Here is a 57,671-nt window from a genome sequence, read left to right as displayed (position 1 = left end):
CGGGAAACTATTATTCTTTTTTTCTTTCCCCAATTCATCGGATTCGTCAAGGTACATGTGGTTAGCATATCTTAGCATATGCTTATATAAAGCATCATTACAATCCGGTTGAATATCAAATGCAACTCCGTTGTAGGTTATCCGTCCGGCATAAAGGCCTGTTTTTATGTAATATTTTTCTTCGTCGCCAGCACCTTTTTTCTCTATCGCAAGAATCAACCTTTGCTTTTTTTCCGATTCTGAAAGTTCTTTCTTGCTAAAGGAAATAAGAGAAATTTCTTTATGCGTTTCTGAGATGTCGCTTAAATATAAACTTGAACCGGCAAGTTTCTCTAATGCCGATGTAGGTGTTGTTACAAAAGGCCCTTCACAATAGTAATTTTGATTTGTTAACGCGTCAAAAACGCCACTTTTTGAAGAGTCGCTTTTTTTTGATTGTTTTTTTTCGTTTTTATCGCTCATTAATAAAAATCATCCATATTACGTTGCTTGTGGGACGCTAGGATTCATTGGTTTAGCTTTTCCACCTGGTTTCTCTTGCTCTTTTACAAACGCTTCTTTAGCCTTTTTATGCTTGGCATCTATTTCTTCTTCTGAACAAGAACTTCGCAGATACTCCTTTAAAGTTGGAGAAAGGTAATTATCAAATAAAGTCTTTTTATTGTTATCTGTTATTTTGTTAGCGTCATCATTTTTGTTATTTTCTACAATGTCACTTATTTTCATAAAGAACGAATGACCAAACTCATAGGACTTTCCGAGTTTCAATCCATTTTCCTTTACAGAAATGAAATTATTCAACAATTTGCACGACTTGATATAATTTTCAAGAGATGACTCGTCTATATTGCCTATTTTGTCTTTTACAGTTTCTTTAATAACATTATAATCACAATCTTTTCTTATCCATTTGAATCGACGCCGCAAAGCCAAGTCAAAAGCATCAATACTTTTGTCCACATCATTCATCATGCCTATAAAGCGAATGTTTTTAGGAATACCGAACCTGGAGCCCTGTTCTTCATCGTATTCATAGGCGCTTTTCTCATCAATAATTTTATCCTCAATCAATTTTGATTCAACTTTTGAATATTGAGTCTTTATTAAATTATTCCTATTATCTTTTTCAGGATCGTCTCGATAACTCGCCTCTAGCAGCGATAGTGTTTCTCCAAATACGGCTGATAGATTGGCTCGGTTTATCTCATCAGCAATAAAGTAGTATTCATGTTTAATATCATTTTTTTGCACGAATACACAAATCCTTAAATAAACCATTTAGCAACTCTAGCTTTACGTTTCCATTGGTGATTCCAACGGGCTTTATTCCATCAATAAAATCTTCATAGGAAAAGTTAGGATGAAACTGTGTCCATACATAACGGTTTGAATCACCTTGACACACTAAATCAATTATATTCTTTACAGCGTGTGTTTTTCCAGTACCTGGCGCACCATAATAAATAACATTGGGTGATTTTTCAGAAAGTTCATCAAAATCAGGTGCTTTGAGTAAGTAAACTAGGGCGACAGATAATTTTAATGCATCTTTTAAATCCCCTTCAGGATTAGGTTCCGTTGTTATATTCGCATTAGAAAGTATCTTGCATCCCTTACTAAAAATAGCAGCATTTTGTTTTACGAAGTCCGTTTCGCCTTCGTTAACAAAATGCTTATACATTTTGGTTATCTCAGCTTTTTTATAATAAAAGAAATAGCCATATTTATTGTTGTCTGGTTTATCAATGGCTTTTTTATAGTTCACACAAACCAAAAGTTTCATCAGAAAAGCCCAAGCAGAAAAATCATTCTTTTTAGAAAGATCTGCGGATGTACCTGCATTTAGGCAACTATTTAACACAGTTCTTTTCGCCGCACAAACTGTTTCAAATTTATTTTTTATGGTTTCATCCGTCAACGTATTATCATTCCCGAAGTAAAAACCAATTTGCAAACCTTTTAAGCCAGCACTACCAATAGGGATTTTTTCAATAGAGTTTGGCAGATCTTTATAATAATTTTTTATTTCAGCAAAAGCCTTTTCCTTCAAAAGATATTTGTCATCCAACCATTTGTCCTTGAAATCGATTAAATTATTTTTAATCTCATCTTCGACGTCTTCCCACTCACTCTTTTCAGACCACCAAGTACATTTACTTTTATCTTCTAATGTTTCGTATATCTGTATTAATTTTTCTTCCAAAGAAGGTTCCTTATTTTCTTCCATCTTTCATTTTCCTTTGTGCTTTGCACGTTTAAATTTATTCTTAGCCGTTTACGGCGTTGTTAAAATATTCCCAGATTAGCACCATGGACATGGTGTCGAGTTCGCAGTACTTGAGCAGGCCTTTGCGGAGTGCATTGTACTTGATGGCATCCGCGGACGGGTTCGCCGCTGTAATAGCTTTTTCCCAGTCCACGCTCGGGTCAAGCGCCTGGAAGCTGCGGAACAGTACCAGCGGTAGGCCGCCATTGTTGATACGGGTATCCTCATCGGCGTCCATCTCGTCGGCAGATGCGCTTTGCGCGTATTGCTCCAGTTCCTCCTTGCTCCAGAGGCCCTGCGCAGCGATTTCCCCGATGAGTTCGTCCTGGATTTCTTTAAGCTGCGGTAATGCCTTGTACGGGTTCTGGACTTCGCCGGATTCGTTCTTGACAATCAGCGTAAGCGGAGATTCCGCCGTATAGTTGCAGCTCTTGATTTCGCTACCGTATATGGGCTTGCCGTATTTTTCCTGCAAGTAGGTTCCGCTGTTGAGCACGGCGGGCAACACCTGCTTGATAGAATTCGAGCCCTTCATAATCGGGTGCCAGTAAAACCGCTTGACGATTTCGCAGAGGTCAATCATGTCGCGCTCGCCTTCGTGTTCGTAATGGCCGTCTTTTTTCTTCTTGCCCCGATGCGTAATACTTTCGATAAACTCAACCAGTTCGGCTTTGTCAGGTTCCTTTGACGCAATAAGTTGTTCGCGAATCGCATTCAATATGTTGTTTTCGTGAGGCGAATAGCGGAACACCGAACCTTCGTCTTCCCCCAGTTGGTCTCTCAACTCACGGACAAAGTCAAAGTTCGGGAAATATCCCGGGCGGGTTTCTAGGAACTGTCCCTTGTGCTCAATGCGGCCGTCCTCATAAATTACGTGGTGCGAGAACTGGAACGCAACCTGTTCATAAGGGCGCTGTTTTTCAAAGTAGGGCAAAGCGGAGTTCGTCGTCTCGAAGTCAATCATGTGAAACGGGAACTTCCACGTTGCCATCTCGGCACGGAGCTCATCTCTCAGGATAACGGGTTCCTTGCTACCGTCATTCGTTCTGTCAATCTGGACCCACTTGCGTTCATTGATAGTCCACCCTGCTCCCGTTCCGTCATTTTTGCGGGGATACACCGCTTCCGTAACGTCCTTTATAAAATAAATTCCTGCGCGGATCCAGTCATCTCTCTTTATACCGGTCCCGTTCAATTCCTTAAGCAACGGTTTTTCGAAATCTTCGTCCTTGAATCCGGCAGTATTGCGCCAGCATTCCTCGTAACCGCTTTTCAAGTCCTTGGCCTTGCCTTCTTCCGAAAGCTGGAAGGGGCACTTGAAACATTTGCTGCCCAGAAGGCAATAATGCTTCTCGTTGTTCACGAACCACTTTGATTTTTCTTCAATAAACGGGACGAATGGCATGCCCAACACATCCGCCTGTTCGGCAGTCTTGCCTTCGATAATCAATTTGCATTCGTCATCGACATAGAATGGTGTCAGGACTTGCTCGTGTGGATTCTTCAGTATCTCGATGGCTTCGGGCGCGACCTCGGCATGGGCGCGTTTTTCGCCATCGCTCCCCACGCTCTTCTTGATGCGGAAAAGGCTGTTCAGTCGCGGGATAGTATTCACCTTACTCTTGTCCGCCATCATCAGGTAGGCGCGCACTGTAAACGTCTTGTTAGGGTAATCAATCTTCAGTGCATTCTCGACAACCCACTTTTGGAAGGCTACATCGTAGAGGTAGTCGCGAATTCCTGAATTCACGACATTCTTTCCGGCATTGGCCCCTCTAGTCGGCGTATTCACAAATGGATTATTCGGGTCCCAACTTTTCGCCTTTACCTCTATCAGGTCAATAAAATCGCCCTTCTTCTTCACCACGTCGGCGCGGACAAAGCAGTCTCCGCAACGGAACGCGGCTTCTGCAATATTCACATTTTCCTGCTCGAAGAGTTCGCGGGTACGCTTAATGGGCTCGTCGTAACCAAAACAGCCCTCCAGGTCGTTCTCCGGCGGAACCTCGCCATAGATTTTCGCCAGTTCGCCGACCTGGAAACCACCCTCGGCCATGGATTTCAGGAACTCGTCCGTCGCGGACTGGTTTTCATAGTCATCAGGATTACGGTAGTAGTAAGCTTGCATCGGACAGTGTGTCGCAATCTTAAACGCCGACTTGGTAAAGAGCTTTTTCTCGTCATTATGTTGAGATTTTGTCATAGTGAGCCGCCTTTAGAAAATTATTTGATTTTAGCGCCGCAATTACCGCAGAATGTGTCACCAGGTTCTAACTAGGTTCCACATTCACGGTAATAATTAGATCTTATTTCATATCAATTATTTTTTATCAACAATCACCAAATCAACACGACGGTTCTTTTTGCGACCGTCTTCTGTTGAGTTGTCTGCTATCGGCTGAGTCTGCCCAAGACCCCTAAATGTCAGGCGGTTTTTGTCGACACCCTGTTCAACGAGAACCGACACCACATTCATGGCTCTCAGCTCCGAAAGCTTCTGGTTCATCGTGGAATCGCCGGTATTGTCGGTGTGTCCTTGGACATCAATGTTTACATCTTTGTTAGACAGGAGGATACCTGCAATCTTTGCAAGATTAATTTTCAGGTCTGTCCCTACATCGGCAGAGCCGACTGCGAACAAGTTATCCTTGAGAGAAAGAATCAATAATCCACCGCGATCTTCGATATCTACAGATTCCAGATTCATCGCCTTGACAGAGCCCTGAATCTTTTTCTGCATTTCACTCAGCTCCTTTTGCAGGGCTTCACGATTCTTTTCAAAATCTGCATGGGCCGCCGAATGTTTATCCGGCATGAACTGACCGATAATACCTAGGCCAAAGAATATTGCCAATCCTATTATCCACTTTTTTTTTCTTTTTTTTGCCTTTTCCATTTTTTCGGCTTTTTGTTGCTCAAGAATTCGCTCACGCTCCAAGCGAGCCTGGTCCTTAAGTTCTTGAGTTTTTCTCAATTCCAGTTCCTGCTGCTTCAAAAGAGCCTCTTCTTGCTTAAGCAAAGCCTCTTCTTCGGCGAGAATCCTTTTCTTTACTTCGTCAGTCATATTGTGCTCCATAATTTTTTTGTTAATTAATTTGACCAATTTCCATCACTAGGCTTTAAGGAACCTGCAGCAATGAGCAGAATATCAATGAGCCACCAGATTCCCAGTCCGCCAAAAGTGCACATTTTGGCAATGCCAGAACCGGCGTAGCCCAAATAGAACCTGTCAATACCAATCCATCCTAAAAATACTGACAACATCAATGCCACCATTTTGTTCTTGCTACTGGTATTGGCTTCGGGCGTTCTTTGCCGCAAAAGCTCGGTCATGAGATCCTGTTTTTCTCTTTCGCTACGTAGCCGATTTTCGATTTCCAGGGCCCGGCGCTGTTCTTCCATCTTGGCTTTCTTTTCTTGGAGTGCTCTTTCACGTTCTCGCAGCTCCCGCTCTTCGGCCTCAGCTTTTTCTTGTTTAAGCCGTTCCTCTTCCTGGCGTTTGCGTTCCTGTTCTTCGCGCTCCCGTTCAGTGCGCTCTTTTTCAAGTCGCTCCTGTTCAAGACGTTCAAGCCGTTCCTTTTCAAGGCGTTCCCGTTCAAGCCGCTCGCGCTCTTCGGGAGAAAGGGCGAACAAGTCCTTAGCTGTTTCAACCCAATAAGGCGATGTCTGCAAATTGTCGATTGCATCTGACGAGTTTTCGCTTGCCGCATTGAACATAGCCTTTGCGCAAAGCAGGGCGCCTTTTTCGTAATCATTGCACGGTTGGGGGATAGAATTAAAAATATCCTCGACACCGTTCAGCAATTCTGGCTTGCCGGTTTTGTAGGCCAGGGCGCAAAGGTGCCGAATTTCGGCACAACGGATTAGCAGGTCACTCGGCCAAATCTGCTTAGCCATGTTGATTCGGCGTTCCGCCTCGTCCAGCAATCCATCTTGTAAAAAGATATCGATGGCGGCCAGGTAGGATTCTCTAAAGTCGACATTCAGGCCGTCAATAATTTTTAGCGCTTCTTTGGGATCGTAGCGCTTAAGAATCCGCAGATAAAGCGACAACACTATTTCTTCTTTCGGGTGATTCAGGTAAATCCTCGAAACCTTCAGATATGCATCATCGATATTATTCTGCAAAAGCAAGGCCGCAGCATCTTCCATGGCGACCTTTTCCGACACCGTCAGGTTAAGGTTCTGCCTGTGGAATTCTTTTTCCAAGGCGGCAGCCTCTTCGGCATTAATGCCAAGGTTCTTTTGCATCGTTTCGAGTTGGGCACGTTCGTCGGCGGTAATCTTGCCATCGGCATACACCTCCGCTAGTAGCGCACGATACTTGCTTACTGCCTGCTGGTGGATTTCGCCCAGACAAGAACGACAGAGGTTTCTTTGGGCGTCGAAGTGGGTCTCGCACACCATCTGCCCACATGAAGGGCATCGATGGGCATCAACATTTGCCGTATGCTTTCCGCAAACGGCACAAAGCACGACCTTCTTTGTTTCGTCAATAACGGTATTAGAGACATTGTTGACGGTGTTAACGTTCTTTACGTTATGCACATCGCCTGCAATGACATTCTTGTCACCTATTGAAAAGCCTTCGGATTCCGTCTGCTTTGGAACGGGAGCTCCACATTCCGCACAGAATTTTGCACCGATTTCTACTTCACTGCCACAATTTAAGCACTTTGACATATTTTCTCCATTAAAAATCAAACGCTTGCACCGCACTCATCGCAGAATCCGGCACCTTCTTCTAGAACGGCTCCACATTGGGGGCAACGCCTTTCTGTAGCGGCCACCTGCGGCATTGACTTTTGTTCCGGCGCTGCAGGGGCCTGAGGAGGCACGGGCCCCTGGGTGAACTGCGGTGGAACCGGCTGCGGGGAAGCTGCTGCGGGTTGCTGCATGTAAACCTGCTGTGGTTGCTGCATGGCACCGCCTACGGCACCGATAGTTGTCTGCATACCATGCAAAAAACGATCCTGTGCCGCATTGGCATCGACGCGGGTTTCTGCGGTCTGCTGCTTGTAGGCGGCAGTCAAGTCTGCCTGGCCTTGCAATTTTGCCTGGGCTGCTGCGGCATTGGCTCCAGCGGCAGCCTGCATTCCGGTCATACCCATCTGAGCAAACATCTGCATCATCTGCTGCGTATTGGCATTGTTCATACCGGACATCTGCATCATGTGTTCCATTTCTGCAGAACGGTCTGCATCCTTGCTTGCCATCATCTGCTGCATCATGGCAAACATCTGTTGGTTCTTTGCCTCGAGCTGACCGTTTTGCGCCATGGCGGCCTCGGCCTTGTATTTTTCGGCGTTGGCAGCAGCTTCGGCAGCATACTTCGCCTTCATGGCTTCAGCGGCAGCCGGAGACAAGTCGGGGTTTGCCGCCATAATCTGCTCCACCGACATAGTCTGGAACATGCGGCGCATTTCCTCTTCGTGTCTCTGCTCCTGAGCTTCGCGTTGCATGTCGAGGCCCGTCATTTGGGCTTCGTGTTGGCGAGCAGAGGCCAAAGCTTCTTCTTGGCGCCGGTGTTCGGTATCTTCGCGCTCTTGGCGAATTGCCTGTGCCTGCTTCAAGATATCAAGCTGAGAAAGCTGTTCTTCTTTATCAAGGTCAATGTTTGCCTTGCGACTACGGGTGTTGAAATCCAGATCCGCTTCACGACGACTATCGTTAAATGCGGCATCCTTTTCACGACGTTCGTCGTCGTAAGAATCCTGCATCCGACGCAACTGCAACTCATTTTCGAGGCGCTTTGTGCCTACCTCAAAATCCCAGAGCATCCGCTGGCGTTCCTGAGCCTGCTCGTTTTGGATGGTTGCCATCGCAAGGATCTGCTCGTCATTCAAATCCCGCAAATCGGCACGCTGGCGGATGTTGTGTTCGAGCGTCTCTATTTCGTCATCGCGAATAAGCCCGTTCTTCTTGTATTCCTGGAGCGTCGCCTGAACATTTTCTTCGGAGCTCGCTTCGCGCAGAATCTTTTGCGTCTTAATATTTAGTTCCAACGCTTCAAATTCATCTTCGCGTAGCATATCGCTCTTTTTGATATCCTGAAGAGCGGCCTGCATTTCAGATTCACTCTTGGCCTCGTGCAGCTTCTTTTGGCCGGCCAGCATCAGTGCGAATTTTTCGCGTTCGAACTGATTCAGCTCGTTCTGCTGGTCAATCTTCGCCATTGCATCTACAAAGTCCACCTGCGTGCGGGCTTCGTGCATCGCCTGGGCGTTGGATTCGTCCTTGAGACGGTTCAAGAAGGCGTTGCGCTTGGTGGCCTGTTCCAGCTCAAGTTCCGAAACATAGAGTTCTTCCTTGAGCTTGCGGAGCTTGTCCAGGTCTTCTTGCTTGCCGCTCATGTCAAGAACATCGGTCACATCGATAAACGGATAAACCTGAGCAACGACGGTTTTCAACATGGCAAGCACATTGGCATAAAGCACCGTATTGCCTGCAACCTCGTCGGCTCGCACTCCGGCAAGGGCGTTGTTCAGCACCTTTTGCACTAGCGGGTTCAGCTGCTTGGAGAATTCATCATAACAGACGAACTTCTTGTCCAGCAGCTGGTTCTTGTAGAATTCGTTGATGTTCACGACCTTGCACAGAAGGTGGAGGGCGACATCGCTCTGGAGCGAGGCGGTGTTGATTCCCTTAAAGTCGAACAGCAACGGGAACTTTACATCGCGGACAAGCACAATAGATACCGACGGCACATCGGCGCTAACCCTAGAGGTCAAACCTGCGGCCTGCGCACGTTCACGATTATGACCGGTAAGGTGACCCACAAGGTTGCTGACAAAACCGAAAAAACTTTTCTTTTTTGGTTCCGGGGCCTTGGCCACCGGTTGCGGCTTTGGCTTAGGCGGTTCCGGCTTAGATATGGTATCGGAACCCAGTTCCTTGAAGGTGTAGCTTCCACCACCGAGTTCGGCAATGAACTTTCCTTCGGCAAAGAACAAGGCCTTGACGCCATCCTGAATGTTCAGGCCCTTCACCTTGCCATAGGCGGCAATGTCGTTTTCGTCAATCTTGACCGCAATCTGGCCATCTAGAATGTTCCAATGGATATAAGAACCAAGGAGCGAGAAATCTTTCTTGGCAGTTTCTGGGGCGGGTGCATCTCCCAGCTTGGTTCCACACTTGGAGCAGAACGGCTTGCCTGTAGTAATGACATTGCCGCACTTAGGGCATGTAACTCCGCCTGCTGCCGGTGCTGGAGCCGACTGTGCGATCGGTTGTGCTTTTCCGCAACCAGAGCAGAATTTGGCTCCATCCCTCAGTTCTTTTCCGCAATCAAAACATTTCATATATGTACTTCTTTGTTGTAATTTTAAATAGCCTTGATTTCCTTGACGACAAATATATTGCCGCGTCCAAGGGAACCTTTCAACTCAACCTGCTTTCCATCGAAATCATCGAAACCGTGATTTTCGAATGGATTGTCACCTTCTTTGAAAACTTTGATTTTCGTTTCACGATCCTGATACAGGTGAGGATAAACACCTTCGCTTTTGCTGCCTTCATTTGCAACAAGGAAAACGATGGTCCCCTGCAGAACCATTTCAATTCCCTTTTCAAGATTTATTTTTCCGAATTCCATCTTTTGCCTCACTTGGAAAGGAGAGTTTTCTTGATCTTGCCATTGTCGTCAAAATAGACCTTAGCAATTTGTGTAAATTTTCCAATAGTTTTTGTATAAGAAGCCTGGAACAGGTTCTTGCTACCCACCTGAAAATAGTTAGGTTCTACACCCTGCATGTAATCCATGATGTTGAACCCCGTGCTGAACGCCTTCATGTTCGTAGAAAGCTTCCTCTGGAATGCCTGAACAGCCTTGCTGCTCGCATCAATCTGCATAGATTTTACAGCCCGCCGCACATCCGGCATAGGCACACGCAATCCCTTCGCGACACCACCGAACGCCTTGGCCAAAACAGACTTGGACTTGTTCTTTCCCATACGGGCAGAAGGGTCTCCGTAAAGCGAGAATTCAGCGAGCGTTTTGATGGTCAAATCGTCAGGGTTTTCATCGTTCATCAAGTCTTTCATGGCAGCACAGTAGGCATCGCCCGCGCTTTCGCCGTTAGCCAATTTTTTTACATAGGTTCCAATCATGATGTCGGCACAGTTCCCCGGAGCAACACAAGGGCCAAAGGCTATCTTGCTTGAACCCAAGAAGGCCAAACACCCATGCAACATGGCCGACAAAAGGACACTTGTTTCGGGAGTGAGACCTTCGGTGTAGCGTGCACCATAGCAAGCCTCGACACCCAAGAAATAAGGTCCAGTCAAGTTTTCAAGCATACCGGGCGCGAAAGTCTCGGGGTAGGTCATACCCTCCTGTCCGTACCAGAATTTGGCAGAATCGCGGCCATGCAGGTTGAAATACAGAAGATTGGCATCCGATGGGAGCTCTTCATCCACATTGTCGAGAGACAATTCCGGTGAAGTGTAGACATTTTCGGAAGCGATACCGGCGTATTGCGATTGCGAAGCATCCTTCCACACAAGGGCGGAAAGTCCAAACGGACGAACCTCGTCAATCCTGCCGATACCGCGAATGGCGTTGCCGAAGTAGGTCTCGAACTCATCGAGCCGTTCGCCGTCGAAACTGGGAAGTCGCCCAACCCTAAGAACTTGTCCAAAGTTATATTTTTGACCTTCCCACGGCGAAGTCGTATCAAGGGTTACGTAGGGCAGATCCGCAAGAACGTCATAGTCATCATCACTCGCCTGGTTATCCCATGACGCCACTGCGACGACTTCTTCGTTGCCAAGGATAAACAAGTATTTGGGTCGAGCCACATCGCATACCGTCTTGAGCAAGTCCACCACCGATTGCACATCGGTACCGTCCGCATTTTGCACACTGTTTTCGGCAACATCCAGAAGGTAATAATGGACATCACGCTGATGTGCCGCATCAATATAATTCGCAATCAGTTCCTTAAGTTGCAAAGCGGAACAATTCAAATCCCTTGAAAGGGTACTAACATCGGTAAGGATGATCCCCAATTCCAATCCACTAGCCTTTTGTGCGGCAGCAAGCCATTTGGACTTCCAATCCGAGTTATCAAAAACATCAGGCTCTAGAATGCCAAATGATTTTGAGGTTCCACCTTTAGGTGTCGACTCCTCGGTTAAACCATCGGCATAATCAATCTTTGCGCCACATTCTTCGCAAAAATTTGCACCAGAAGGTATTTTTGCACCACAGTTTTCACAATACATATGCGAATCTCCTCTAGTTAAACAACACCGAAACACCACGACGCATTACGTCGCGATGACTGCTCGATCTGTTTCGTAAACTAAAATTTACACGGGGGGGGGGGGTAAACAGGGAAAAGGGCCGGCCTATGCCGGTTGACACCCAGAGGCGATTTTCCACAATACCATACATTTTCATCAAAAAATATAACTTTTTTTTCCGAAAGGAATGAAAAATGCAATTATTTTGCAACTAAAGAATAAAATGATGCGTTTTGCCCCCGCTGTGCGCTTTTTAGCCAAAATAGGAGGGAAGTCACGTGGTTATTGACACCTGGCTACGGGATATGACATCATTTGTCGTTCCTTCTCATATTTTATTAATAAAAATTTACTTACACCACGCCATCGAATTTTGTCAAATTTTGGAATTTCGTGTTTTTACGATTCCTTTTTTAAGTGGTCGGGTTTTTCCGACAGGAAAAACCGGTTTCTTAATTGGACTTTTTTCCTTATGCGGCCGACTTCAGGACCACATGGCATAATATACAACGGGAATGCGACAATTAAAGACGCATATAGCGATAATTTATCTTCACCGTTCGTCCATAAACATCAGCATATACAGCGGCAGCGTCAATACGCTGCCCGTATTGCCAACATTGTAGTTCCCGAATTTGATAGCCCTATTGACATGGTATTTTTCGGGGTGGTTCAATACGGTCTTTACGCTCTTGGCGTTGCCATTTTCGGCCTTGACTTCCATCAACGTACATTCGCCCTTGTGCCTAATAACAAAGTCAATTTCCAGCCCAGAATCCTTACGGAAATAAAACAGCTTGCGTTTCATTTTATAGAGAATGCTTGCGGCAAGATTTTCAAAAATGGCTCCCTTGTATCCGAGAAGATTTCCGCGTAAAATATCGCCCTGCGTTCCTTGTTCAAGCATACTGACAAAAAGCCCGATATCATTCATATAGACCTTGAAAACGCTCTTGTCTGCATTGCCTTCTAGCGGAAGTTCCGTCGTATGCAGATTGTAGCAGCGTGTAATGATTCCGGCGTCCTCAATCCACTGCAGGCTGCCCGCGAATTTTTCGGCGGTTCCTTTTTTCTCGATGAGCGAGTATTGGAATTTTTTGTTTTCCTTGGCGAGCTGGTCCGGAATGGAATCAAAACATTCCCTGATGCGAACCTTGTTGGACGCCGAAGCGTACTTGACCATATCGTCGCGATAAGAATTGACAATGGATTCCTGCAGTTGGAACACGGTATCCATCTGGTGGGTGTTTACGAATTCCTGCACGACTTCGGGCATGCCACCCACAACGGTGTATTGCAGTAGCAGTTGATGCATCCGATTGTGAAGAGCTTCGGGGACAGAAACAACTTGTTCAAAACATTCGCGAAGTTTCTTGAATACTGGAGGCTGGATATCGTTTGCCCATAGGAACTCTTCAAAATCTAGCGGGTACATCGTAATGACGGTTTCAGAACCGACGGGAATGGATTTTGGAGACTTCCCGTAGCCCTGTACTCCGAGTAGCGAACCTGTTCCAATCACGTCGTAACGACCATCTTCCTTGAAAAACTTTAGCGCGGTGCGGGCGTTTGGAGCATCCTGAATTTCATCCAGGATAATCACCGTCTTGTGTGGCAGAAATTTTGTTCCAGGGATTGTCGCGCCAATTTGCATTGTAATCGTATCTATGTCAAGCGGGCCTTCGAAAATCTGGGCGTATTCGGGATTCTTGAAAAAATTGAGATAGACCACGCTTTGGTAATTCTTGTGGGAGAACTCTAAAACGGAATGCGTTTTGCCGCACTGCCTACACCCCTTTATGATAAGAGGCTTTTTGAATGGATTTTTTTAACGACTTTCAACAAAAAGACAGACTTTTTCAAGGGACTTTACGTAAAAAAGCCGTTTTTTTGCCAAAAACACCAATTTACGCTTCGCTAGTTCGCTTACTCCAGCGGATACCCGGGCCGTAGTTCACGAATAAAAATATAGGAGGTGTATACGACAAATAATGTCGCAAGTAAAACTTTTACTTAAAGTTAATCCCGAACGACTTGGGAACTACGATTTCCTTGTAGGCGTTCATCAAGTAATCATCGGTCATACCTGCAACATAGTCGGCAACGACGCGTGGCTTGGGGGTCGCCTCTTTATATTCAGCACTCATGGAATTGAACCAGTGATTGATTCCGGTGACTTTTTTGTCAGAGCCGAGTTCGTCGAGGCATTCCACCAGAACGGTGCGGAACATCGTCCTGATTTTTTTGTCTTGCGTTGACTTTTTCGGGTTCAGGTAGATGTTCTTGTAGTTCCAATTTTTCAGGCGATTCAGCGCATCAAAAACTTCCTGCGAAAAACGGAGAGTTTCTTTGTCGATGCTGTTGTTCACGAGGTCCTTGATAAGCGTGTCGACAATTTCCCCATTCTTGTTGCCAAGCACTTCCGTGATTTCGCGGGGCAGGCTTTCGCGATCCACCAATTTCAAGACGATGGCGTCTTCGATGTCTCGGCCAATGTAGGCGATTACATCCGAGATGCGCATGACGCAGCCTTCCAGAGTCATCGGGACCATATCTTTCGACTTGAAATTCCCGTTGAGGCTTTCGCGGTATTCCGTCAGCAATTTTTCGGGAGTCTTGTTACGGTCGCAGCCGTAGCTGTTCTGCAGGATTTCGCCGTTGTGGCAGATAATTCCGTCAAGCACTTGTGCGGTAAGGTTCAGGCCTTTTCCGTAGGCTTCGAGGTCGTGGAACAAACGGAAACTTTGAACGTTATGTTCAAAAATGCCTGCGCCCTGTTCCTGCAAAAATGCCGAAATAATGCGTTCGCCGTCGTGTCCAAAAGGCGTGTGGCCGACATCGTGTCCTAGCGAGATTGCTTCGATCAAATCTTCGTTCAAGTTCAAGAAACGCCCGATGGTCCTTGCGATTTTCGCCACCAGCTGCACATGGAGCACGCGATGCGTGATGTGGTCATTTTCGACCAGGTAAAAAACTTGGGTCTTGTCTATGTAGCGGCTGTAGCAATAGGAATGGATGATCTTGTCCGAATCGTGGAAAAAGTTAGGACGGAGATCTTGCGGAGCCTCATGAAAACGAACCGCCTGCGCCGACTTGCAAGCGTAAGGCGCAAGCGAATTTTCCTTGTCGTTCAGGCGAGATTCAATCCGGTTCTTGACAGTCGTATTCCATTCCATAGGGCAACTCCGATTAGGGAGAATATAACAAAGTTTATCCCCGCCCTTTATCAGAATTTTTATTGATTTTTCTCGAATTCCATGATGTCGGCCTGCAGGGTGACATCATCCGGGAAATAGGTTTGGGCAGTGCGCAGCAGGCGCAGGGCTTCATCGTCGCGCTTTTGAGCGTGGGCATCGTAGGCCATATTCTTGAAGCCGAATACGGCTTCGGCGTTCCCCTGTTTGGCGGCAAGTTCGTAGGCGGATTCGGCGCGATCGAGGAACTTGGCGTCGTATGCGAGGTTCCCGAGGAAGATGGCGGCGTCGCTAAAATCGGGCTTGATTTGCGTGAGATTGTTGAGCACGTCCATCGCCACGAAAGGCTTGTTGTCTTCGGCGAGAACATCGGCGAGCTTATACATGGTTGCAGGGTCATCAGGGCGAACGCCCAATGCTTCGCGGTAAGCGGCGGCACTTTCTTCGTACTGCTTATTCAGGCGATAAACATCACCCAGGTAAACCAAGAAGTCGATTTCTTCGGGGTGGGCGGCATAGCCTTCGCGAATCACGGCGACGGCGCGTCCAAAATCATTAAGGGCGATATTCGCTTCGGAAAGCTGGTACACGATGCTGATGTCTTCTTTATCGAGCTGGTACGCCTTTTCGATGGCACGCAGGGCGCCGACCGCGTCGCCGGTTTTACTGTAGGCTTCGCCTAAGTAAAGCCAACCGGAAACATTTTCCGGTTCCAGTTTCAACGCACGGTGATACGCCGCCACGCATTCGGGATACTGCTTGAGCCGAAAATAGACACTCGCCATGTTAAAAAGAGCGGGAGCGAACGAACCGTTCGAAAAATCGATTGCCTTGCGGTAAGTGGCGGCGGCATTCGGCAAGTCATTCTGCTGGTAATAACTGTTGGCGATGTTGAAACTGGTCGCGACGGGGTCGGCGCCACGAGATTCCGCCTTGCGGTAAAGCATAATGGCCTGCTTGAATTTTCCGTCGCGGTAAAGTGCGTTCGCGCGTTCCATCAGGTCATAAGAAGACTGCGCCGCGAAGGAAGAAACAGCGAGGAAAAGCAAAACAGACGAGAGACGAAAGACGAAAGACGAGAGTGATGCAATACAAGAATCTCCCATTAAACTATTGTACTTACTTATCATTCCTTTCATCATCATTTTTAAACTCTTTGCGCAAAGCGCCATTATAATTCTTTCGTCTCTAGTCTGTAGGACCGTAGGTCCGTTCTCTCGTCTAAATCAGTCCCTAAACTTCACTTCGAACGGTTGTTCCATACCACAGAAGGGCACCGCTTTTCCCGCCTTTTCAGCCGGAGTAAATGTCATGCGAGAAAGGGCTTCGCGGCCAGCAGCGGCAAGGCCAGAACCCGCCGGGGATTCTTCCAACACCTTGATGTCATACACATGACCACCCGCGTCCACGCAAAAACCGAGTCGGAGCGTCGCATCAATTTCGTTATCCCTGATTTTGGGAGGCACCTGGAAATTTGCCATACTGCGGCTTTCCGGTTTCTTGTCGACATCGCCCTTTTCCGTTGAAAGCGCTCCGCCACGAAAATCGGCAACCAATTCATCACTGATAGCGGCTCCAGCCGTTCCCGAGGCAGCACCGAGATTCATCGCAAAACGAGGCCCTGCCTTGGGCGAACGCGAATTGGACTTCATACGGTTCGGCTTGCGAGTCGGCTTTTTCTTTTCTACCTTCTTCTCGACCTCGTCCACCTTCTTGACACTCACTTCTGTCTTCGCGTACTTCTTTTCGTGAAACACCTTACCGCTCAAAAACAAATTCGCCATCGTCACGGAGAACACGAGAAGCATACTCGCGAGAATCGCCGCAAGCAAAATGCTAAAACGCTTCACTATTTTTTTCAAATATCTAAACATAAATCATCTTTCTAACATAGATTGCTTCGTCGTTTCATTCCTCGCAATGACGATTCTTCTCGACCCTCATCACTAATCACATCCTACTTGAACCTTCTTCTCTGGATCCCGTCAGTCGTTGCACTCCTTCCAGGATGACCGCATCACGGCACGCTGCCAACCACTTACCACAAACCTCGGTTACAATTCTCTTAAAAATCTTTCGTCTCTCGTCTGTAGGCGCAAAGCGCCGTTCCTTCGTCTAAACCTACTCCGCCTGGGCCGCGATAGAAACCTTTTTCACTCCAGCCAAGTTACACATATCGATCACCTGCACCAGCACACCCGTTTCCGCTTCCTTGTCCGCGATTACAACGGCTTCGCGATCGGGAGTTTTCGCTAGAGATTGCTTCAAGATATCCTGCAGGCTCGCTAGATCCACCTGGCGTTCGTTCATGTGAATAGTCCCTTCGCGCGTAATGGCTATCAGCAGGTTTTCCTTTTCGAGTTGACTTGCGGTCTGCGCCTGCGGCTTGGTCACATCCACGCCCGTTTCGCGGGTAAACGAAGAGGTCACCACAAAGAAGATGAGCAAGATAAACACGATGTCCATCAGCGGGCCCATCTCGATGCCCATATCTTTTTGCTTTCGTCTCGGCAAATTGAATTCCATAATAAATCCTTCGTCCTTGGATTGCTTCGTCGCTTCGCGCCTCGCAATGACGTGTCAGCAGCTCACCTTCTCTACTAAATAGTTCTCTATTACAGTCGCACCCAGTTCCATGTTCTGCCGTAAAATTTCGATTCGTTCGTCAAGGCGCTGTTTCAGAAGTGTCAGCGGGAAAGCCACGAGCAAACCACTCTGCGTTGAAATCAACGCTTCAGAAATGCCGTCGGCCATCAGCACCGGGTTTTGGTTTCCGTACAGTATTATCACTTCGAATGTCGAAACCATGCCCGTCACCGTGCCGAGCAAGCCCAAAAGCGGTGCCGCGGACGCCATCACCGATACAATGTGGGTTCCCTGTTCCATGTAACGGACGGTCTTCATCATACGGACCTGCATATAATCCCGAAACGAATCCGGATTTTTCGCAGCAATTTCAACGGCATTGCAAAGTTCCCTGCCCAAAAGGCCGCCCCGTTTGCGCAAGCGCTTAATAGCCATCTCTACACCCATAGACGACTTGCTATTTAAGCGGTCTCGTTCACCGCCGTTCAAGTCGCGACGCATGCGTTTGACCACCTTGTGAACATCTGCACGGAAAAAATCCTTACCGATGCGCAGCCAACTCGAGAACAGGAAGTAGAATCCGATAACGCCCGCCAGCAGAATCGGGAGCATGACCACGCCACCCGCCTGGTAATTGTTCTGCAAGGATTCTAAGAATATGTAATGCGTATTGCTCATTGCAACTTATTATTTCTGTCCGTTCACTTCGACAAGCTCAGGGACCTTATTAGTCCGACCTTCCCTATTTTACGCTTCCTTCCCGAAGATTCTGTTCAGGAGCGAGGTGCTCTGCACGTAGAGTTCGCTCGTGATCTTTTCAATTTTTTCACTCAAAAGGCCATGCAGAATCATCACGGGGATAGCTATCACGAGGCCCGTTTCCGTCGTCACAAGGGCTTCGGAAATACCGCCTGCCAACACGCGGGCATCATTCGTACCCACCTCGGTAATCACGGTAAAGAGCGTAATGATACCCGTCACCGTACCCAGCAGGCCAAGCAACGGAGCAATCGTCCCCATGGCCGCCAACAGCCCCATACGGCGTTCCAGTTTCGGCTGTTCTCGAAGCAGAGCTTCCTGCAAGGAACGTTCCGCATCTTCGCGCTTGTCGCGGGCACGGTTCAGCACGGCGAACAGAACCATCGAAAGGCTCGTTTCCTTCTTGAGGCAGAGGGCGGCGGCATCTTCGTAGAGTCCATCCTTTACGAGTGCGTTCAGTTTCTTCATAAAGAGGCATCCCAGATGTCCACGGTGAGTCAACACCAGGAACCGTTCCAGGCAAAGGAGCAGTGCAAAGATTGCCACGAGAGCAAGCGGATACATCACGATTCCGCCCTTCTTGAAGAACGCCTTGAGTTTTTCGTCCCAGGTAAGTTCCTTCGTATCGGTAATGGTGTTCTTGATTGCCTTGTTCTGCAAAACATCAAGCGGAACACTGACCACGGAACCGCTACTTGCCTGCGTCACGGCCAGCTTGATATTTGCAGCCATTTCGGGCGGAAGCGCCGCATTCCATTCAAAGATTTTTCCTTGCAGCGCGCCCGAACGGAGCAACGCCTGCACATCGCCGTTATCCTGCGCCACTTCGCCAAGGAAAACCGTTCCCAAACGCAAGCGGTTCACGTTCACGTCGGGGCGGGAACCCACCTGGGACACCTCGCGGCCATAGGACTGCGTATACGTCATTTCGTGACGGAGCAGCAGGTCATCCATAAAACCCTGCGTGGCACCGATGGTGTTCGGAACTTTCTTGTCAGCCTCGGCTGCAGCCTGACGGAGCCGAAGCAGTCGGCCGTTCATACCCACCGGATAATCACCTATGACATCGCCGAGTGTCTTGTCAATCGAAAGCTTGACTTGCGTATTCAAAGCATCGTAAGCGGATTCCTCGGATTGAGCACGTTCTTCGGCATCGCTAGTCATATTCTTGCTCGCCATGACTTCTTCGCTCACGCGGCCAAGATCCGTTGAAAGCTTGGAATAGCGACCGTCGAGTTCGCGCGACTGCGCCTGATGTTCTTCGGTCAGTTGCGATTCGGCGTAGCGCTTGCGCCAATGTTCCGCCTCAAGCTTTTCGAGCGAATCGGCCTTCTGCAAACGGATGCGGCTCAAGGCATCCACTTCGCGCTGCAAGTTGCGGAATTCTTCCATCTGCAACGAATCCTTGATTCGCGCCTGGTCTTCGGCGGAAACCTTCTTTTCGCCGGAACCCAACCACGGCCACGCAAAGGCGGAGGAGGCCGAGAGGAAGAGAACCGTTGCAAATAAAGCTGTTCTGGATTGCTTCGCTACGCTCGCAATGACGTGTTTATACATTCTCTCGTCTTTCGTCTTTCGTCTTTCGTCTAATCTCATCTTTCACCCCCCACGACAGAAAGACTCACGGGCAGGTTCACGATCTGGGGCGGTTTCTTAGCCTGTTTCACATCGATAGCAAGCCGAACCGCGGCGCGTTCTTCCAGATTCAGATCCTCGTTCCAATCGTAGTTTACCTTTCCGTTTTCCACTTTACGCACAAGCGTTCCGAAAACGGTTCCGTTCTCGTCACTGTAGACCATCCACTGGTTTCCGATGCGGAGGATAGAGGCGTTAATCAGCTCGCCATTCTTGCGGGTAAGCGGACTGTTGATGATTGCCACTTCGTCGCCGAACTTGGTTTCTTCGGCAATGAGCGACTTAAGGCGAGAAAAAGCTTCTTCTTCGCTGGCATTGCCACTTTCGATATCGCGAGTGAGCGACTTGACTCGGTCAAGCCTGCTTTCGCGTTCCCAGGGGAGCGTTTCGGCCACCTGAGTCTCTAGTTTCTTGCTGATGCCCGCCAGTTCCGCACGCAGGGCCTTGCGCTTGGCAGCCACATTGTCGCTTCGGTTCTTGGCGCGAGCCTGCTTATTGCGTTCCGTCTGGAGCTCCCCCGCAAACGCCTTGATTTTATTGTTCAGCGTATCGATTTCGCTGCGGCGGCGTTCCGTATCGGCCTTGTAGCGCTGCGTAAGCGTCTTGTAACGGGAATCGTCCGCCTTGAGCATCGAGTCGGTCGAGGCTATCTGGCGGTTCAATTTCTGGATTTCAGAATTGAGCTTTTCTTTTTCGAGCTTGAGATCGCGAATTTCGGCATCACGGTCGGCAAGTGCTACCCCCGAAAAAAGCAACACAAAAAGCATCAAATGTGCCAAGGGCACTAATTTCAATCGTTTCATACCTTTCCACAATAGGGTTTGTTTCAAAATTACATATTTAAAACACCCTACCAAGCGGAAAGTGTTACCTAGACAACATATTTTTTTGTTTTGCTAGAACTTCCACATCGCACCAATGGCAGGAACGACGCTATAGACGCCTCGATCATCTTCGATGTAGCTTTCGGTACGGACGTAATCGTCATCCTTCTCGTACCTCACCGAAGATTCGGTCACCGTAATGGGGAGCCATCGGCCACCCACGCTCGCGAAGATGCCGATATGTTCGGAAAGTCCGAAACGCAGCACGAGGTCACCACCGACAGAGAGTGCGCCCATGGTTTCCGTGAAACGGCGTTCGACGATTCCAAGTTCAGAATGGCGAACCTCATTTTCGTCGGATTCGAACTCGGCATATTCGTAGCCAGCCACGGCAAGCACGACCAACGTAAAGCCATTGGTGTTCACGGGGCTGAAACCGAGACCCGCTTCAACCGCACCGAAAGATCCGACCAACCTGTCGTCGTTTTTTTCAAAACGGATGTTGTCGGTCGACGAAGAACCCGCCGCAATGGACAGATGCAACGCAAGACCAAAACGGGCAACTCCCGTATAGGAGAGATCGAGGCCGTAGTTAATCAAGTCAATTTTATTGCCGCGAGACTTGTACTGTTCCACAGGAACCGTCGCACCGACACCCCACAAGTGCGTCCAGGTCTTTTCGGCGGCAGGAGCGTTAACGGGAGCGGGAGCAGAGGCGGCGAAAACCGTAGCGGAAGATTCGGCAACCGGCCCTTCGGCAGGCTGGGAGACGGGAACGGCGGTTTGAGCAATAGGCTCAGCCATTTCGGCAGAGGCGGCAGGCTCCACCACTTCAGCAGTCTGTGTTGCCGGTTCTGCAGAAGCCGTTTCGGCGGACTCAGTGACCGGAGTTGCGGGTTCCACCACTTGGGCAGCAGAGTCGGTGACCTTGGCTGCCGTATCGGCGGTTACAACCGTTTCCTGAGCAAAAACGGTTGCGCAAGCAATTAATGCAGACACGATAATTCTTTTCATTTTTTTCCTTATTCCTCACTGAAGATAATATATTTTTACAAGGAATGCAATAAAAAAATTTCATGTTCAGCATCATTTTCCACCATCATTCTCGTAAGATTTCCGTAGTATGACAATGCCCGAAACTCGCGAGTATATTATATTTTACATAGAAAAAGAGGTGCTTCAACGAATTTCAAATGCCTGCGTTTACAAAGTTATCAGCGCAGGTCCCCCGTTCATAGTGCCGAGGCAATTACAAAAAAGGGTGTGTTTATGAATTTTATGAAGAATACGCAGAGCGGATGCTCGTTCCGAAAAGGCAAGGTACGCCCCGTAATCGCATTGTCTATCGCCATGGCCTTTGCGGCCTGTAGCAGCGACACCATCGAGAGTACTGCTGCCGAAAACGAGAAGTTCGCGATACCACTCGAAAGCTATGCTCCGGCATTCCTAAAAAAGGGCGACAAGATTGCATTGCTTTCTCCTTCGTACACCACCCCCGATTCCAACATCCAGAAAACGGCCGATGTCATTAGGGAATGGGGCTTCGAACCGGTTATCGGTAAAAATGTCGACAAGCTCGATGCAGGCAAATTCGCAGGCACCGTCGAAGAACGCGCAAGCGACTTTAGGGCCGCACTCAAGGATACCAGCATCAAGGCGATTCTCTGCAACCGTGGCGGCTACGGCACAATCCAATTGGTGGACCTCATCGACCCGAAGCTCATCCAGGAAAATCCCAAGTGGGTCATCGGTTACAGCGACATCACCACGCTGCACGCCATGCAGACCAAGGCGGGAATCGCGAGCATTCACGGTACCATGAGCTCAAGCATCGCAAAGACCGGTGGCGACGAAGACAACAGCAAGCTCCTGCGCGACCTTCTCAAGGGTGATGTTCCCGTATACAAGGTTCCTTCGCACAAGTATAACCAGAACGGGACCGCCAAGGGCATTCTCGTGGGCGGCAACATGTCGACCTTCGTCCCTCTCATCGGCGCATCCGACATCGACGTATTCCAGAACGAAGGCATCATCCTCTTTATGGAAGAAATCGGCGAAAACCTGCGCAACATTGACCGCATGTTCTACTCGATCGAACTGCACGGTGTCATGGAAAATGTAAAGGGCGTTATCCTCGGCGAATTCGTGGATTCCGGTACCGACCTCGACTACGAAAGCGCCGAGGCCATGCTTTCCAAGTACCTGAAAAAATACGACATTCCCGTAATGTGCGGATTCCCGGCGGGTCATGACGACGTCAACCTTCCAATCGTGATGGGAGCTGAAGTTCAGATGAAAGTCGCCGACGACGGTGCAATGCTTGCCTTTGACATTGGCGGCACGCGCAAGGAAGTTGATACGGAAAAGCTCACCCCGAAGGAAGCCCTTTCCAAGGCGCTGCTCAAGATGCTCGCCGGAAAGATTTTCGAGATTGAAGAGTAGTTTTTAAAGGATTTATAAAATGGCTAATGGATTGCATTGCGCCCTGCGAGGCTATGGCTCCAGTACATCAAAGGTTCCACCTTGCTCAACGACGACAACCCCATAGTACGCTTGTTTAATGCGGACGGCGGCAAGATTTCTGCGAAGGTCTACGGCTCCCCCTGAAGCGGAAAGACCCCGTGTTACAAGAACGAAGTCGTCGACGTCGGTGGATTCATCCTGCTTTCGCAGGCTCCGTATAACAAGATTTTTTCCTTAAAGGGAGTCGCTGCCTACGCCGCACTTGTTCCCTGCATTTCGGGAATGCGCTGGGACAAGGAAATTGCAAACGGAATCCACCAAACCGAAAACGCCCTGGCCACCCATGTTCCCGTATGGCACCCGGAATGCCTGCCAGACGAAACCGCAGCAAAACTTTGCCCGGAAACTATCGCATGATTTCCGATGATGTCATCCTGTCCGAAGCGATCCGACTCGTTCAAGACGGAGTCTGCGTGACCTTCCCTGTAAACGGGCGGAAACCCTTGGCGAATGGACTGTAGATTCCCTCGCCGAAGTTCTGCTGAACGAATACGAAGTTTCCCCTGAACAGGCCAAGGCCGATGTCATCGCGATTGTCGGCGAATGGCAGAAGGTCAACGTGGTCGAATGAAATACGCCCGTTACCTGTGGCAGGCGATGCGGGGTTTCCGCACAAGCATCGCCATTCGGATTTTGGCGGGAACCGGGCGCGTTGCGCTCGGATTGCTGATGGTATGGTTGAGCAAGCGTTTTATCGACGAAACCATCCGAACGGGCTCCCGAGACGACATTGCACGCATGATGGCGTTCCTGGTGCTGACCATGGTAGGCACTATCGTCCTTAGGCTCGTGTACTACTATATGACCGCTTCCGCCATGGTGAAAAAGTCGAACGCCCATCGACTGGTAGGAGCGTTCCTACTGATGCGCTGGTTCGACGCACGGTTGGCGTGGGCGCTGTTGCTGCTGACACACATAGTCATCGTTGTCGGCAAGCTGATTGCGCGCAAGCTCCGCAAAATGACGCTTGAAATCCGCAACAAGCTCCGCCGCTACTTGCATTCGGCATGTTCCTTGGCAGAATCAAGTTCGCACCAATTTCTGCATATCGATGTCTTGAATTCCAGCTTGACCTTGATTTTGCCGTCTGCAGGTTTCTCGCTATCACCTAGCTGAAATTCGTTGCAGATTTTTTCGACCTCGCGTTGGAGGATACTTGACTTTTGGTTCATCAGGTAATAGCGACTCACAAGTGCGCTCTTGCACTGGTCATATTCCGGCCAGCCGCGGTCGGCACACCAGTTCCACAGATAATCCTTGCAGTTGTTCTTCTCGGGATCTTCAAGGCATTCCTTTTCAAGTTCCGAGCAATCCGCGATATGGTTACTTTCAAAGCCGCTAGCGGCGCAATAACGTTTGAGACCATCGGCATACGCATTGGACTTTTCCTTTTCATCCATCGAATCGGGCAAGAAGATTGACCAGCTGGCCGTATCGAGCATCATGGCGGCCTTCACGTTGGAAGCGTAGCACTTTTTCAAGTCCTTGTTGTAGACCGTATCCCGGTATTGTTCATAGGCATGCGCATTCGCCGAAATCAAGTCTTCGTAACCATGCAAGTCAGACCACCCTGCACACGCGACATCCTGGAAGAGCCTGCATCCACGGGAATCCCAGGATTTTTCCAAATTGTCGCAGTTGTAATCGGCCACATGACTGAAGTTCACGCCCTCCCCCTTCACATTCAAGTTAACATGCGAGACGGCTATTCCAGTAAAAACCCCCATGCCGTTTTCGATATTCGACTCGGGAACGACGCGTGAATCGGATACGGATTCCTTCACCTTTTCCACGTAATCCACATAGGCGCGGTCCGTCGCATACAGGTCAACAGAGACTTCGCCAATAGGCAGCATCATGTTCATCAGGTAGAGCGTATCCAGGTTATTGAACCCGGCAATCCAACGATTGAGCGTATAGCCGTAATTTTGTTGCGTTTCCAGCGGGTCATGCATTGAAATGCCGCGGTACCCCGACGAATCTGCATCGGTCATTCCCTTGAACATCTGGTTGAACGTCGTCTTCACCGATTCCCCGTTTTCCATCCCGTAATTCAAGACCGAGAGGACTCCGCCCACCGTGTTGTCAAACTCCAGGGCACACTTGAAGAATTCCATATCCATCGGGAATTCCAGGAAATTGACGGTAAAGTTCGCGTTTCTTCCAATGTCCTTATCAATTTCGTAATTTTCGTTCGCCTTCCACACATAGCTCCCGTCGCGCAAAGGCACGTTCATTCCCTTGATTTTCACGCCATTCGGAATTGTCGCGACTGCCTTGTACCTGGATTTTGCCCGGTGTCCCGAGCTGTCCCATTCAAAGTAGGCGTTCATCGTATAGGATTCACCCGCGACACCTTCAAAAAGACTATTGGTAAAGCAGTTGTCACCATGAAGTTCAATGGTCGTATCCACATCGCCAAGGAACGAACGCTTGAAGCGACCCTGCAGCGTGACATAGGCACTGTCGTAGAACGCAAAATCTTCCGCAGCAGTTTCGTCCAATTCGTAGACCTTCGAAAAACAGATTTCTGCATTACGGTTTTCGACCACATAGCCGTAGGTGTAAATGCCCGTGTAGATTTCACGTTCTTCCGGGGTGTATTCCCACGGACCGTGAAAATCGCTGCAGGCCACCAAGAAAAACACCGCAAGGGAACAAAGGCTCTTCTGCCATCCATCAATTTTATTTATCAATCTCCAATCATTCATAAATCAGCCTTATTTATCAACTATGGATCCCGTCAGTCGCTTCACTCCTTCCAGGATGACAGCTTCTATACATTCACCAAATTTATACCTTTAATTCAACGATGGTTTCCGCCAGTCGCTTCACTCCTTCCAGGATGACTGCTTCTATACATTCACCAAATTCATACCTTTAATGCAACGATGGTTTCCGCCAGTCGCTTCACTCCTTCCAGGATGACTGCTTCTATACATTCACCAAATTCATACCTTTAATGCAACGATGGTTTCCGCCAGTCGCTTCACTCCTTCCTGGATGACTGCTTCTCTACATTCATCATATTCAAATCTCTACTTCAACCATGGTTTCCGCCAGTCGCTTCACTCCTTCCTAGATGACTAAACATTCCTACTAAAAAGCCTTCTATTTAAAAATACATCTCAAAACTTAACATAATAGGCAAGAACGGGAACTGTGTAATCTCGGTCTTCTCGGGCGGGTTCTTACTCGTATCGTAGAACGTGTAGAACATGTTCTCGTGATTGGTCAAGTTGATGATGGTCCAGCTGAAGTTCCAACTGTCTTCGCGGCCGACATCGATTGCCTTTACGTCGATGCGGAAGTAATCCGACTGGCGGCCCGCATTGCGGCTTCCCGGCAGCACCACCACCTCGTCGCTATACTGCTGGTGTCCCAGTTCCTGCGACATATAGTAGCCCTTGTATTCGCTGATAGGCATTCCCGCCGAATATTTCATGATGACCGACGAACGGAAGTAGCGTCCTTTTTTCTTGTGTTTGCGGAGGGCATCCTCGCCGCCGCTCCAGTTGATTCCCATATCCATCTTGAGCGCGTAAGGCTGATGCCAACTCGGATAGTACGGTTTGGTACCGTCGTTGGTACGCATCACGCTGATACTCTGGCTCCAGTTGATCCCGCCAAACCACCAGCCTTTATCCTTGCGCAGCGAAAGTTCGTAACCGAGCGAATATCCGTCCGCCGTGCCGAAATAGTCCGCCATCACGAAATCGGACGAAGTCGTTTCCTCGTTGCTGTCGAGCTGCATCACGAACGTGTTCAAATTGTTCTGCGTCTTGTAATAGACACCCACGGTCGCATCGTAATCGTCAAGAATGCCGCGCTGGCTGTATTCCGCCGCGAACAGCCACGACGAAGCAGGATCGATATGCGTCCCCTTGGTAGTTGTCGTTGCCGGATAGTAGAATTCGTTCAATGTTTCCTGGTCGGTGTAGACAATCGAATTCAGGTACTGCAAGTAATAGCCACCGTAGAACTCAAGCGTCTTGGAATCGTCGAGGTTCACAGTCAAGGAGGCTCGGGGTTCCACGCCGAAATGTTCCGCCGCCGTCTGGTAGTTAAAGCGGAGGCCATATTGCAGCAGGTAATCAGGAGCGAGTTTCCAGGCATCCTGCACGTAGGCCACATGGTGGAATGGCTTCTGGATATCGGCGATACTGATGGACGCCATCGCTTCCTGGTAACGTTCGTAATCGTATTCCAGTTCGTAACCCAATGTCAACGTATGGTTCGGAATGCCACGGTAATTCAACCACTGCTTGCCGGCGAAGGTATACAGATACATTTCAATCGACATGAGTTCGCCGATTTTCATGGTCTGGTAGAATTCACTGAAGGCAAGCGTCGCGTTGTAATCCCAGTCCCCGTTAAAGCGGTGGTAAATGCCGAACGGAATGGCAATGTTCCCCCAATCCATATAGAGCGGGTCGAAAGTCAGGCGGTCCTTGCCGATGTAATAGCTGAACTTGAAGCGCGTATCCTTGGAGAAATCATACATCATGGTCCCTTGCAAGTCCGTGAATTCATAATCCAGGCTCAGGTCAAGAAGACCGATGTAGTTACAAAAGTCAAGCACATAGCCGATGTAAGTGGTGCGGCCCGCATAAATCCAGCGCACAGGTCCCTGATGGCCTTCGGTATGGACCTGTGCAGCGAAAGTGCTGATTTTGATGCTCGACTTGCTGAACCATTCGTCGACCGTATCCTGGCCGCCTGCGCGGCCATCCATCTTGAGGACGGAACTCAGACGGTTGCCGTACTGCGCCGGGAAACCGCTCTTGTAGAACTGCACATCGTCTATGCCTTCGACCAGGAAGGTGCTGAACAGTCCGAAAAAATGCACCGGCGAATAGACCACCGCATTGTCGAACAGGAAAAGGTTCTGGTCGGCGGCACCGCCGCGCACATAAATCTTGGAACTGAAATCGGAACTTGCGACTACACCCGGAAGCGCCTGGATACTCTTGATGACATCCGCTTCGGCAAGCCCCGGCATACGCTTGATGGACTTCGCGGAAACCACGGATTCGCCGGGTTTGCGCTTCGGACGGCGACGCAGCTGTACCACCACTTTCTTGAGTTCGGTCACGCGGGAATTGTCACCTTCTGCGAGGAGCGCAGCGACATTGACATCCTCTTTGGTACAGTCAGATGAATCCGAAGCGGACTGTTCTGGATCCCGTCGCTGCGCTCCAGGATGACCATCTTGAGCAATGACACTAGCGGAGTCATGCGAAACGGCATTGGAACCGTCATTCTGGAACCCCGCAGGGGCGACGGAATCCATAGACGCATCGTCTACAAAAGCTTCGCCAAGCGCCTGCGAGAACTGGCGTTCCGCACCGATATACTTGAGTTCATAGCACTTTTCCTTCTCGGCACCGGCCGTGTCGGAATTGGTAACGCAGACATTCCAGAGCGTATCTTCGGGGAGCACGACGCTGAAGGGCGTACCGACAGTCGTTTGCAGGGCTTCGCCCGATTCCAGGATTTCGACATTCAGCTTTTCGTCTGCCGCAAAAGAGGAATCCAGCACGACGCCGTTAAAGACAATCCCCTTCGGAGCAAGGGTATCAAGCGCAAGGGAAACCGACGCGGTCTCTTGCGCCATAGCAGCGATTGCCGCCAGCAAAACGATAATGCAAATTTGAAACTTCAAACAAAATCTCGCATTCTAATTAAAAATAGCAAATAAGATAACCTTATTTGCTATTGTAACACCTGAAGGAGTAGAAAGCGTCACTTTTTTTTTTTAGTAAAAAAGGAGATGCCCGCCTTCGCGGGCATGACAGCTCCGCGAACGTGACAAGTTTGCTGTTAAAACTTACCCACGGTGATGCCGGCATAGAAACCGGCCCACCAACGGCCCGCATGCTTTTCGCTGCCGAAGTCGTCGTGGTATTCAGCCCGCGGTTTCAACCACACTTTATCGGCATAGCCAATAGTTGCCCAGTTGAGCGTTCCGCCCACCGAAAGTCCGAGGAAGGGAAATACTTGTGTCGTGTAGCTCAAGCGCAGGCGGTGATGAAAGTTGGGACCATCGTCATCTTCGAATTCGACTTTTACTTCTTCGCCGTCTTCATCACACTCTACATCGAGGGTTCGCGCCGTCAGGAGCATATACTCAAGCTCAAAATGGCTTCCAGATTTACCAAACTGAGTCCCTAGGCCCACACCCGTTTCATAGATATCGCTGAATTTCTTGAAATGCGATCCCTTTTCAATCAGGCGGGCGCCTTCGAAAGCGGTGAATAGATAAGGCGTACCCATGCGGAAAGACAGGCCGAACGCACCCATTTCGTTCATCGAGGCGGTAGCGCTCCATACGCCGTTACCCACAATATTGATCAGGCCTACCGGAGTCTTTTCGCAGTCACCGCAGATATTCACGAGACCAACCTGGCGGCCCGAGGCCTTGCCCGTAATGTTCAGGATACCCACTTGAGCCTTGTCGAGTTTACCCGCAATGTTCAAGGTCGAAACCTGCACGTCGGACTCACCCGCGATATTTATGGCGGCGGTCGCCTGCACATCGGATTTACCGGCAATATTCATCGCGGCAGTCGCCTGCACGTTGGATTCGCTCGCAACATTCATGGCTGCAGAAACCTGAGCCTTGGTCTTGCGGGCACAATTAATGCCTGCAGCAAGCTGCATTCCAGATAAAGTATCACCCGCATAGTTGAGAGAAGGTGAAATCTGGAAGCCCGAAGATTTGTCCTTCGTCACGTTCGCCGCTGCCGCCACCTGTACTCCGTCAAAGGATTTTGCGTAGTTGACAACCGCTGAAGCCTGGGCGCCCTCAAAATGTTCCTTCGACCCGTTGTACACAGCCGACAGCTGCACACCATGCATTTCCTTACGGGCAATGTTTGCAAAAAGGCTCACCTGGGTTCCCAGCATATAGCTGTCGGTACGCGTCACGAACAGGCCCAGCTGCACACCCTTGCGGGGTTCACGATCCTTATCGACCAGGTTGAACGTCACGCGGTATTTTCCGTTGTGGTCCAGCGAGTCAATCGAATATTCCACGGAATCGAGGCGGTTTTCGTTCTTGATTTCGCCGCGAAGCGTCGTACGCTCGGCAGAGACCGCCGCGAACTGTTTCCGGGAAAGACGCGCACGGTAATTGTCCTGGAGCGTCACCGAGGCTTCCTTGTATTCGGCGGGGCGTTCCAGGCGAACACTGAACTTTCCCGCAGGGAAACCGAGACTCATCGCGCGTCCCTGCTTCTTGTACACTTCGGCGACCAGCTCACCCTTGTCGTCGCGGATAAAGAGGCGGCCTTCGATATCGTCGTCGAATTCCAGGCCGGCGCTCGTGCTGCGCAAATCCGTCATCACCACATCACCCGTTCCCGCGAGGTTCATGTCGCGGCTCGGATGCTGCGCGCCGCCCATCGTCGCTTCGGTTTTCTGCAAGGTTTCGTTGAAAGCGAACTGATAGGCTTCGGACAAGGTCACCTTGCCGTCTCCACTGATGTCACCGGCGCCGCGGAGGCCACTTACAAGCGAATGAGTAAAGAAGGAGCCCTTCAATTTGTCACTCTCCTGGCTAGATTCATCTTGCGTGCTGCTCGTGATAAAGGCGTAGCCTTTCATGTCGCTGCTCTTGTCGACCATGAACGCAGGGACAGCGACACCGCCCTTCACTCGCGTGATGGCGCCCGAGCCGCACGCATCGATCACCGCAATCTTCACGTCGGCATTCAGCGCATCGATACGCTTGCGGAATTCCTTCCAGGTATAGACTTCTTCACCAAGGCGAAGCCCCTTTTCGTCGGCGTGACCGCTATAATACACCAGCACTTCTTCGCGGAAATCTTCAGCCGCACCGTTACCGGTTTTAGCAGCCTTTGCCGATTTCGCGGCGACAAGCTTTTTGTCAAGCGCATCAAGTTGCTTTTGGAGGCTCTCTACACTCGGCTCCGTGACACGGTACACATTCTGCTTCGGCACGCCGCCCATCTGCGAAAGCACTTCCGCAAAGGCGCGCGCATCCGTTTCGGCATAGCGCAGACGCGGGCGTTCCTTGCCGCCGTTATTCGCGCTCACCGCAAACACGTAGCGTTCAATCGCAATCGAGCCCGAAGACACGCCCGCCGCATGCGCAAGACTCGCCGACGCAAGGACCGCCATCAGAAAGAAGGTACAAACCGCGATGCTACTCACGCCAAAATCGCAACTCAAAATTTTTCCGACAAACTTTTTCATCGTTCTCCCCCTTACTTTTCCACCTTGCGCAACGTAAACGAAACCGATTCAACACCACTACTTTTCAGGGTCTTGTCGATATCATTTCCGTCAAACTCAAACATTTCCCCAGACGTGAGCAAGAAAAACTTTTCGAACTTGGGCGCATTATCCAACTTGTAGGCGAACGGGAGCGTGGTCATCTTTCCCGGTTCCAGTTCGACCGCACGGTTGCCTTCGCCCATGTGCATCGTGACGGTACCGTTACCGTCCATACTGAAAAGCATACCGAAACACTTTTGCGGAACGCGGTAGCGCAGCTGGATTTCGTCACCTTCGCGGGCCTCGCCCAGGTTCACCATTTGCACGGCGCTATCGCCCATTTTCTTCCAGATTTCGAGACCCGCGGTCATTCCCTTGATGCGCGTACCGTTATCGATATTCGCCATCGCGACATCCATTCCGGAATTCGCCGAAGATTCATTCACGATTTCCGTCTGGCGATTCAGCACCACCAACGAGAAAACGCCGAACGCAACGACCAGCACGGCAGCGACTCGGAGCCACCACCCGCTAAAGGATTGGTTCGGCGAATTCACCTCCCGTTCCTCTTTTTCCAGTTTATTTTCCAATCCGCTGAACGGATTTTCCGCAAGGAAGCGTTCGCCCTCCTCGCGCATCATCTTTACACGGGCCGCAAAGAGCTCGTCTTCAGCCTCGCGCTTGCGCAGAGCAGCCATTTCGACTTCGGGGAGTTCCCCCAGAAGGTAGCGTTCCAACTTGAAATCGGAAATTTGTTTGACATTCGTCATCTTTCGACCTCCAGATTCTTGACTTTCGCCTGCAGGGTACGCAAACGCTTGCGCACGCCGCTCACCGAAAGACCTACAGTCTCCGCAGTTTCTTCCAGGGTCATGCCGTCCACATAATGGAGCACGGCGATTGTCCTGGTCGATTCCTGTTCCTTGGAAAAAATCCTCGCGAGAATTCCACTAGCTTCCCGGCCATCGTCTTCGGCGCAGGCGATGTTGAGCAGAAGCCCGTTCGAGTCCACGTCAAGTCCGCGGCGGCGCTTGTCGCGGATGCGGTTCAGGCAGAGCCTGGTCGCCGTATTCCACAGCAAGCTGGACGGTTGCGAAAGATCGATGGATTCTACACGCTCGTACACGCGCAGAAACACATTCTGTACCATGTCCTTCGCTTCGGCTTCGTCCTTGAGCAGAAACATGCAGCGGCGATAAACCATCGGGGCGTAAGCCTCGTACAGTTTCGAAAACGCAAATTGCTCAGAGAGATTTTTCCCGTTCATACCAGTGAAACACCCGAGGAGGTCGAAAGTGTCACCTAAAATTAAAAAAAAAGAACCCCGCTTTCGCGGGGATTTCGGCACTGGATCCCCACCCTCCTCTTTCAGAGTCGGTCGAGGATGACATAAGTTGAAACTACTTCTTGGTTGCGGGCTTCGTTTCGGCCTTTGCAGGAGCCGTTTCCGTTGCGGCGGGCGCAGCACCGGCCTGTTCCGCGGCAGGGGCTACGGATGCAGCAGGCGCAATCGCCGTACTGTCGATCGCAGGGATCTCGGCATACACCTTCAAGAGTTCCACCTCGAACACGAGCATCGCATTCGCAGGAATCATCGGCGGGACGCCCGCCTCGCCATAAGCCAGAGCGCTCGGAATCCAGGCCTTTACCTTCATGCCTTCTTTCATCACCTGGAGCAGGTCCTGCCAGCCTTCGATCACGGCGTTCACCGGGAATTCCAGCGGCTCGCCGCGCTTCACGCTATTGTCAAATTCGGTACCGTCCAGGAGCGAGCCGATGTAGTGCACCTGCACGCGGTCACCCTGCTTGGGAACGATTCCCGCACCATCCTTGAGGACCTTGTACTGCACGCCCTTCGGAGTCACCTTGACCGTCGTATCCTTCGCGTTTGCGGCGAAGAACTTCGTCTGTTCTTCAAGGGCCTTCTGGGCCGCTACCTTTTCGTCGGCTTCCTTCTGCTTCTGCATCTGCAACAGCAAATCCTGCAGCGCCGATTCCGCGACCGTATCGGCCATCAGCACCGGCCGCGCCGAATCCACCTGGTCCTGGATCGCGCCCATGAGCACATCCAAATTCAGCGGCACGTTCACATTCGCAATCGCCTTGCCCAGATCCATTCCCAGCGCATAGCTATAGCGGTTCGTAGGGTTGTTCAGGTCGGGCTTCGCGGGCACGACCACCGTAGTCGTATCGGCAGCAGGAGCGGGTTCCACGGCGGGTTTCTGGGCACCGCCACAAGCAACGAGCACACTGCAAAGGGGTAAAACAGCACAGGAAAGACGGCTAAAATTCATTCTATTTCCTTGGCGAATAGTGATTTGAAACACAAACAATAATAGAAATTAGAGACAGGAACAGAGAGCGAACACTTTTTATACGCCCTTTTCGGGTCTAAAATACAAATAAAGCGCCCCCGCCGACCAACTTTTTTCTCTAAAATTCGCGTTTTTACACAAATTTCAAAGATTTTATCCAAAATGACATTAGACAGTCCCGACAGAACGGGTAAATTTGCGTTTACAAAAGGGATTGCATCTGATACAAAATGTTTCTAAATTTACACACAAGAAAGAGAATCTAAGGAAAAAAATATGAACTATCGTTTCAAAAAATATATTAATTCGGCCTCCGCCAACAAGCAGGCATTCGATAGCTCCATCGAAGGAATCCGCAGCAGTCTCCACACCTCGCTGAACACCGTCGCCCCGGTCGCGCCCATCTCCGCCAAGACCGGCTGGCTCAGGGGTTCGCTTTCTTACCCGTGGGTTCTCGTCTGCTCCCTCGTCCCGAGCCTGAAGGAACTGTTCTAGGCCATCGGCTTCTACCAAAACTTAAGGAAACCGGGCCGGTTTTCCGCCATTCTGCAAATTGCCCCGCCAACGGGGCTTTTTTTGTGAGCAACAAATGCCTCGTATTAACGAGGCATGGTTGACGCCTTGGGCGTCCGCGGCTTCACTCGGTCATAAAATTATGCAAGCATAATTTTGCGACGCTCATTTTGCACGCTATTGCGAGAGCGAAGCCCAAGCGTATTGAACTGCTTGTTTTAGACTTTGCGGTCGCTTTTGTGAGCAAAAAAGCCCCTGTTATTAAACAGGGGCGGTTGCGAGAGAGAGCTCGTTGGGGACGAATTCACTTATTTGAGAGCGAACGGTCGTTAACGAGAGAGAGAAGACTTTTAAATTACCCGTAAAGCAGACCGAGCACAACCGCAAGTATCGAGATAACGACAATCTGCTTGACTATGGTGATTTCACTACTTTTCATAAGCCACCACCTTTTGCTTGATACCTGCAGAACCCGCAACGCGCACCAGGTACACGCCCTGACGGACACCCTTGATACCATCCTTGACCATACGGACAGCATCATCCATACCGGCAGCCTTGAAAGTCGCCACATGCTTCCCCTGTAGGTCGAAAAGGTTGAAGCTGCTTTCCGCCTCGGTCACGTCAAGGCGGACATCCTTAAATCCAAGAGGCTGTTGGGAGGAAACCGCCTTGAATTCGACATAGTCAATGTCAATCCAGTCGTTGGTAATTTCAAGCTTCAGTTCGTGCTCACCCGCCTTCAGCGTAGCCTTGCCGCCGCTTACAACTTCGAACGCATCAAAGCCTTTCCCGGTATTGGCCATCTCGGTACCGATAGGCTGGTCATCCATGTAAAGCATCAGGCTGCCGGTTCCGTTCTCGCCCGCCACGTTGGCAGAAATCTCGTATTCGCCGTCGGCAGCCACGTTCACGGTGTACTTGAGCCATTCACCCTTCTGGTTGTAGCCCACGACAATACCCATGTTCGGCTGGTAAATGTCCACGTCGTCCTTGCGGAGCTTACCGCCCTCGTTACCCTTGTTCAAATCGTAGTAGGCAATGTTTGCTCCACCCTTGTTGTAGTTTTCGGCCTGTACCTTGCCCGGGATTTCGATCGGGTCGGTATAGGGCCCATATTCCTCGGGCGGTTCATCAGGAACCGTAGACTGGCTCGGGTCCACCAGGTTTACCGGCGGGGCATCCGGGTCAATCGTCTTGTCGATAAGCTTGAGCATCTCGGAGCAGTAGCGCTTGCCGAGTTCAATCACGCCCGCGCGCCCGAAGTGGTACGGGTCCTTGCCGTTGCCCTGCAGGCCCTTCGATGATGCAAGCCCGAACTTCTTGAAGTTGTTCTTGAGCAGGGCAATGCCGCCGTTCTTGCTAGAGCAGCAGTTCTGGCCTTCCTGGAGGAGTTCGCCGGCCACGAACGGAACCTCGTTCTCGTCGAGGTCGAGTGCGTCGATAATATCCTTGTAGGTCTTGTAGACGGTGCGGCGCCAGTTGTCGTCGGTGCCGTCGCTTTCGCCCTGGTGGAAAATGAAGCCCTTGATGACGCCCACTTCCTTAGCCTTCTTGGCGAGTTCCAGAATGCGTCCCGGAGGGTTGTTGTCGTAATCCTTGGGCCAGCCCCAGTTCATGATGTCTTTGCCATCGCCCCTGAAATAAGCTTCGTACTGATCCTTGTCGAAAGCGCGGATGCTCACCGCACCGATAGCAACCGGGATAATGCCCACGGTGACACCCGGCAGGGAATCCACCATCGCGCGGCCGAAGTAGTCCGCCGGGGAGAGGTTTTCGAACGGATGGAACATCGGGGGAATTGCCGGGTACCATTTGCCAGTTTCAATAGACTGGGTGGTGCTACCGCTACGGCTTTTTGCGTTTGCCGTATGGGAGGCAATCATCAGAAAGTTTTTAGGGGCAGTAGCCTGGTCCTCCGCCGGAACGATATCGCCGTTACCCGCCATGTTGGACTGGCCGTAAGCGATATAGATATGGAAATTGGGGTTCGGCGCTGCATTCGCGAGCGTCGCGAGCATCAAAAGCCCACCCACGAGCCACAGGGCCAGAGTCAGCAACTCAGAAGCTTTTTTGAAATCCATAAAACACTCCTTTTACTCCCTTAAAATTATCCAAAAAAACGGCAAATTTCCGCGAATTTCGCCAAAAAATATGGACAAATAGTCAACGGGAGATAACGAAACGTAACGAAAAACCCGCTTTTCAGCGGGTCCCGGTTTATTAAAGTTTACAAGATGCGTTAGGGCTTATTTTGTCACCTGGAGGCGCATAACGCGGCCATTTGCAGATTTCGCCAAATAGACACCGCCACGCTTCACGAGACTTGCCGTATTGGACTTCAGTTCCTGGGCTCCTGCCGCACGGACAAAGCCAAGGAAGCCGCCATTCATGTCGAAAATACGGTAATTTTCGGCTTCGGTCGGCAGGCGCAGACGATTTTCCATAAAGGTCGTGGAATCACCGATCGGTTCAGGATCAGTCGCATCCTTGCCCTTTACGAAGGTGAAGTAATCCACGTCCATCCAGGAACCCACCACCGTAAAGCGGAGAATATGCTCGCCCGCCGGGAGAGTCACGTTCTTCTGCACCTTGTTATAGTCGTCGTAGTTTTCTTCGCCGTCGTTCTTCGGGACAGAAATGTCGCCCGTGAGTTCCTTGCCGTCGAGCGTCATATTAAAACCCGACGTCGCATTCGCTGAAGCCACCGCAGCAAAGAAGGTGTAGTCGCCCGCTTCCTTCACGTTCACGGTATATTCCAGCCATTCGCCTTCCTGGTTGTAGCCAACGATGTATCCGGTCGCCTTCTTGTAGATGTCTACACCGGTACCTTCGCGGTAATTGGTTTCGCCGTGATCGTCAGCATCATTTTCGTTGTAAGTCTTATTTTCCTTGCCGGTTCCCGGAATGTCAAAGTTTTCGGCTTCAATCTTGCCCGGGAGTTCTACGGCCTTGCCGCCGAACGGTTCACGCGGAGTCTTGACCACATCGCCGATTTCGCCCACGAGCGTCACGATGCAGTCCTTGTTCGTTGCACCCGATTCCATAGTGATGGTCACGGAGCCATTCTTCACATCCACAAAGCCTTCGTCCTTTGCGTTCTTCGCTTCGCTGGTGGTGTACATGTGGAAGCTTTCGAGTTTCGATACTCCCGGCACGTTCACCGTCACGGTTTTAGCCGAGCCGTAGTCGCGGTTCACGAGCACCACGATGACGCTGTCGCCGTTTGCACTCTTGTAGGCAGAAGCGAACACTTCCTTTTCGGGATTAGCCGTAGCGCCCACACGGACAGCACCCGGACGGACAAATCGGGCAAACTGGGAAAGCACATAGCCGCGCTTAGAAATCTTGCCGATTTCGTTGGAAGGAATCTGAAGCTTATTGCCAAAGTCCTTTTCCATGATTAGGCCGTAGCAGCGGCGGATGTACCACCAGGTGTACTGATTGAAATTGCCCACCACCATGGCGCGGTGGATTTCGTAAGCCACATCCATGGCGTTCACGGTATCGCGCTTGTTGGCGTTCGCCTGGTCACCCGTATTCGTAATCGTGCGCCAGTAGTTACCGCTGCCCTGGCTTTCGGTGTAGTGTTCCGTCATCCAGCGTTCCACGCCCTTCTGGTCAGCCAAAGAATACTGGAAGAAGTTATCCCCGGTCCTTCTGTCGCTGGCGTAGAAGTGCGCACCGAGAATGTCCCAGTTCTTAAGGGCATTGGCATCGTTCAAGACCTTGTTGTAAAGATTCTTGTCGTAGCGGAACGATTCCGTCGAAATCACCTTCACACCATTCTTGCGCATTTTATCGGCGTAGCCCTTGGTGAAGTTGTAGATTTCGTCAGCGCTCCAGCAAGCCCATTCACCGCACCAGTCCGGTTCGTTACTGATGGAGATGGCGTACAGGGGAACGCCCTGGTTCTTCATGTAATCGTTAAAGCTGTTCAGGTGGTCCACGTACTTCTGGTAGTTCGAAGCAGCCATGTGCTGGTTTGCGCCCGCATAAGGCGATGTCCACGGGGTTGCATACAAAATAAAATCATCTCCGGCGTACTTTTTGGCCCACTTGGCAGCCTGCACTTCCTTGTTGAAGTCGCTGGAATTTGCATACACCGGAATACGCAGCGTATTCAGGCCAAGCGTTCCGTCGCCCGTACCAAAGGCAATCTTGGCATCAGCTTCGGAAAGGCCGCCACCGCCCTGCCACTGGTTATGCACCATGCCGCCAAAGCCTCGGATTACCTGGTGTTCTTCACCAAGATCCACATTGACCGTCGAAGCGGCAGCCATACTCCATAGTCCCGCCACACCAAAGACGAAACCCACACTCTTTGCAATCTTTTGGATTGTCATTTTTTACTCCTTTTTTCCGCGCACTTCACCTTTGAACCATCCCTTATTCAAAAAAAATCAAGCATCCAGCGCGGTTTCAAGGAAAGGCACCCCCGTTCGGGGGTGTCCTCCTGGTTGGATGTGTTTATGGGAAACTTAACGGGCTGCTCGCACCTTTGCAATCATGCCATTGGCACGGTTACGGATCAGGCAAATTCCGCTAGCCTTCTCTGCACCCTTGATAGAGCCATCACGCCAAAGCTTGGACGCTTCTGCCATGTTGCGGGCGGTAAAGCTTGCAATTTTCGCGCCCTTCAAGTTGAACACGTCGAAGCTAGCCGAAGCAGCGACATTGAACTTTGCACCCTGACCGATAGCGTCCGTACCGATTGGGTCGGTATCGTCGGCATCCTTGCCCGCGACGAAGTTGATGTAGTCGATATCCATCCAGTCACCCGTAACGGTGAAGCGGAGGATATGTTCGCCAGCAGTCAGCTTCACGTTGGCAGAGACCTTGTTGTAGTCGTCATAGTTCTCTTCGCCGGAACTCGCCTGCGGAACCGCAATTTCTTCGGTAATGTCGTCGCCGTCGATAGAGAGTTTGAAGCCAGAGGTCGCATTGGCGGAAGCCACCGCCGCGAACATCGTGTAGTCGCCGGATTCCTTCACATTCACGGTATATTCGAGCCATTCGCCGGCCTGGTTGTAACCCACGACATAACCCGTAGCCTTCTTGTAGATATCGACGCCGGTGCCTTCGCGGTAGCTCTTGCCGCCATTGCTTTCGGCGCCATGGTCATCGGAATCGTTTTCGTTGTAGGAATCGACACCCGCACCGCGGCCCGTACCCGGTTCATCAAAGTTTTCCATCTCAATCTTGCCCGGAATTTCCCAAGCCTTGCCGCCAAAGGGTTTCTGCGGTTCCGGCGGTGTCGTGCCGCTGCCTTCGAAGCCCCAAGCCTTCACGTACATGGTCGAATCCTGATTGCCCTTGAACACGAGGAACAGCTGGTTCACAATGCCCTTGAGGCCAGAAACTTCGCACTTGTTTTCGGCATAAGTGTTCTTGCTGCCGGTATTCTTCAAGGTACAAGTGCCTGCGAGCGTTCCCGATGCAGAACCCGTGCGGATTTCAATCTTGTTGCCGTCGGCAGCACTCGAAGCCTCGACCGTAAAGCCCGTTGCCGCAGTACCGAAATCCACGCCAGAAACGCGAATCCAGGATTCCTTGCTCGAAAGCGGAATCAGCACATGTTCAGCCCTCTTGCCCACGACAAAGTTGGAGCGGCTGCGAATGCCCTTCTGCTTGGAGCTCGTGAGCGCCGGATACCAGTCGTACGGATCAAAGTTCTCGATCTGCTTCGGGCCTTCATCCGTCACCTTCACCGTCTGAATCGTACCGTCAGCATTGTAGAACATTTCGTCTACAGAGACGCTGCGGTGGTAGCCTTCGTTCGGCTTCGGCTGACCGTCATCGGCCGGAATAATTTCAAGTCCGTTATGGCCCTTCGCGATACGGCGGTCATGATAGACAACGTAAGAATGGCCCTTAAACTCGGCAATACCGTGGTGGTTGTTATTGCCGTTGACGCTTCTGCCGTTTATGCTCGGGTCGCCAAGAATCGTACCCTTCCAGGTGTACGGGCCCATTACATTGTTCGACATGCCATAGTCGATAGTAGGCGCCCCCTGCTGCCAACCGGTACTGTAAGAGAAGTAGTAATTGTTTCCGTGCTTATGGATGTACGACGCTTCGAGCATCTTGCGGGTCGGCAGGTTGTTCACCTTCACGTGAGAGCCGTTACCCACCGGTGCATCCTTCGCGTCGTTCAGTTTGACGATATCGAAGTTGTCGGTATTCGGACGGCTATTGCTTTCGCCGCCACCCCATGTCACATAGGTGGTGCCGTCGTCGTCAATAAAGATGCCCGGGTCAAAGCACCACGAGACACCATCGCAACCGATAATGCCGCGGCCACCCACCAGTTTGTCCTTGCCCTGGCCCACGGCGTTTGTCCACGGGCCGTCAATTGCAGGGGCCTTGATGTAACCAATGCCACCGCCACCGCCATCGGGGAACACGATGTAGAACGTGCCGTTATGCACTGCAATACCGGATGCCCAGATATCGTTAATGCCGTTCACCTTGCGTGCATCGTAAATAATGCCGAAATCGGTCCAGTTCTGCATATCCTTGCTGCGGAATGCATAGAGGGCGTAAATCTTGTAGCCATCGGAATTTGCGGGCGCCGGGTCGTCGGAGTCCGTAATGATGTAGAAGTATTCGTCGTCGGCGGCAGCACCCGGGTCTGCCAGGTAGTGATAGGTAGAAATCGGGTTGTCTGCGAGACCAAAAGCAGCGAGACCCGCAACCATACAAGCAGCCTTTTTAAGGCCAAAATCTTTCCAAACATTCCTAAAATCCATAAGGACTCCTTGAAGGCAAAACACACCAAACCTTCTCATCCTAAAATTACCCTTAAAAAAGGGATTTTTTCACCCTGCAAAGAAGGTTTCCATTGACATATTGTCCATAGGATACAGAAAAAGCCCCGTTCTGCACGGGGCTCGCCTTCAAAATTCAGGATTTAACTAATCGACGTCCTTGACACCGTAGATGGTGATGTCATCGACCCAGATTTCAAACGGGCCACCAACGCCACCGCCAAAGATGTTCAGGTTGGTCACGTGATCCTTGACTTTTTCCCAACCGATGTTGCCTCCGATTCTCACCGTATCGGCAACATCTTCCGGAGTCACCACATAGCGGGTCCAGGCGGTATCGAGTGTCATGTGCACCCACGCCTTGCCGTTTTCGTAGCCGTTCTTTTCCAAATCGACACTGTCCATCTGCACGTCGAACGAGAAGCTAATCCACTGTGCCGAATCTTCACGCGCCTCGCTGCCGCGAGCCCAGAACACAACGGAATCAAGTTCCGAAAGGTCTGTCACTCCACGGAGCGTCTTGCCCATCAATACCCAGTTGTAGTTGGAGTCATTGGTATATACAAAGTGCGCCGCCAGCCCTTCGCGATCGAGCCCGGCCGAATCAGTGCCAAGCTTGGCGCTAGCGTACTGAGAAACAGTCGTGTACCAGCCGTAGGTACTGTCCTCGAAGTCTTCGAACAACACCACCGGATAAACATCGACCGTATCCTCGACCACGGAATCCTTCGGAACCGTGTCCTTCGAAACCGTATCGGCCGCGACACCAATCTTCACGTTCTCGGAAGTCTTTTCGGAAGACACGTGAACCGTGCGGGCGCCCACCGGCAAGAAGCTGTCGTAAGACGAAACCGTTCCGTCAAGACCGGCAACCTCGTAGGTGCTATAGACAAAGCCCACCACGCTGAAATTACCCGCCGGCAAGTTTTCAAAGACAAAGTTGCCCAGCGAGTCAGTTTGAACAAAGTAATCAAATCCCTGGATACCCACGGTTACAGAGCGGACATCTTCGGGCAGAAACACCTGACCGGACATCGAGCCCGTCGCCGCCACCTTGAGGGAAACAGAATCCAAAGAACTGTCGGTCACCTCGACACGCTTGAAATCCTTGAGGGTATTTTCGCGCGCCTCAATCGTATAGCTACCCGGTTTCAGTCTCGGGAGGTTCAACCGGCCCTGGTCGTCGGTTTCGGCGTTCAGAATGCCTGCCGCGGAATCAGTTTCGACCACCGGAGATTCAAGATTATCGGATTCATCACTCAAAGTAAGGCTATTCGCGCCCGCCAAGAAATCGGAAGGACGCACAAAAACCCTAGTACGGGCAGCAGGCGTCCCATCGCCCTTCTGCACCGTAAGCACGACCGCGACCGAGTTCTCCGTTTCAAGCGAAGAACCAGCCGTATCCTTGCCGGCCGTACACGCCGCAATGAGCGCACCCACCGCAGTAGTCAAACCTATATGCCACACCCACTTCTTCATTTAGACTCCCTTTTGTCACCCTCCACAGCATCAACGGTACGGACACCGCCCTTTCGCGCTATCGGATAGAACGCCATCGAAAGCTGCATCACCCGGTCGGAATTCTTGGCACCATCCACTCTCTTCTGGACCAGACGCCTAAATTCCCTAAGCATTTCTCCCAAGTCATCGAAGCAAGTCTGATCAACGGACAATGTAAGTGTAGAAATATTTCTTTCGTCCACAGGAATATTGTCAAGCGCATTACTAGCCAAAGAAAGCACTTCTTTCTGGAAATGACGCACGGCCTGTTTCTTTTCGGGGCCACCCACAGTCAAGTGAGCATCAGTCAGTGCCAGTTTACCCGACGCCATTTTCTTCACCAGGCCCACTTCGAGCAAGGTGTCAATTGCTTCTTTTGCCTGTTCCTCGGTAATCGGGGGACAGATATCGCGCGAAATCTGCTTGACATTCACCACGCCACCGTTCAGTTCCAGGTAGGCGCGCACGGCGGGAATCCACCAGTTTTCGAGCAGTTTGAGTTCGGCTGCCTGCAGACTGTGGCGGTCCACGTCCCTCAAATCGAGGGCCTTCGCCATCAGCTCCTCGCGCTTGTTCTTGTCCTTGGTTGCAGCGGCAGAGAACAGCAAGTCAAAGTATTCGGCCTCGCGACCGGACAGATGCAGGATTTCTTTCGCGGCGGGGAGCGCATGAGCCGGGAGGTGCTGCTTCTTCTGCAGCACACGGTAAAGGTAGCTGGAATCCAATCCCAGCTTGTCCCCCATCATACGATACGAGTAGAAAGGCATCTCAGCCTTCCTGCGGTCGTAGTACTCCTTCAAGAAGTCGCGGTAATCCGATATGTCAGAAAACGTAACCATAATTTTTTACCCGTATATTTACATAAATAAAATAGACTTTGCAGGTAAAGAAACATATACCTAGTGTGATTTTCGCATGGATGTTTTATCCAAGCGGATTGTGACGCAAGTCACAGAGGCGCGATGTGAAGTGAGGGGTGAGGTGGGGTGTGAAGGGCGAGGGGTGAGAGGTGTGGGGTGGGAGCAACCCGTTTGGCCTGTACGCAGCCCCATTTCGCAGAAAAAAACTCACAATTTGCAAATGAGTAGCAAATTTTGCGAAATTTTACTATATTTTGCGAACGATTCGCAAATTCATCCCGTGCAAGACGCATCGCGCGCCCTCCTAACGGCGAAAATTTGCGAAAAACGAGGAAAAATGGAATACAAGACGCAAACAAGGCAAAAAATCACGGACTACATGGCCGAGAATCCCGACCGGATTTTCAAGGCGTCCGAAATCGCCAAAAGTTTGCCCGAAGTTTCACTGAGTACTATATACAGGAACCTGTCCCGTATGGAAAAGGCCGGCGTCGTACAGATTGTCGGTGCCGACGACAACAACGAGTTGCGCTACCGCTACACGGGTCCAGGCCAGTGCGAAGAAAAGATGCACCTCGTATGCAAGGAATGCGGCAAGTTCTTTCACCTGGAAGGCCCCGCCCTCAAGGTGTTACAGCTTTCGGTGCAACGCAGCGGATTCGAACTTGACCAGCAACAGTCCGTGTTGCTCGGCCGCTGCTCCGGCTGTTCGCGGAGGCGTCATGGTTAAAGCACTCTTCAACAAGTTGCTGGTATTTTTAGCATCGCTCTACGTGGCCAAGCATCTGGAACACCACTGCCACGGCGAACACTGCCACGTGTGCCACCACATCCACCGTTGCCTGGGACTGATTTCGGTTTGCATGGAACTGGTGGTGGCGCCGTTTGAACTTGCTTTACGGTTTTTCTATTTCCAATTAGTTTGCTTCAAGGCGGCAGTCGCGCCGTCGACAACTCTTGTTTCACAGAAAGTCCTGCTACTGAATTGATGATCCCCTTCGGCACGGCTCGTGTCACAGAAAATAAAGCATCAACTCAATTTCACGCCAAAACGGCGAAGGACTTTTAATGAAGAAGATTGCATTCATTGCATCTATTTTTGCGCTACTTACACTCTTTATAGCGTGCAACTCGGATTCCGAAAAGAAGAATTCGGAACAAGCGGCAAACAACGGCAAAAAGATTTCCGTTGTCGCCACCATTTACCCGCAATACGCCTGGCTCAAAGAAATCCTTGGCAACCAGGCTGATTCCCTGAACCTTACGCTCTTGGTCAAGAACGGCATGGACTTGCACAGTTACAAGCCCTCGGCTGCCGACATCGCGACAATCGCCAAGGCCGATATGATCGTGTACGTCGGTGGCGAATCGGACAAATGGATCGAAAAGGCACTTGAAGCAACGCCCAACGAAAAGCGCGTGCAGGTGAACTTGCTCGAGGCATTGGGCGACCGCGTCAAGGCCGAAGAAATCGTCGAAGGCATGCAAGCCGAAGAGGAACATGAACACCATCATGAACACGCCGAAGAACACGAACATCTCGAGTACGAAGCCCATGCCGAAGAAGTCGAAAACGATGAACATATTTGGCTTTCGTTGAAGAATGCAGAACTGCTGGTGATGAACCTTGCCGACGCCCTCTCGAAAGCGGATACAACACACGCTACGGAATACCACATGAACGCGGCCCTTTACATCGCAAAGATTAGCGCGCTGGATGCCCAGTACCGCGCAGCAACAGACAGTGCCCATTTCAAGACCATTTTGTTTGGCGACCGATTCCCGTTTCGTTATCTGGTGGATGATTACGGCATTAAGTATTTTGCCGCGTTTGTTGGCTGTTCCGCCGAAAGCGAAGCGAGCTTCGAGACGGTAGCTTTCTTGGCCGGCAAGATGGATTCGCTTGCGCTCCCCGCGATTTTCACGATTGACGGAAGCAACGGGAAAATTGCGCGCGCGATTCTTGACGCCAGCAAGAAGTCGAAGGAAACGCCGGTTCTTACGCTGAATTCGATGCAGTCCATCAAGAATTCGCAGATGGATTCCGCAAACTATCTCGATATCATGCGCGAAAATCTCGAAGTGATCAAAAAGGCTTTGAAGTAGGTTCACTATGGTTTTGATTAAGTGCCGTCAATTGACACTTGGGTACGGGAACAAAGATATCGTAAGCGATTTCGACTACGACATAAACGCAGGTGACTACCTGTGCATCGTGGGCCGCAACGGTTCCGGAAAGACCACGCTTTTGCGCGGCATTTCGGGACTGCTTTCTCCCAAGAGCGGAAGTATCGAATTGTGCGACGGCCTTACGCGAAACCAGATTGGCTACTTGCCGCAAATCACGAACGTGCAGAAAGATTTTCCGGCTTCGGTCGAAGAAATCGTGCTGTCGGCATTCCAAGGTAAAAAGGGACTCTTGCCGTTTTACAATAGGGCCCACCGCGATCGCGCCATGGAATGCATGGCGCTTACGCGGACCGAAAGCCTCGCAAAATCTTGCTTCCGCGAACTTTCGGGGGGCCAAAGGCAGCGCGTTCTTTTGGCCCGGGCCCTCTGCGCCGCCGAACGTTTGCTGCTCCTAGACGAGCCGGTGACAGGCCTCGATCCAGAATCTACGGAAACCATGTACCGTATCATCGAAGAGCTGCATCAGAAAGGAATGACCGTCGTCATGGTCACTCACGATGTAGACACTGCCCTCGACGATGCCACCCGCGTGCTGGATTTCAATACCATTTCAACCAAGGAAAAATAAGTACTGGATTCCGTCGTTACGCTCCCGAATGACTTAAAAAAAACTCATATCACTTCCTACTGACCACTGTCTACCGCCTACTCTCTACTAACCCATGCCTGAACTTATCGAAAAACTTTCGTTCTATCTAGATTTCCCTTTCGTTCGCTATGCGATTATCGTGGGCGTTCTCGTATCGCTGTGTTCGTCGCTCCTGGGCGTCACTCTCGTGCTCAAGCGCTATTCCTACATTGGCGACGGGCTTTCTCATGTGGCCTTCGGTGCGCTTTCGATTGCAGCCGTTCTCAAGGTAACCAACAACATGCTGATTATTCTCCCCATCACCATCGCAGTCGCCGTACTGCTTTTGTGCTCGGGCAAAAAGGCAAAGGTCAAAGGCGATGCCGCCATTGCCATGGTATCGGTGGGGGCGCTCGCTATCGGTTACTTGCTCATGAATATTTTCTCTACATCGGCAAATATTTCGGGCGACGTATGCACCACGCTTTTCGGCTCTACATCGATTCTCACGCTCAAGGTAGAAGAAGTCTACCTTTGCGTGGCACTTTCCATTGCTGTACTTACCGTATTCGTTATTTTCTACCATAAAATTTTTGCAATCACCTTTGACGAAAATTTCGCTCAGGCGACAGGCGTGCGCGTGATGCTTTACAACATCCTCGTCGCCGTGATTATCGCCGTCATCATCGTTCTCGCCATGAACCTGGTGGGCGCCTTGCTGGTGTCTGCCTTGGTCGTATTCCCGGCCCTTTCGGCCATGCGTCTTTTCAAGAGCTTTTTCTCGGTAACCGTTGCTGCAGGCATTATCTCAGTCCTATGCTCGCTTATCGGAATCTTGATTGCCATTTTGGCAGGGACGCCTGTGGGTTCGACCATCGTGGCCATGGACATCGTGGTGTTCGGAATCATTTGCCTTGTCAGCCTGATTCGCGATAAAAGAGTTTAATATCCAGAATATTCTTATTCCTCGTTTTATTCGCGCTCGCATTACCGAGTTTCGCGCAAAAACCAGGCCAAGTCAAGGCCCTTCATTTTGACTTGACTAAAATGAGCAGCACCGTCGTGTTCGCCCTAGTCCACCGCATGGTGACAGAACCCGCCAAGTTCCAGGGAAAATACATCAAGATGGGCGGCGGTATTTTCGAGCTTCTACGACGATCAAATCGACCGCCGCTTTTACGGCGGCGTCATTGCCGATGCACTCGCCTGCTGTTCGCAAGGACTCGCCTTTGAACTTGCGAAACCCCGCAAGTACCCAGAACAATACCCGGCCGAAGGCGATGCCATTATTGTCGAAGGCGATTTCGATTATGAAAAAGACGAAGGCGGTGGCGGATTCCCTATTATTCGCAATGCTGATATGCAGACTAAATAAAAACTTTTCTATATTTATGCATAAAATTAAATAAATGCATAACAAATATAAGTATGGTGGTTCGTGCCATGGAAAAGAAAATGACTCTACGCGAAGCTTTTGAAAGCAAGATGATGCTGCTCGATGGCGGCATGGGTTCTGTCATCCAGACTTACGGGATCAAGGGCGCGAACAACGACATGCTCTCCATCGAGAAGCCGGAAATCATTCTCGATATCCAGCGCCGCTACGTGGATGCGGGCGTGGACTGCTTGACGACGAATACGTTCTCGAGCCAACGCGTAAGCCAGCACGAATACCACCAGGAACACCGCATCGCCGAAATGAACCGCGCTGCCGTGAAGATTGCGAAGCAGGCCGCGGCGGAGGCCATGGAAAAGTACGGCCGCCAGGTGTACATCCTGGGCGACGTTGGCCCCACGAGCAAGATGCTCTCCATGAGCGAAGACGTGAACGACCCCGCGAGCCGTAGCATTACTTTCGACGAACTGGAAGACGCCTACTTGGAACAGATCCAGGCGCTGGTGGAAGAAGGCGTCGATGCGATTCTGATTGAAACGATTTTTGATACACTGAATGCGAAGGCTGCCGCAAGTGCATTTACCAAGGTGATGGAAAAACGCGCTGTCGACGCCGGCCCTTCGGCAAGCTCAGGGACCTTAGCCGCGGACCTCAAGCCGGTTGAAGTCATGTTCTCCATGACGGTGAGCGACGCCTCGGGCCGTACGCTTTCGGGCCAGACGGTGGAAGCGTTCGTCATAAGCATGATGCACATGCACCCGCTCTCCATCGGCCTCAACTGCGGGCTCGGTGCCGACGGTATGGTGCCTTACCTGCGCCGCATGGGCAAGGTTGCGCCCTGCTACATTAGCTGTCACCCGAATGCGGGGCTCCCGAACCAGTTCGGCGGTTACGACGACACCCCCGAAGACATGGTCAACAAGATGCATGTTTACCTGGACGACAAGCTGGTGAACATGATTGGCGGTTGCTGCGGTACCACGCCGGAACACATCGCCGCCATGCGCAAGATGCTGGACGCCCTGCCAGCCGATTACGAACGCCGCAAGCCCGCACCCAAGTACGCCACGAGCCCGCTCTTACGCCTCGCGGGTCTGGAGCCGCTGTTCAAGGAACAGGTGCGCCCCAGCGACGGTGCCAACAGTTGCAACGCCGAAGATTTTGTGAAGGTGGGCGAACGCTGCAACGTGGCTGGCTCCAAGAAGTTCCTGCGGCTCATCAACGAAAAAAATTACGAAGAAGCTTTAGACATTGCCCGCAAGCAGGTCGAAGACGGCGCCGACGTAATTGACGTAAACATGGACGACGGCCTGCTGGACGCCACCGCCGAAATGCAGACATTCCTGAATCTACTCGCATCAGACCCGGCCATCAGCCGCGTGCCCATCATGGTGGACTCTTCCCGTTTCGAAGTGATTGAAGCGGGCCTCAAGTGTGCACAGGGCAAATGCATCGTGAACTCCATCTCCCTCAAGATGGGCGAACAGGCATTTATTGATCACGCGCTCACCATCAAGCGCCTGGGTGCCGCCGTCATCGTGATGCTCTTTGACGAAGAAGGCCAGGCCACCAACTACGAGCGCCGCGTGCAAATCGCCGCCCGCGCTTACGACATCATGGTGAAGAAGCTCGGCTTCGATCCTTCAGACATTATTTACGACCCGAACATCTTGACGGTCGCTACAGGCATGGCCGAACACAATGCCTACGCCATCGACTTTATCCGCGCCGTCCGCTGGATTATGGACAACCTTCCTGGCGTACGCATTTCGGGAGGGCTTTCGAACCTTTCCTTCGCTTTCCGCGGTAACAACTACCTGCGCGAAGCGATGCACACCACCTTCTTGCATTACGCGATCCCAAACGGCATGGGCATGGCCATCATGAACCCCAGCGCGATTATCGAATACAAGACGATTCCGCAGGAACTCCGCATGGCCATTACCGAAGTCATCTACAACACGGAACCGGACGCGAGCGAAGCGCTTATTGAAATTGCAAGCCGCATGACCGCTGCCGCCGCTGCAGCCAAGGAAGCGGGCACCAAGTACGATCCGAAAGCAATTTTCGCCATGAGCACAGGCGCGGGTACAAGTTCCGCGGACGCAGGTGAAAGCGCCGCCGAAGCCAAGCCCACGACCCCCGAAGAACGCCTGCAAGAAGCGCTTCTCAAGGGAACCTCCACCACACTTCAGCCCGACCTGATGGAACTCATCAACCGTGGCGATAGCCCGGTGGGAATCATCTCTGGCCCGCTCATGGACGGCATGAACGAAGTGGGTCGCCGCTTTGGCGAAGGCAAGATGTTCTTGCCGCAAGTGGTAAAGACCGCACGCACCATGAAGAAGGCGGTAGAAATCTTGCAGCCCTACATCGAGGCGGGCAAAGACGCCAACGCATCGAGCCGCGGCAAAATCGTGATTGCAACCGTGAAGGGCGACGTGCACGATATCGGCAAGAATATTGTCTCCGTGATTATGGCCTGTAACGGCTACGAGATGGTGGACCTCGGCGTGATGGTTCCCGAAGACGTCATCGTGAAGGCGGTCATCGAAAACAAGGCCGACATCTTGAGCCTCTCCGGACTGATTACACCCTCACTCGAAGAAATGTGCACCGTGGCAAAGGCCATGCAGGACGCAGGCCAGCGCATTCCAATTATCGTCGGTGGCGCAACGACCTCGCCCACGCATACTGCCGTGAAAATCGCACCATGCTACGACGGTCCCGTATTCCACGTACGCGATGCCGCAAGCAACCCGGGCCTCGCCCAGAAACTTTTGGATCCGGCGACTAGCGAACAGACCATTCGCGAAAACCGGGTCGAACAGCAGCGTATCCGCGACAAGCAAAACGGCATCCAGACAGAAGCCGCGAATGCCATGGCCGCTGCCGAAAAGACTCCCGAAGAACGCCGTTACAGTTGCGACTGGAGCAAGTACCAGCCCGTGGAACCGCCGTTCATGGGCGAAAGCAAGCTTCCGCCGATTTCTCTCGAAAAAGTCATCCCGCTCATCAGCTGGGAATACTTCTTCTTCACCTGGAAGGTCAAAGCCGACCAGGAAGAAGCAAAGAAGCTCAAGGCCGACGCCGAAGAACTCATCAAGAGTCTCACAATGCCCGAGTATGCGCTGCGTGCCGTGCAGGCGTTCTACCCTGCCGCCGGTACGGCAAGTTCAGTCATCTTCAACACGGGCCGTACCGGCACCGACTCCGACCTTGTCGAAGTCGCCACGGCACGCCAGCAGAACCCGGAAGGCACCTGCCTTGCCCTCTGCGACTACGTTGCACCCGCAAACGCGAATACCGCAAGCATCTTCGCCGCCCCCGCCGGTAAAGATGTTTTCCGCGACATCGTGGGTGCCTTCGCCGTCACCGTAAGCGAAGCCTTCGTGAAGCGCCTCGAAAAGCTCAAGGCAGAACAGGGCGGCAGCGACTACGACGTTCTTTTGATGCAGACTGTCGCCGACCGCCTCGCCGAAGCAGGCGCCGAATACCTGAGCCAGGAGCTCGCCCGCACCAACGGCTGGAAGGGCATCCGCCCGGCCGTCGGCTACCCCGTGCTCCCAAACATCAAGGAAATCTTCAACGTCGCGAAACTCATCGACTTCGACAGTGTCGGAATATCGCTCACCGAGAACGGCGCCATGTACCCGCAAGCCTCCGTGAGCGGCCTCTACATCAGCCACCCCGATGTGGACTACTTCCACGTGAAGGCGTAAGAAAAATACGCATTTTTTTATCTATACTACAAACCGTAGCATATAGAAAAATCCCGAGATTTGAAATCTTCGGGATTTTTCATTACCGGGTTTTTAGCGAACTCGGGACCTCACTTCACGTTCATTCTAAAGGAGGAGCCGTTGGGAGTCTTCACCATATAAATGCCAGCGTCCATAACGCGACTGCGAACCATGTCGCGGGCCTCGCGAGAAGATGTTGCGTTCAAATGGTCCATCAAGCGACCCTGGGAGTTGTATATCTTGTAAGTTCCCACATTGGAAACATCCAAATTCAAGCTATAACCTCCACGGATTCCGTCAGGTTCATCCAATCCTGCTTCGGTAAGTGCAAACTGAATCCAGTCCAAATTGCCGTAAGCGCCAGTCACCACCACACGGAGAACATGTTCGCCCTTGATCAACGTTTCAGTCTTACCTTCGATGGTACCGTAGGTATTCCAGTCTTCGCCCTTGGGAATAGAGATGGTATCGCTTACCGCCTTGCCATCCAGGAACAACTGGAAGCCAGCAACATCTAAGCCGCTTGCCACATTGGCACGGAACAGGAACTGGGCAGTTTCAGCCACTTCGACGGTATATTCCATCCATTCGCCAGCATCGGTATAACCCACAGCATAGCCCTTGCAGTCTGCAGTTGCAGCAGAATCGGCGCAATCCAAACCTACAACGTCTACACCGTCTTCGCGATAAACTTTACCTTCGTTTACAGCATCCTTATCCTTGTAGGAAATGCTCTGGCCACCTTCATCGTAATTTTCAAATTCAATTCTACCCGGGATCGTGGCAGCGGCCCCACCGAAAGGAGCCTGAGGGACAATATTGGAGAAATCTGCCACAGGAATTTCCTTGATACTACGAATGTACTGGAAATCCTTCTCGATGCCAGCATTGTTTACCACATCGGCGTTGTAGTAATCGTTGGTCTGCTGAAGAGTATTTTGTCCAGCCTGATTCGTTCCCACGCCTGCAGGAGAATTCTTGAATACGTTTTCCTTCACGGTGAAGCCGCTGGAACCTTCATCCAGATAGATGGGCACATTCCAATAGTCAGCCCACTTTGAGGTTCCATTGTCGTGGATATAGTTATGCTGAATTTCGCTACCGGTACCCTGATTGGAAAGGGTGTAAATCGGACCGGAGTCACACAGCAAGCGGGCAATATGATGGATATTGTTCCAGTTGATGTGATTGTTGGTCATGGCGGTTTCTTTCTTGGTCCAGCCAAAGCCAACAGAAATTCCAGAGTAGTATGTGTAAGACACTTCGTTATGTTCAATCACCACATAGCGGGGGTAACCAGCGCCAATACCCACGGCACCCTGGTGCTCGTTGGTGACGTTAGTAATCAGGTTGTTCTTGATGGTATCGCGAGTGCTGATTTCTTCCTTGTCAGAGGGGTTGTATCCTTCATGAATTTCGCTGAGGGAGTCGGGAGCGAACTTCCCCAGCATAATGCCAGCAGCACCCACTTCAAAGAAGGCATTGCCCTGAATCAAGTCGTCGTTAGTTCCAGAAACAAAATCAAGGCCGGTAGCCGCAATCTGGGAGAAGACGCAACCCTGCACCAAAAAGTGATGGGCATTTTCCACACGGAAAGCGGCATCGGGGCGCCACAATACATACTTGTTACTGTTCAGCTTTTCCCAGTTTCCGCGGCTAGGGTCCGGCAAGACATCCACGTTAAAGTTGGCTGCCTGCAAATCCAAGAAACCTTCTTCGCTGGGGCGGGTATAATTGGAATGGGCAAAGGTCAGACCTTCGAAAGCCATATAACCAACTTTATTTTTGGTATCCTTGCCAAGAACATTGAACAGCGTGTTGATGCGGGGAGCCACCACATTGGCGGTCTGCATATTTTCGCCCTTGCGAGCCTTGTAATAAAGCACATGTTCCTTTTCGTCCAGGAACCATTCCCCTTCCGCATCAAGAAGGTCGTAGGAATTTTCCAGATAGAAGGCCTGCTGCTTGGGCGGATTGCTCATGAAGGCCGTGCCCAGCATAGGGTAAGCTCGATGGAACAGCTTGGTACGTTCAGGATCCTTGGGAATCAGTTTTGCGGTACCGCCGTTTACTTCGGCTTTTTCCAGACGCAAAATGTTCTCGGACCAGGCAATCATCAAGTGGATTTCAACATTCTCGATGTTCTTGATATTCTTGATGTAGTCCGCAGACACATCGAAAGCGCGACCGGTGGAGTCCACCTTAGTCAAACGAACAAAATCGTGGTCAAAACCGCCAACGCCCTTATCATTTGCGGCAATTACATTGGGGAAGCAGGCACGAACAGCCTTCTGGTTATTCACATAAAGCTGGCGGAAACGACCTTCCACATTTTCAGCCTTCCAGATGTTATTGGCTTCGTCATGAAGAGTCCAGCCTGTAATAGGCATGCCGCCGGTAATCAGCGGATGTTCGCCTTCCGCAGCCTTGTAGCGAACATAATAGCCATTCTTACCGCCATCCCGTTCGTCAAAATTGATGGTATTGGTTACTTGATAGGTGCCTTCACAAAGAATCACCTCGATGTCGCCTGTCATGGAACCATTAATGGCGCGCACTGCCTTCTGGGCAGCACCAATGGTCTTGAAAGGTGCATCCTTAGTGCCTTTTGCAGCATCACTCCCATCGGGAGCCACATAAAAAGTTGCCTGAGTTGCCGCCTGTGCCAAGCCGGCCAAGCCAAAAGCAGCGGCACAAAAAACAGCCTTATTGAAAAAAAACTTCAAAGCCATATATCCTCACTACAAGCGACCCAAACAAAATTCGCTCTTCAACCAACCTAAAGATATTTTTCGGCACCGCAAAAATAAACGGCATAAAAAAACATTCCATGGACAAGTTGTCAATGGGATGAATTCTTCAAGAGGTTTAGTCTAGTATTACTTGCGAATACCGCTAGCGGTTCCAACCATTAGGAGCGTCCACATCAATAAGGACATCACCGCCGCCGCCAAGGTTATGTGTTTCCACGGAGCTTTTAACTCCAAGCCAACCACGCATTCTTTTGACGCGATCCATTCGAGCCTTCTCCGCCTTTTCGGCAGCCGCACTTTCAGCAGAAATTTCAGGAACCTTCTTCTCTTCGTTCATGGCAGTAAAGATAGCAAGATTTTTGTCATTTATAGGCGTAATCATCGGCTACATAAATCACGCCATTGCCACATTTTCTTCATGTAGTGGCGCATTCTTTCTACAACAATTGTTTCACAGCTATCTGCAGGTATAGGCAAAAATGGGTAGCTGACATATTGGCCTTTTTCCAAATCCTGATTCAAATAATAATGGGCTTGTCAATAGGGGAAATCGTCTATTTCACTCAGAAAGATTTGAGTTTTCCCTCAAAATACACGTCGCCAACGTCTTTTGAGCCTCACCCAACGCACCATAGTTCTCCATCACCGACCTTACATCCAGCAAGATTCCCGCGATTCGGTGGTAAGGACGGTAATCGACCTCGCCCGGCCTTGCATCAAGATTTTTCCAGTTCCCATGGCAAAAGCCTATAAAGCGCATCTTGCAAGGACGCGTTTCAAAGCCGTCGTCCGGCGGTAGATTCAAGTTCTCGCCATCAAAACAATACGGCAGTAGGAACGCGTTGTAAATAGGCTTGGGCAGAGTGTCATTCTGGAGCGAAGCCGAAGGCGTTGCGATAGAATCCACGCCTAAAATTTCTTTCCAATGTGTTTCCACATACTCCGCATAAGCAATTTGCTTGCAGATTGAACCAGATGATGGTAAATCTGATGCAGAACCAGTCACGCCAAACTTATAATACTTGGCATCCAGAACATAAAGACGATTGCCTTCCTCATCCCACATAATCGTATCGGGACGCATTGCATAATTGGGATTTTCGTATCCGCGGGCTCCAGAACTCAGATCCCATTCACAATGCGGATTAAATTTATCCTTGGCAACTCCCTGCGGCAACTTCCCGAAAATTTTATCCACCATCGCTTCCCACACGGGGGCGAAGGTGTTTACGCCAAAATAAAAATCGTCTGCCGTTTTTCCGTCTTCGGTTTTATGCCCGGCAAGATACTCCACAATTCGGGCCAAGTCGGCGAGCAAGCGCAAATCGCGGTCGTTAAACGTTTTCGCGAGTTTAGAATGAATTGCGTTACAGAACAGGTCATAATCAAAATCCAACAGCGGTTCTTCGGACGGATCTACGCCAAACAAAAATCCGAGTTTCACAAGAGCGTCGTGAACGCAGAACTTGTGGACCTGCGTAATGAGCGTATCTTCGTTATAACTGACTTTACGGGCGATAAAGTCTAGGTACACGAGATTCTGTGCATCTTCGGTAATGACAGGTTGCACGGCCTTGATTGTCCGTCCCCAATGGATTTTCCCGTTCGCGCCCTTTTTGTACAGAATTTCCTTTTCGTCAAGGTAGCCGAAATCAAGAAAATTCCGAATAACATTCAAGTACGAAACCATCGGAAATTCAGATTCGCCATGTTCTTCCGCAAATGTGGAAATGGACGAATCCTGATGAATCTGTTCCTGCAGCAAAGGGTCAGAAAGTACCGTAAAAAGATTGACGACGCATTCCCGTAATTCTTCTTCGGGGAGTTCGCGCAAAGCCGTGTCATCCTTGAAATATCCCAAAGGAAAGATGATGCTTGTTTCCAGCGCGCCACCTTCCTTTGATTTTTCGCAACGAATGCCGACGAACTCGGTCTCCGAATTCGCCTTGGATTCGCAGGAACATATTTCGTTTAGCTTTTGCATCAAGGATTACAGCGTTGGCGATGCTACAAATGCGACAAGATTCGCCTTGTCCTTGAAAACGTCAAAGCGTTCTTTCCCTTCAGACGGTTTTTCAAAGAAGTTAATCAGCTTTTCCAACGTGTCGATACCATCTGCAAAAATCTGCGGACGCTTGAACTTGAAAACGTCATCCCACAGGAACTTCAGGACCTTTTCGGCAAAGACCTTGTCGTCGATAATGCCGCCCACGTTGCTTACGAACCAGACTCCAAGCCGCTTGTCTTCGGTACTAGAAAGACCTTTGAGGGTGGCTGTAATTTTAGCGTTGATCCATCCCCAGAACTTTCCCCACTGGATACCGGTGTCGTCAATTTCCGCTTCGTATTGAGTTTTGACAGCGGGCTTAGTGAGGTCAAATTCGTTGCGAACCAGCTCCATATCGAAACGGCGCTGGAAAGCGTTATCCAACGTGAACACATTTTGGTCGCTGGTGTTCATCGTCGCCAAGATGGAAAGGTTAGGCGGCAAGCGGATAGCTGTATTCGAATCAAAGCGAATATTCCCAATTTGAATGCTATTTTCAGTTCCCCGAATATAGGCGTTGACATCATCGTTCTGGACAAAATACTGGCTCCAGCCTTCTGTAAACGTATTTGCCGCCGCATTTGCAGGGTCGTTGCCGAGAGAGTCTGTTTCGCCTGTCTTGAGCCTGTCTAACAACTGGAAGGTGTCACCGAAAATGGCAGCCGCATTACCGCGGTTGATTTCTTCGATAACCAGATAAAATTGTTCATTAGGGTTGAGATACGCCCGCTTGATAATTTGCGTAAACGGCCCGGGAGTAAATTCGTAGGTGACGTGACCGTTGACTTTCGGTAAAATCTGACCGATGAATTCGGCATTGGTGTATTCCGGATGGAACACGACACGAACCTTGTTCTTCTCAGGAACGTTCTTCAGTTTCTCCCTAATTTTATTGCTCTTGCCGCACCCCGGAACGCCGTAGTAGATGATTTGTTTGGGCGGGTCAAGTGGTTGAACAGGAACTTTTACCTTTTTTGACGTTTCTAGGTTATTTTCTTCATCAGATTCTTTTTCACCTGACAACAACAAAAGATGCCTATCATTTTTATTCAACAAAATGTTGAATGTTTCATAGTTTTGATCACCAACTTTTATCAGCTTTATTCTATATGTTGTTTCAACCTGTTCTACATACAGAAGATCCTCGATTGCAATATCTTCGTGATTTTCTTTTAATAACTGTACAATAGCAGAATCAATGTAAAAGAAACCATCAGTTTTTTTTACATTTATATCTTTAATTTCGCTTGCATTCTTAAAGTGTGCAAAGGGGTATGACTTACTCGTTCCGAGATTCTCGAAAAAAGTTTTCTCTGGATTGAAAAAGAATCTAACTATGTCATGTGTTAGCATGATTCCGTTAGAACTACAATCATTATTTTCGATTTTCTTTATATATAAATGCATATTTTGCTACCTATTAAAAAAATCAAAAAAAGCTTGTTTGTCATTTCGATCGTTGTAAACATGATAATCAGGAATATTTTGATTATTCGCAGATACGTTAAAATCTGTTCTGATATGTATTATGTTTGAAAAATCGCACAACATGTTCTTTACATTGGCCAAATTTCCTGTTTGTTCACCAAAAATTGTATTGCAAATATCCTCTAAGTGATGTAATTCACTTCTTCGAGCGGCTATGTCGGCTATTGCGTATAAAAGAATTACAGGCTGATTTATTTTTGGCAACCTCTAAAAATTACCCCAAAACGACTATTTACAAATAAACTAACATTTGC

Annotated in this window: 44 protein-coding genes (1 of these 44 running past the window's edge); 10 read left to right on the top strand and 34 right to left on the bottom strand. The window is 50.4% G+C overall.

Features of this window, described 5'->3' with window-relative positions:
* From Q0P86_RS01335 to Q0P86_RS01250, 18 genes are all read right to left on the bottom strand, one after another.
* Nucleotides 1-462, bottom strand: partial view of a hypothetical protein gene (locus Q0P86_RS01335; protein WP_295036876.1) — the 5' end (the start) only. 1,056 nt of this gene lie to the left of the window's left edge; only the first 462 of its 1,518 coding nucleotides appear in the window; its start codon is at nt 460-462; its stop codon lies beyond the left edge, outside the window.
* A gap of 18 nt (nt 463-480) precedes the next feature.
* Nucleotides 481-1,251 (bottom strand): AAA family ATPase, encoded by a 771-nt coding sequence (locus Q0P86_RS01330; protein WP_295036874.1) that lies wholly within the window; start codon nt 1,249-1,251, stop codon nt 481-483.
* On the bottom strand, nt 1,238-2,227 hold the full coding sequence (locus tag Q0P86_RS01325; RefSeq protein ID WP_295036872.1) for a hypothetical protein: 990 nt from the start codon (nt 2,225-2,227) through the stop codon (nt 1,238-1,240). Before Q0P86_RS01325 ends, Q0P86_RS01330 begins: the two co-directional genes overlap by 14 nt.
* Before the next feature lie 40 nt (nt 2,228-2,267).
* On the bottom strand, nt 2,268-4,469 hold the full coding sequence (locus tag Q0P86_RS01320; protein ID WP_295036870.1) for a DUF2779 domain-containing protein: 2,202 nt from the start codon (nt 4,467-4,469) through the stop codon (nt 2,268-2,270).
* 117 nt (nt 4,470-4,586) lie between these two features.
* Nucleotides 4,587-5,369, bottom strand: coding sequence for an OmpA family protein (locus Q0P86_RS01315; RefSeq protein WP_295036868.1), 783 nt, complete (start codon nt 5,367-5,369; stop codon nt 4,587-4,589).
* Nucleotides 5,357-6,949 (bottom strand): TM2 domain-containing protein, encoded by a 1,593-nt coding sequence (locus tag Q0P86_RS01310; RefSeq protein ID WP_295036867.1) that lies wholly within the window; start codon nt 6,947-6,949, stop codon nt 5,357-5,359. The genes Q0P86_RS01315 and Q0P86_RS01310 overlap by 13 nt, the downstream gene beginning before the upstream one ends.
* A 17-nt stretch (nt 6,950-6,966) precedes the next feature.
* Entirely contained in the window at nt 6,967-9,567 is a 2,601-nt protein-coding gene (locus Q0P86_RS01305; protein WP_295036865.1) for a zinc-ribbon domain-containing protein, read from the bottom strand.
* Between the two features lie 23 nt (nt 9,568-9,590).
* Entirely contained in the window at nt 9,591-9,860 is a 270-nt protein-coding gene (locus Q0P86_RS01300; RefSeq protein WP_295036863.1) for a hypothetical protein, read from the bottom strand.
* A gap of 8 nt (nt 9,861-9,868) precedes the next feature.
* Nucleotides 9,869-11,491 carry a zinc ribbon domain-containing protein gene (locus tag Q0P86_RS01295; protein WP_295036861.1) on the bottom strand — a complete coding sequence of 541 codons (1,623 nt, stop codon included), beginning with the start codon at nt 11,489-11,491 and terminating at the stop codon, nt 9,869-9,871.
* A 574-nt stretch (nt 11,492-12,065) separates the two neighbouring features.
* Nucleotides 12,066-13,316, bottom strand: coding sequence for an AAA family ATPase (locus Q0P86_RS01290; RefSeq protein ID WP_295036956.1), 1,251 nt, complete (start codon nt 13,314-13,316; stop codon nt 12,066-12,068).
* Nucleotides 13,317-13,521: 205 nt separating this feature from the next.
* Nucleotides 13,522-14,688, bottom strand: coding sequence for an HD domain-containing protein (locus tag Q0P86_RS01285; RefSeq protein WP_295036859.1), 1,167 nt, complete (start codon nt 14,686-14,688; stop codon nt 13,522-13,524).
* Nucleotides 14,689-14,747: 59 nt separating this feature from the next.
* Complete coding sequence (locus Q0P86_RS01280) at nt 14,748-15,851, bottom strand: tetratricopeptide repeat protein (RefSeq protein ID WP_295036857.1); 1,104 nt, start codon at nt 15,849-15,851, stop codon at nt 14,748-14,750.
* A gap of 81 nt (nt 15,852-15,932) precedes the next feature.
* On the bottom strand, nt 15,933-16,556 hold the full coding sequence (locus Q0P86_RS01275; protein ID WP_294985940.1) for an energy transducer TonB: 624 nt from the start codon (nt 16,554-16,556) through the stop codon (nt 15,933-15,935).
* Between the two features lie 271 nt (nt 16,557-16,827).
* Nucleotides 16,828-17,232 (bottom strand): biopolymer transporter ExbD, encoded by a 405-nt coding sequence (locus Q0P86_RS01270; RefSeq protein WP_072979425.1) that lies wholly within the window; start codon nt 17,230-17,232, stop codon nt 16,828-16,830.
* Nucleotides 17,233-17,286: 54 nt separating this feature from the next.
* The gene (locus Q0P86_RS01265) at nt 17,287-17,970 is read right to left on the bottom strand and encodes a MotA/TolQ/ExbB proton channel family protein (protein ID WP_295036854.1); all 684 of its coding nucleotides are present in this window, start codon (nt 17,968-17,970) and stop codon (nt 17,287-17,289) included.
* 69 nt (nt 17,971-18,039) lie between these two features.
* Nucleotides 18,040-19,647 (bottom strand): MotA/TolQ/ExbB proton channel family protein, encoded by a 1,608-nt coding sequence (locus Q0P86_RS01260; protein WP_295036852.1) that lies wholly within the window; start codon nt 19,645-19,647, stop codon nt 18,040-18,042.
* Nucleotides 19,644-20,489, bottom strand: a complete 846-nt coding sequence (locus Q0P86_RS01255; protein ID WP_295036850.1) for a DUF3450 family protein — start codon at nt 20,487-20,489, stop codon at nt 19,644-19,646. The genes Q0P86_RS01260 and Q0P86_RS01255 overlap by 4 nt, the downstream gene beginning before the upstream one ends.
* Before the next feature lie 93 nt (nt 20,490-20,582).
* Nucleotides 20,583-21,524, bottom strand: coding sequence for a hypothetical protein (locus Q0P86_RS01250; protein WP_290996590.1), 942 nt, complete (start codon nt 21,522-21,524; stop codon nt 20,583-20,585).
* A 255-nt stretch (nt 21,525-21,779) separates the two neighbouring features.
* Here Q0P86_RS01250 and Q0P86_RS01245 point away from each other — a divergent pair, with 255 nt between their 5' ends.
* The 3 genes from Q0P86_RS01245 (at nt 21,780) to Q0P86_RS16840 (ending at nt 23,604) form a co-directional block, all read left to right on the top strand.
* Entirely contained in the window at nt 21,780-22,952 is a 1,173-nt protein-coding gene (locus Q0P86_RS01245; protein WP_294112766.1) for an LD-carboxypeptidase, read from the top strand.
* A 303-nt stretch (nt 22,953-23,255) separates the two neighbouring features.
* Nucleotides 23,256-23,390, top strand: coding sequence for a hypothetical protein (locus Q0P86_RS01240; RefSeq protein ID WP_290996592.1), 135 nt, complete (start codon nt 23,256-23,258; stop codon nt 23,388-23,390).
* Nucleotides 23,391-23,511: 121 nt separating this feature from the next.
* Nucleotides 23,512-23,604, top strand: coding sequence for a PqqD family peptide modification chaperone (locus tag Q0P86_RS16840; RefSeq protein ID WP_366941289.1), 93 nt, complete (start codon nt 23,512-23,514; stop codon nt 23,602-23,604).
* A 421-nt stretch (nt 23,605-24,025) separates the two neighbouring features.
* Here Q0P86_RS16840 and Q0P86_RS01235 read toward each other — a convergent pair whose 3' ends face one another.
* From Q0P86_RS01235 to Q0P86_RS01210, 6 genes are all read right to left on the bottom strand, one after another.
* Nucleotides 24,026-25,744, bottom strand: a complete 1,719-nt coding sequence (locus Q0P86_RS01235) for a hypothetical protein (RefSeq protein ID WP_295036847.1) — start codon at nt 25,742-25,744, stop codon at nt 24,026-24,028.
* 404 nt (nt 25,745-26,148) lie between these two features.
* The gene (locus Q0P86_RS01230; protein WP_295036846.1) at nt 26,149-28,698 is read right to left on the bottom strand and encodes a TonB-dependent siderophore receptor; all 2,550 of its coding nucleotides are present in this window, start codon (nt 28,696-28,698) and stop codon (nt 26,149-26,151) included.
* Between the two features lie 158 nt (nt 28,699-28,856).
* Nucleotides 28,857-31,253 (bottom strand): caspase family protein, encoded by a 2,397-nt coding sequence (locus Q0P86_RS01225; RefSeq protein WP_295036845.1) that lies wholly within the window; start codon nt 31,251-31,253, stop codon nt 28,857-28,859.
* Between the two features lie 11 nt (nt 31,254-31,264).
* On the bottom strand, nt 31,265-32,044 hold the full coding sequence (locus tag Q0P86_RS01220) for a hypothetical protein (RefSeq protein WP_290996598.1): 780 nt from the start codon (nt 32,042-32,044) through the stop codon (nt 31,265-31,267).
* Nucleotides 32,041-32,541: a sigma-70 family RNA polymerase sigma factor gene (locus Q0P86_RS01215; RefSeq protein WP_294112776.1), complete on the bottom strand. Its 501-nt coding sequence runs from the start codon at nt 32,539-32,541 to the stop codon at nt 32,041-32,043. The genes Q0P86_RS01220 and Q0P86_RS01215 overlap by 4 nt, the downstream gene beginning before the upstream one ends.
* 133 nt (nt 32,542-32,674) lie before the next feature.
* On the bottom strand, nt 32,675-33,568 hold the full coding sequence (locus tag Q0P86_RS01210) for an FKBP-type peptidyl-prolyl cis-trans isomerase (protein ID WP_295036842.1): 894 nt from the start codon (nt 33,566-33,568) through the stop codon (nt 32,675-32,677).
* A gap of 297 nt (nt 33,569-33,865) precedes the next feature.
* Here Q0P86_RS01210 and Q0P86_RS01205 point away from each other — a divergent pair, with 297 nt between their 5' ends.
* Nucleotides 33,866-34,084, top strand: a complete 219-nt coding sequence (locus Q0P86_RS01205; RefSeq protein ID WP_295036840.1) for a hypothetical protein — start codon at nt 33,866-33,868, stop codon at nt 34,082-34,084.
* Between the two features lie 446 nt (nt 34,085-34,530).
* On the opposite strand, the gene Q0P86_RS01200 is transcribed toward Q0P86_RS01205, so the two are convergent.
* The 5 genes from Q0P86_RS01200 to Q0P86_RS01180 all read right to left on the bottom strand — a co-directional run bounded on the left by Q0P86_RS01200 (nt 34,531) and on the right by Q0P86_RS01180 (nt 43,211).
* Nucleotides 34,531-36,186: a sialate O-acetylesterase gene (locus Q0P86_RS01200; protein ID WP_295036838.1), complete on the bottom strand. Its 1,656-nt coding sequence runs from the start codon at nt 36,184-36,186 to the stop codon at nt 34,531-34,533.
* A gap of 165 nt (nt 36,187-36,351) precedes the next feature.
* The gene (locus Q0P86_RS01195) at nt 36,352-38,448 is read right to left on the bottom strand and encodes a carbohydrate-binding protein (RefSeq protein ID WP_295036836.1); all 2,097 of its coding nucleotides are present in this window, start codon (nt 38,446-38,448) and stop codon (nt 36,352-36,354) included.
* A 135-nt stretch (nt 38,449-38,583) separates the two neighbouring features.
* A complete protein-coding gene (locus Q0P86_RS01190) occupies nt 38,584-40,803 on the bottom strand; it encodes a carbohydrate-binding protein (protein WP_295036953.1) in 2,220 nt (739 codons plus the stop codon).
* Between the two features lie 216 nt (nt 40,804-41,019).
* Nucleotides 41,020-42,351, bottom strand: a complete 1,332-nt coding sequence (locus tag Q0P86_RS01185; RefSeq protein WP_294112783.1) for a hypothetical protein — start codon at nt 42,349-42,351, stop codon at nt 41,020-41,022.
* Nucleotides 42,348-43,211, bottom strand: a complete 864-nt coding sequence (locus tag Q0P86_RS01180) for a DUF4423 domain-containing protein (RefSeq protein WP_294112785.1) — start codon at nt 43,209-43,211, stop codon at nt 42,348-42,350. The genes Q0P86_RS01185 and Q0P86_RS01180 overlap by 4 nt, the downstream gene beginning before the upstream one ends.
* Before the next feature lie 358 nt (nt 43,212-43,569).
* On the opposite strand from Q0P86_RS01180, the gene Q0P86_RS01175 reads away from it, so the two are divergent.
* The 5 genes from Q0P86_RS01175 to Q0P86_RS01155 all read left to right on the top strand — a co-directional run bounded on the left by Q0P86_RS01175 (nt 43,570) and on the right by Q0P86_RS01155 (nt 46,936).
* Nucleotides 43,570-43,962 carry a Fur family transcriptional regulator gene (locus Q0P86_RS01175; RefSeq protein ID WP_290995424.1) on the top strand — a complete coding sequence of 131 codons (393 nt, stop codon included), beginning with the start codon at nt 43,570-43,572 and terminating at the stop codon, nt 43,960-43,962.
* On the top strand, nt 43,955-44,221 hold the full coding sequence (locus Q0P86_RS01170; protein WP_295036832.1) for a hypothetical protein: 267 nt from the start codon (nt 43,955-43,957) through the stop codon (nt 44,219-44,221). The genes Q0P86_RS01175 and Q0P86_RS01170 overlap by 8 nt, the downstream gene beginning before the upstream one ends.
* A gap of 79 nt (nt 44,222-44,300) precedes the next feature.
* Nucleotides 44,301-45,338, top strand: coding sequence for a metal ABC transporter substrate-binding protein (locus Q0P86_RS01165; protein ID WP_295036830.1), 1,038 nt, complete (start codon nt 44,301-44,303; stop codon nt 45,336-45,338).
* Nucleotides 45,339-45,345: 7 nt separating this feature from the next.
* Nucleotides 45,346-45,990, top strand: a complete 645-nt coding sequence (locus Q0P86_RS01160; RefSeq protein ID WP_295036827.1) for an ABC transporter ATP-binding protein — start codon at nt 45,346-45,348, stop codon at nt 45,988-45,990.
* Between the two features lie 94 nt (nt 45,991-46,084).
* Nucleotides 46,085-46,936, top strand: coding sequence for a metal ABC transporter permease (locus Q0P86_RS01155; protein ID WP_294112791.1), 852 nt, complete (start codon nt 46,085-46,087; stop codon nt 46,934-46,936).
* 174 nt (nt 46,937-47,110) lie between these two features.
* Here the strand turns inward: Q0P86_RS01155 and Q0P86_RS01150 are convergent, their stop codons facing one another.
* Nucleotides 47,111-47,410, bottom strand: coding sequence for a hypothetical protein (locus Q0P86_RS01150; protein ID WP_295036824.1), 300 nt, complete (start codon nt 47,408-47,410; stop codon nt 47,111-47,113).
* 23 nt (nt 47,411-47,433) lie between these two features.
* Between Q0P86_RS01150 and metH the strand changes: the two genes are divergently transcribed.
* A complete protein-coding gene (metH, locus tag Q0P86_RS01145) occupies nt 47,434-51,108 on the top strand; it encodes a methionine synthase (RefSeq protein WP_295036822.1) in 3,675 nt (1,224 codons plus the stop codon).
* Between the two features lie 110 nt (nt 51,109-51,218).
* Here metH and Q0P86_RS01140 read toward each other — a convergent pair whose 3' ends face one another.
* The 4 genes from Q0P86_RS01140 to Q0P86_RS01125 form a co-directional block, all read right to left on the bottom strand.
* A complete protein-coding gene (locus tag Q0P86_RS01140) occupies nt 51,219-53,861 on the bottom strand; it encodes a carbohydrate-binding protein (RefSeq protein WP_295036820.1) in 2,643 nt (880 codons plus the stop codon).
* A 163-nt stretch (nt 53,862-54,024) separates the two neighbouring features.
* Entirely contained in the window at nt 54,025-54,219 is a 195-nt protein-coding gene (locus Q0P86_RS01135) for a hypothetical protein (protein WP_290995438.1), read from the bottom strand.
* A gap of 222 nt (nt 54,220-54,441) precedes the next feature.
* Nucleotides 54,442-55,866 carry an LlaJI family restriction endonuclease gene (locus Q0P86_RS01130; RefSeq protein WP_295036817.1) on the bottom strand — a complete coding sequence of 475 codons (1,425 nt, stop codon included), beginning with the start codon at nt 55,864-55,866 and terminating at the stop codon, nt 54,442-54,444.
* Between the two features lie 6 nt (nt 55,867-55,872).
* Nucleotides 55,873-56,952, bottom strand: a complete 1,080-nt coding sequence (locus tag Q0P86_RS01125) for an AAA family ATPase (protein WP_295036815.1) — start codon at nt 56,950-56,952, stop codon at nt 55,873-55,875.
* Nucleotides 56,953-57,671: the final 719 nt, after the last annotated feature.

The organism is uncultured Fibrobacter sp., from assembly GCF_946062555.1.
In the GTDB taxonomy this organism is placed as follows: Bacteria; Fibrobacterota; Fibrobacteria; order Fibrobacterales; family Fibrobacteraceae; genus Fibrobacter.
This window is presented reverse-complemented; position numbering and strand designations above follow the sequence as displayed.

Coding starts and splice junctions, on each gene's coding strand:
- metH (WP_295036822.1), top strand. CDS start 47,434: ATGGAAAAGAAAATGACTCTACGCGAAGCTTTTGAAAGCAAGATGATG.
- Q0P86_RS01160 (WP_295036827.1), top strand. CDS start 45,346: ATGGTTTTGATTAAGTGCCGTCAATTGACACTTGGGTACGGGAACAAA.
- Q0P86_RS01265 (WP_295036854.1), bottom strand. CDS start 17,970: ATGAGCAATACGCATTACATATTCTTAGAATCCTTGCAGAACAATTAC.
- Q0P86_RS01280 (WP_295036857.1), bottom strand. CDS start 15,851: ATGATGATGAAAGGAATGATAAGTAAGTACAATAGTTTAATGGGAGAT.
- Q0P86_RS01210 (WP_295036842.1), bottom strand. CDS start 33,568: ATGAATTTTAGCCGTCTTTCCTGTGCTGTTTTACCCCTTTGCAGTGTG.
- Q0P86_RS01235 (WP_295036847.1), bottom strand. CDS start 25,744: ATGAATGATTGGAGATTGATAAATAAAATTGATGGATGGCAGAAGAGC.
- Q0P86_RS01240 (WP_290996592.1), top strand. CDS start 23,256: ATGCGCTGGGACAAGGAAATTGCAAACGGAATCCACCAAACCGAAAAC.
- Q0P86_RS01195 (WP_295036836.1), bottom strand. CDS start 38,448: ATGACAATCCAAAAGATTGCAAAGAGTGTGGGTTTCGTCTTTGGTGTG.
- Q0P86_RS01285 (WP_295036859.1), bottom strand. CDS start 14,688: ATGGAATGGAATACGACTGTCAAGAACCGGATTGAATCTCGCCTGAAC.
- Q0P86_RS01250 (WP_290996590.1), bottom strand. CDS start 21,524: ATGAAAAGAATTATCGTGTCTGCATTAATTGCTTGCGCAACCGTTTTT.
- Q0P86_RS01305 (WP_295036865.1), bottom strand. CDS start 9,567: ATGAAATGTTTTGATTGCGGAAAAGAACTGAGGGATGGAGCCAAATTC.
- Q0P86_RS01185 (WP_294112783.1), bottom strand. CDS start 42,351: ATGAAGAAGTGGGTGTGGCATATAGGTTTGACTACTGCGGTGGGTGCG.
- Q0P86_RS01140 (WP_295036820.1), bottom strand. CDS start 53,861: ATGGCTTTGAAGTTTTTTTTCAATAAGGCTGTTTTTTGTGCCGCTGCT.
- Q0P86_RS01190 (WP_295036953.1), bottom strand. CDS start 40,803: ATGGTTGCGGGTCTCGCTGCTTTTGGTCTCGCAGACAACCCGATTTCT.
- Q0P86_RS01220 (WP_290996598.1), bottom strand. CDS start 32,044: ATGACGAATGTCAAACAAATTTCCGATTTCAAGTTGGAACGCTACCTT.
- Q0P86_RS01215 (WP_294112776.1), bottom strand. CDS start 32,541: ATGAACGGGAAAAATCTCTCTGAGCAATTTGCGTTTTCGAAACTGTAC.
- Q0P86_RS01320 (WP_295036870.1), bottom strand. CDS start 4,469: ATGACAAAATCTCAACATAATGACGAGAAAAAGCTCTTTACCAAGTCG.
- Q0P86_RS01225 (WP_295036845.1), bottom strand. CDS start 31,253: ATGAAAAAGTTTGTCGGAAAAATTTTGAGTTGCGATTTTGGCGTGAGT.
- Q0P86_RS01300 (WP_295036863.1), bottom strand. CDS start 9,860: ATGGAATTCGGAAAAATAAATCTTGAAAAGGGAATTGAAATGGTTCTG.
- Q0P86_RS01200 (WP_295036838.1), bottom strand. CDS start 36,186: ATGGATTTCAAAAAAGCTTCTGAGTTGCTGACTCTGGCCCTGTGGCTC.
- Q0P86_RS01155 (WP_294112791.1), top strand. CDS start 46,085: ATGCCTGAACTTATCGAAAAACTTTCGTTCTATCTAGATTTCCCTTTC.
- Q0P86_RS01245 (WP_294112766.1), top strand. CDS start 21,780: ATGAATTTTATGAAGAATACGCAGAGCGGATGCTCGTTCCGAAAAGGC.
- Q0P86_RS01270 (WP_072979425.1), bottom strand. CDS start 17,232: ATGGAATTCAATTTGCCGAGACGAAAGCAAAAAGATATGGGCATCGAG.
- Q0P86_RS01180 (WP_294112785.1), bottom strand. CDS start 43,211: ATGGTTACGTTTTCTGACATATCGGATTACCGCGACTTCTTGAAGGAG.
- Q0P86_RS01165 (WP_295036830.1), top strand. CDS start 44,301: ATGAAGAAGATTGCATTCATTGCATCTATTTTTGCGCTACTTACACTC.
- Q0P86_RS01170 (WP_295036832.1), top strand. CDS start 43,955: ATGGTTAAAGCACTCTTCAACAAGTTGCTGGTATTTTTAGCATCGCTC.
- Q0P86_RS01295 (WP_295036861.1), bottom strand. CDS start 11,491: ATGTATTGTGAAAACTGTGGTGCAAAAATACCTTCTGGTGCAAATTTT.
- Q0P86_RS01205 (WP_295036840.1), top strand. CDS start 33,866: ATGAACTATCGTTTCAAAAAATATATTAATTCGGCCTCCGCCAACAAG.
- Q0P86_RS01255 (WP_295036850.1), bottom strand. CDS start 20,489: ATGAAACGATTGAAATTAGTGCCCTTGGCACATTTGATGCTTTTTGTG.
- Q0P86_RS01130 (WP_295036817.1), bottom strand. CDS start 55,866: ATGCAAAAGCTAAACGAAATATGTTCCTGCGAATCCAAGGCGAATTCG.
- Q0P86_RS01325 (WP_295036872.1), bottom strand. CDS start 2,227: ATGGAAGAAAATAAGGAACCTTCTTTGGAAGAAAAATTAATACAGATA.
- Q0P86_RS01310 (WP_295036867.1), bottom strand. CDS start 6,949: ATGTCAAAGTGCTTAAATTGTGGCAGTGAAGTAGAAATCGGTGCAAAA.
- Q0P86_RS01135 (WP_290995438.1), bottom strand. CDS start 54,219: ATGAACGAAGAGAAGAAGGTTCCTGAAATTTCTGCTGAAAGTGCGGCT.
- Q0P86_RS01260 (WP_295036852.1), bottom strand. CDS start 19,647: ATGAGATTAGACGAAAGACGAAAGACGAAAGACGAGAGAATGTATAAA.
- Q0P86_RS01175 (WP_290995424.1), top strand. CDS start 43,570: ATGGAATACAAGACGCAAACAAGGCAAAAAATCACGGACTACATGGCC.